Genomic DNA, 56,948 nt, shown 5'->3' with positions numbered 1-56,948 from the left:
AGATCGTCGAGGAAGGCCCGCTGGGAGACGGCGCGCGAGGTGTCGTCGATGGTCCGGTACGTGTACCGCCAGTCGACGGAGAGGCCCACGGAGCGGAAGAGGTCCTCGAAGACCTTCTCGTCCTCGCCCGAGAGCGTGAGGCACAGCTCGATGAAGTTCTGGCGGGAGACCTTCACGAAGTCCCGGTCGTTCTTCGCCGGCTTGGCCGGCGGCGTGAAGTCAGGATCGTAGGGCAGCTGCGGATCGCATGTCACGCCGTAGTAGTTCTGCACGCGGCGCTCGGTGGGCAGGCCGTTGTCGTCCCAGCCCAGCGGGTAGAACACGTTCTTCCCCGTCATCCGCTGGTAGCGGGCGATGACGTCGGTCTGCGTGTAGGAGAACACGTGGCCCACGTGGAGGGAGCCCGAGGCGGTGGGCGGGGGAGTGTCGATCGAGTAGACGGCCTCCCTGCTCGTGTCCGGGTCGAAGTCGTACGTGCCCTGGCTCTGCCACCGGGCGTCCCACCGGTCCCTGAGGCCTTCGAGGGCGGGCTTGGCGGGAAGGTGCACCGTGTCGTGTGTGCGGGATTCGGGAGTGGTCATGCGAGCGATTGTCCCATATGGCTAGGGTGGAGCTCATGGCACTCATCGACCGGGTTGACGAGGTGGGGCCGCCTGCGCGGTCCACACAGTGGATGAACCCCGCTCGCTCCCTCGCGATCATCGCGGTCATCGCGATCCACACGATCGCGGACACGGTGGGCACGCAGTTCGCGGACCCCGGCACGCCGCCCTGGTGGGCGGCCAATGTCATCGACAGCCTGTCCCGGTGGTCGGTCCCGGTCTTCCTCATGGTCTCCGGCGCGCTCGCGCTCGACCCGGACAAGGGCGGCACCCCCCGTGTCTTCCTCTCCAAGCGGTTCTGGCGCATCTTCGTCCCCCTGCTGGTCTGGACCGCGGTCTACGTCCCCTACCGCCTCTTCGTGATGTCCGGGTACGAGAAGGGCTGGGACCCCGTGCTCGCGATCCTCACCGGCTCGCCCTTCGTCCAGCTCTACTTCCTCTACGTCCTCGCCGTGCTCACGCTGCTCACGCCGTTCATCCGGCAGCTCACGGTCCACGGATCGCGCCGGGTGCAGTGGGGCACGGCGATCGTGCTCGTGGGGATCGGGATGCTGGACCACTTCGCCGTCGTCGTCTTCGACGTGGGCGAGCCCAACATCGCCACGCGGTTCCTCCCGCTCATGGGGTACTACCTCCTCGGCTGGATCCTGCGCGACCACCTCCTGCACGGCACCCAGGTGCTGTGGGCCGCGCTCGTCTTCGCCGCCTCGGCCGCCGTGACGATCCTCTGGGCCGGCTTCGGGCCGGGGGAGCGGCCGTGGACGGCGGTCTACGAGTACCTCTCGCCCACGGTCGTGGCGATGAGCCTGTCCGGCTACCTCCTGCTCCATCGGATGTTCGACCGGGACGATCGCGGCTATCTGGGGCTGCGCCGCCTGTTCCCCTACTCCTTCGGCGTCTTCCTGCTGCACCCCCTGCTCGTGTACACCTTCCGGGACTGGATCGGAGTGCCGGACACCGTGTCCGCCGTGCTGCTTCACGGACTGGTGCTGCCGCTGGTCTACGCAGTCGTGTGCACCGGGGCCACGTGGCTCGCGCTCCGCACTCCCGTCGTCAGGGTGGCGTTCGGTGAGATGCCGCGCAATGCTCCGATGCCCGCACCGCCCCCGACCGGTGGCGCGGCGACCGCGGTCCAGGAGGACGAGGAGGAGCCGGACGGTGAGCAGTCGTGGCCTCCGCAGCTCGACGGCGGAGCGCGCTGAGGGCACCTGCGCCCGTTGTACGATTCCCCACATGGTCCGTGCGATGAACAGGCTCTCCGCAGGCTGGCGCGTGGGTGCCGCGGCGGCGGCCCTCGCCGTGCTGTGCGGAGGGCAGGCGCTCGACACCAACGACTGGTTCCCGCTGGGTTCGCTGTCCCAGTACTCCTCGGCGCGCGACCTCGATTCGACCGTGGCCCGCACCGTCCTCGAGATGCGCTTCGCCGGGGATGCGGAGTTCACGCCCGTGGGCATCTCGCACGGCAACGTGGGGATCGTGCCCGGCGATCTCGACTCCCACCTCGCCGCGCTCCGGCGGGACCCCTCACTCCTGGAACCGCTGGCCCGCAACTACGCGGAGCTGCACCCGGATGCCGAGGCGATCGAGGAGATCCGCCTGCGGCGCCGGATCCACCAGCTCGAGAACGGCCGCGCGGTGGGTGAGCCGACCTTCGAGGACGTCGCGCTGCTGCCGGTGGCGGGAGCCGGCGATCCGGAGGGCGAGACCGCCGAGGCCGGCTCATGAGGCGGCTCACGGACTTCCTCCTGCCCGAGGTGCCGCTCGCGCGCGTCGCCTGCCTGCGGGCGATCGTGTACGCCTTCGTGCTCGTGGACGTGTGGGCGCTGTCCAACGACGTGCTGCGGCACGCCATGATCCCGGAGTTCTACGCACCGCTGCTCCTGCCCCGGCTGCTGGGGATCGGCCCGGTCACGCACGCCGGCGCCGTCCTCCTGCTGGCGCTCGTCACGGCGAGCGCGCTCATCGCGATGAGCGGCCGGCTGCCGCGGATCAGCGGATGGGTCGTCGCCGGCTCCTTCTGGTGCTGGATGTTCTACTCGCAGGGGTACGGCTATGTGGCACACGACCACATGGCGCTCATGATCGCCGTCCTCGTGCTGCCCACAGTGGGCGCGGCCGGCTTCCGCGAGGCGGAGACCTCCCGCGCCGCCGGATGGGCCCTGCGCTGCATCCAGATCGCCGTGGTGCTCACCTACTTCTTCTCCGTGTGGTCCAAGTGGGTGCGCTCGGGCACGCTCGCGGAATGGGCCAACGGAGCCGTATTCGTGTGGGCGATCATGCGCCGCGGCACGCCCCTCATCACCTGGACGCTCTCGTTCCCGTGGCTGCTCGTCATCGCGCAGTGGTGCCTGCTCATCGTCGAGATCCTCTCGCCCGTCGCGCTCTTCCTCAAGGGCAGGTGGCTCTACCTCACGGTCGGCTTCTTCATGCTCTTCCACCTCGCGACGTTCCTGTCGCTGGGCATCAGCTTCCTGCCGACCGTCATCTGCTGGGCGGCCTTCCTGCCGCTCGAGCGCGTCCTGTGGCGCCTGCGGCCCGGCCTCGCCCCGCACCAGACCCCCGTACCGCCGCTGGACGCCCGGTCATGAACGGAGGTCCAGCGGCGTATGGGGTGGCTGGGTCTGCTCAGGCGTCCGGGGCCACTGAGGGCGCCTCGCGGATGCCGAACTCGCGGGCGAGCACGCGCTGGGCTGCGAACCAGCCATTCATGCCGTGCACACCCGGTCCCGGCGGGGTCGCGGCCGAGCACAGGTAGGCGCCCTCGCCCAGCCGGTACGGGTCCCAGCTGAGGGTGGGGCGGGCGACCATGCGCAGCAGCGAGACGGTGCCCGTCGCGATGTCCCCGCCCACCCAGTTCTCGTTGTGGGCGGCCATCTCCGCCGCCGGGATCGCAGCGCTCGCCACGACGGTGTCCCGGAAGCCGGGGGCGAACCGCTCGATCTGCGCGGTGATCGCCTCGGTCGGGTCGCGGGGGGAGTCGAAGGGCACGTGCGCGTACGCCCACACCGGCCGGAGGCCGCGCACCTCGCGTGCCGGATCGAACCGCGCGGGATCGGACACGAGAGTCACGGGGCGGGCCGGGAACCGACCGGCGACCACCTGGGCCTCGGCCTCGGCCATCTGCGCGCGGGTGCCGCCCACGTGGACCGTTCCGGCCTCGGCGATGCAGGGATCGCGCCAGGGGATCGGGGCGTCGACGACGAAGTCCACCTTCGCAGCGGCGGCACCGTGGCCCAGACGGCGCAGCGCGGCGCGGCGGTGCGCGGACAGGCGGGGGCCGAGGATGCCGGCGGCGGCCTCGGCGGTCGTGTCGAACAGATGCGCCCGGGCCGGCGGCAGCTCGTCCGCCCGCGTGATCCGCACGCCCGTGCGCACGGTGCCGCCGTGAGCCTCGAGGTCGGCGGCGAGCGCATCGACGATGGCCTGAGAGCCGCCTACCGGCAGCGGCCAGCCCTCGGCGTGGGCGAGGACGGCGAGCAGCATCGCAGCTGCCGAGGTGCCGGTGGCGGGCAGCGGGCCGATCGCGTGCGAGGCCACCCCGGTGAAGAGCGCGCGCGCCGGCTCCGTCGTCAGCGGCATCGTCCAGGCCGGCGTGCCCTGCTGGAGCATGCGCGCGACGAATCCGGCGGCGAAGGCGAGGTCGCCGGGGCGGCGCAGCTCCGGCGGCAGGGAGCGCTTGTCCCCGAGGCCGAGGGCGAGCACCTGGTCCACATGGTCCACGAGCGGGGAGAAGAGCCGGCGCCAGGCGCGCTCGTCGCGGCCGAGGCCGGCGGCGGTGCGGTCGAGGTCGCGCCAGGCCACGGCGGCGGGACCGTCCTCGAGGGGCTGGGCGTAGGAGGCCTCCGGCACCCGTAGCTCGACGCCGCGGGCGCGCAGGTCGAACTCGCGCAGGAAGGGGCTCGCGAGCGCCATGGGGTGCACGGCCGAGCAGATGTCGTGGACGATGCCCTCGGCGAGCCCCAGATCCAGCGTCCGCGCTCCGCCGCCCACCGTGTCCTGGGCCTCCAGGACCTCGACGCGGAGGCCGGCGCGGGCGAGCGTCACGGCGGCGGCGAGGCCGTTGGGACCGGACCCCACGACGACGGCGTCGAGGTTCGTGCCGACGGCGTCGAGGCCCGTTTCCGCAGGGGAGGCGGCGGGCGCGGGATGCGGACGGTGCCTGCTGGTCATGCCCTCAGCCTAGGCGCTGGGACCACGGCCGCAGCGGCCGGTAGGGTTGTGTGCGAATCGTCACATGCCGTTCACAGGAGGAGGAGACATGACCGCACTGCGAGCCGTCGTCACGGGGGCCAGCTCGGGGATGGGGGCGGCCACGGTCCGCAGGCTGTGTGAGGAGGGATGGGACGTCGTCGCCGTCGCCCGCCGCGAGGAGGAGCTGGCGGCACTCGCCGGCGAGACCGGGTGCGAGTACGTCGTGGCGGACATGACCTCGGACGCATCGGTGGCGGCGATGGCCGAGCGGGTGCTCGCGGGCGGGCCGGTCAACTCGCTCGTCGCCAATGCCGGAGCCGCCTACGGGCAGGACGAGGTGGCGAGCTCGGACGTCGAGGACTGGGCGGGCATGTTCGACCTCAACGTCCTGGGAGTCGTCCGGTGCGTCAAGGCGCTGCTGCCGGCGCTCGAGGCCAGCGGCCGCGGTGACATCGTGGTGATGTCCTCGACCGCCGGGCACATCGTCTACGAGGGCGGCGGGGGATACGTCGCCTCCAAGCACGGTGCGCACACCGTGGCCGCCACGCTGCGCCTGGAGCTTGCGGGCAAGCCGGTCCGGGTCATCGAGATCGCCCCCGGCATGGTGGCGACGGAGGAGTTCTCCCGCAAGCGGCTGGGCTCCCAGGAGGCCGCGGACAAGGTCTACGCAGGGGTGGAGAAGCCGCTCACGGCCGAGGACTGCGCGGACGCCGTGGTCTGGACGCTCACCCGCCCGCACCACTTCAACGTCGACCTCATGGTCATCCGCCCCATCGCGCAGGCCGCGCAGCACAAGGTGGCGCGCAACCAGGGCCTGTGAGGAGGCGATGCCGCTCCAGATCGCTCAGTGAGCGGATGAGGCGGATGGGGCGGATGAGGCGGGCACTCAGGCGAACACGCTGAGCCCGTAGAGCGCGAAGACGAACAGGTGCGCGGCACCGTGCAGGGCGGTCACGCGTCCTGTGCTGAAGGTCGTGAGGCTCAGCAGCAGGCTCACCCCCAGCAGGAGGAGGTTGGCGGGGCTCTCGGCGAGGACTACGGTCTGCCCGGTGAGCAGGCCGATCGCCAGCACGACGGGCAGCGTGAGCCCCACGCAGGAGACGAGCGCGCCGTGGGCGAGGTTGCTCATCCTCTGCGTCTCGCCGGCCCATGCCGCGCGCACCGTGGTGAGCGCCTCCGGGAGGAACACGATCATCGCGATGAGGATGCCGGACAGTGCGACCGGGGCGCCCAGCCTGCCGAGGCCGTCGTCGAGGAGAGCGGCCATGTCGTGGGAGAGCAGGACGATGGGGGAGACGGCCGCCACGAGAAGACATGCGCGTGCGATGATCTCGGTCCGGTGCTCGCGCAGGGCCGTCCGCAGCGCCGGGCGCCGGTCCCCGGAGTGTGCGCCTCCCGCGCGCCCGGCCACCTCCTGGAAGTCACCGCGCTGGGCGCCCGTCTGGCGCCACAGGAAGAATCCGTAGAGCAGGACCGTGAGCACGAGCACCGGGATCGCCTGTCCGGGAGCGTACGACCCCTCGGTCCCGATGACCGCCGGCAGGGCGAACGCGACGGCGACGAGCACGACGAGGAGGGCGAGGTAGGCCGAGACCCCACTCCGGTTGACCCGCAGATCGTCGTGGCGCAGACCGCCGGCCAGCAGGGCGGCGCCGATGACGAGCGTGAGGACGATCATCGTCGCCGCGATGACGGAATCGCGGGCGATGGTGGCGTGGTCGCCCGGACCCAGCATGACCGCGGAGATGAGGATGACCTCGATGAGCACGATGGAGAGCGTGAGCACGAGGGTCCCATAGGGATCGCCGAGACGGCGGGCGAGGAACTCGGCCTCGGCGACGACGCCGGAGGCGCACACGATGATGACCGCGACGATCGCGGCGAGCACGGCGAACACCGCGGCCGTGGGCAGGGGGCCGGCGAGCAGCGGCTCCGCGAGGGTGAGGGCGGCGAATGAGACCCAGCCGATGAGGGGGCGGGCGATCGCGACCGGGGTGAACACGGTCCGGGACGACGTCGACGTGGGCACGGGAGCACCTGTTCTGCAGGGTCGTCCCGGCTGAGCGCTGAGCCGCGCAGGTCGTCCCGGCGGCATTCCGCAGTCCATGGTACCCCGTGCGCCTCCGCCCGCCGCACGGCCTCCGGGGACGGCAGGGCACAATGGAGCGGACAGCGGTCCAGGCGCAGGAGGACACCCCATGAACAGTTTGGATGCAGGCACGACGCCGGCAGGCACGACGCCGGCGACGATGCGCGCGGTGCGGCAGGAGCGCCTCGGCGGCCCGGAGGTCCTGGAGCTCGTCGAGGTGCCGCGTCCCTCGCCGGGCATCAGCGAGATCCTGGTGCGCGTGCATGCCGCGAGTGTGAACCCCACGGACTGGAAGCACCGCGCCACCGGACGCTTCCTCGGTCAGCCGCCCTTCGTGCTGGGCTGGGACCTCTCCGGGGTCGTCGAGGAGGTCGGGCTCGGGGTGACGCTGTTCTCCCCGGGCGATGAGGTCTTCGGCATGCTGCCCTATCCCGAGGGAGCGGGAGCGCATGCCGAGTACGCCGTCGGCCCCGCTCGCGCCTTCGCGCACAAGCCCGCCTCCGTCGACCACGTGCAGGCCGGCGCGCTCCCGCTGGCGGCGCTGACGGCCTGGCAGTCGCTCGTGGACACGGCGGGGCTGCGCGCCGGCGACCGCGTGCTCGTCCATGCCGCCGCCGGCGGGGTGGGGCACCTCGCGGTGCAGATCGCGAAGGCCCGCGGGGCGTACGTCATCGGCACCGCGAGCGCGCCCAAGCACGCGTTCGTCCGCGAGCTGGGCGCCGATGAGGTCATCGACTACCGCGAGACGGACTTCGCCGAGGCCGTCCGGGACGCAGACGTCGTCCTCGACACCATCGGCGGGGACTACCAGCTGCGCTCCCTGCGCACGCTCCGGCACGGGGGCGTCCTGGTGTCCACCGTCCCGGTCGCGGCCGAGGGACTGCACGGGGAGGCGGAGAGGCTGGGGGTGCGGGCCGCGCTCATCCTCGTCGAGGACGACCACGCGGGCATGCGGGCGATCGCCGACCTCGTCGAAGCCGGGCAGCTGCGTGCGCGGATCGCCGGCACCTTCCCGCTGGCTGACGCCGCCCGCGCGCACGAGGCCGGCGAGACGGACCGGACGGCGGGCAAGCTCGTCCTCCTCGCCGCCCCGGAGTGAGCCCGAGGCCGTACTCGGCTGAGCCGAGGCCGCACCCTCCGGGAGGGCGGGTGCGGCCGGCCTGGCCCGCCTCGGCGGCGGTGCGCTATCATCGTCACTGCATCGATCCGGCCATCACCGGGGAGCATCCGGAAGAACGGCGCCTCTGCCGCCCGCGCGCAGCGGGGCGGGCGCGCTCAGTAGAACCGGACGGGGCGGCCCGTCACAGCCGAATGAGCGATCCGCGTCCGCAGCGGGCGGGCCACGGCCCGGGCCTGCATGCGGCGCGCGGATAAGCGGGGTGGTACCGCGGCAGCGTCACGGGTGCGTGCCTGAGAGGGGCGGCTTCCGGAGTGCGCAGTCGTCCTCGCACGGGAGACGACCGCCACCAGGGTCGGGCACCGCGTGAGGGGCCCGGTCCGCGCACACAAGGACGCTCATGAGCGAGAACATCTACCCCAAGCAGGGCTCGGCCTTCGGCCTGTCCGCCGCTCCCTCGTTCCCGGAGCTGGAGCGCCGCATCCTGGACTTCTGGTCCGATGACGACACGTTCCGCGCAAGCGTGGAGTCCCGGGACGCCGGCGAGAGCGGTGAGAACGAGTTCGTCTTCTACGACGGTCCGCCCTTCGCCAACGGCCTTCCGCACTACGGCCACCTGCTCACCAGCTACGTCAAGGACGTGGTGCCGCGCTACCAGACCATGCGGGGCAAGCGGGTCGAGCGCCGGTTCGGCTGGGACACGCACGGCCTGCCCGCTGAGCTCGAGGCCATGAAGCAGCTGGGGCTCAAGACCAAGGACGAGATCCTCGAGATGGGGATCGACCGGTTCAACGAGGCCGCCCGCGCCTCCGTCCTCCGCTACACGGACGAATGGCAGGAGTACGTCGACCGGATGGGCCGCTGGGTCGACTTCGAGAACGACTACAAGACCCTCAACCCCTCCTTCATGGAGTCCGTCCTGTGGGTCTTCAAGACCCTGTTCGACAGGGGACTCATCTACGAGGGCTACCGCGTCCTGCCCTACTGCTGGTCGGACGAGACGCCGCTGTCCAACCACGAGCTGCGCATGGACGACGACGTCTACCAGTCCCGCCAGGACCCCGCCGTGACGATCGGCTACCGCCTGCTCGACGCGCCCGCCGGCCTCGAGGGGCGCGAGGTATGGGCCGCCATCTGGACCACGACGCCGTGGACGGTCCCGTCCAATCAGGCCATGGCGGTCAACCCCGAGGTCGAGTACGTCGCCGTCACCCCGGACCCCGCGCACGAGGCCGGGGAGCTGACGGGGAAGACGCTCCTGCTCGCCGCCGCCCGCCTCGGGGCCTATGCCCGCGAGCTGGGAGAGAGCCCGGAGGTGCTCGCGCGGTTCACGGGTGAGGAGCTGCTGGGCCTGCGCTACGAGCCGCCCTTCCCGTACTTCGAGCACCAGCAGGACCGCTGGGGGGAGAGGACCCACACGATCCTCGCCGCCCCCTTCGTCACGACCGAGGACGGCACCGGCATCGTCCACCAGTCGCCGGCCTTCGGTGAGGAGGACAAGGAGCTCACCGATGCCTACGGCATCACCGCCGCGCGCCCCGTGGACGACGCCGGCCGCTTCGACTCCCAGGTGCCGGACTACGCCGGCCAGCAGGTGTTCGATGCGAATCGGAGCATCATCGCCGATCTCAAGCATCACACCGGGCCGCTCGCGGGCCGCTCCGCGGTGCTCGTGCGCCACGAGACCTATGAGCACTCCTATCCGCACTGCTGGCGCTGCCGGAACCCGCTCATCTACCGCGCCGTGTCCTCGTGGTTCGTCTCGGTGACGAAGATCAAGGAGACGATGCTCGCCACGAACGAGGAGATCACGTGGGTGCCGGGCAACGTCAAGCACGGCCAGTTCGGCAGGTGGCTGGAGAACGCCCGCGACTGGTCGATCACCCGCAACCGGTTCTGGGGCTCGCCCGTGCCGGTGTGGGTCTCCGACGACCCCGCACACCCGCGCACGGACGTCTACGGCTCCTTCGCGGAGCTCGAGCGCGACTTCGGCCGGCTGCCCGTGGGCCCCGACGGCGAGCCCAACCTCCACCGCCCCTACATCGACGAGCTCACCCGCCCCAATCCCGACGACCCCACGGGGAAGTCCACGATGCGCCGCGTCCCGGACATCCTCGACGTCTGGTTCGACTCCGGCTCGATGCCCTACGGCCAGGTGCACTACCCCTTCGAGAACGCGGACTGGTTCGAGAACCACTACCCGGCGGACTTCATCGTCGAGTACATCGGCCAGACCCGCGGCTGGTTCTACACGCTGCACATCCTCGCCGCCGCGCTGTTCGAGAAGCCTGCATTCAGGGACGTCATCTGCCACGGCATCGTGCTCGGCTCGGACGGGCAGAAGATGTCCAAGAGCCTGCGGAACTACCCCGATGTCAGCGAGGTCTTCGACCGCGACGGCTCGGACGCCATGCGCTGGTTCCTCATGTCCAGCCCCATCCTGCGCGGCGGCAACCTCGTCGTCACGGAGCAGGGCATCCGCGACGGCGTGCGCCAGGTGCTGCTGCCGCTGTGGAACGCCTGGCAGTTCTTCGCCACCTACGCCAACACCGCGGACGGATCCGCCGGCCCGGGCACCGGCTACGAGGCCAAGCGCTCACTCGAGTCCTCGCAGGTGCTCGACCGCTACCTCGTGGCGAAGACCCGCGAGTTCCTCGACGCCTATCAGGCGGCGATGGACTCCTACGACATCTGGAACGCGTGCGCCCTCACCCAGAGCCACCTCGACATGCTCACGAACTGGTACGTGCGCCGCTCGCGCCGCCGGTTCTGGGCAGGCACGGAGGAGACGCACGAGACCTTCGACGTCTTCGCGACGGCCTTCGAGGCGACGATCACCGCGATCGCCCCGCTGCTGCCGTTCGCGGCCGAGGAGATCTTCAAGTCGCTGACCGGCCGCCGCTCCGTGCACCTCGAGGACTTCCCGGACGCCGCGGAGTTCCCCGCGGACCAGGACCTCGTCGACGCGATGGACTTCACCCGCGCCGTCTGCTCGGCCGGTTCCGCGCTGCGCAAGGCGAAGAACCTGCGCGTGCGCCTGCCGCTGTCGGAGCTCGTCCTCGTCACCGATCTCGCGCTCGGGGAGGAGTTCACCGCGATCATCGCCGAGGAGCTCAACGTCAAGCGCGTGCGGGTGCTCCCGCCGGCCGCGGCGCGCGAGGCGGGCTTCGTCTTCGAGCGCAGGCTCACCGTCAACGCCCGTGCGGCCGGACCGCGCCTGGGCAGGGACGTGCAGCTCGCGATCCGGGGCTCGAAGACCGGAGACTGGTCCGTGGACGGCGAGGTCGTCACCGCGGGCGGGATCGTGCTGGCCGAGGGCGAGTACGCGCTCGAGGAGATCGCGGAGTCGGCCAGCGACTCCCAGGTGCTCGCGACCGTGGATGGGGGCTTCATCGCCCTCGACACCACGGTGACCGACGAGCTCGCCGCCGAGGGCACCGCCCGCGATGCCGTCCGCGCGATCCAGGGCGTCCGCAAGCAGCTCGACCTCGCCGTGACCGACCGCATCAGCGTGACGGTGTGGGCCGGTGAGAGCGCCCTGTCCGCGCTGGAGGCCCACCGGGACCTCGTGGCAGGGGAGACCCTCACGCTCCAGCTCACCCTGGCCCCCGCCGCGGAGGCGCCGGCCGCCGATGCCGCGGCAGGCACCTTCGCGACGGAGGAGCTCGGCGGCGACGCGGTCGTCGCCGTGGCCCGGCACGCAGCGGAGGTGCCCGCATGAGCGCACAGGAACCGGAAGCGGAGCTGAACCCGCAGCACGCGGACGAGCTCGCGCGGGTCTACGCCGCGCTGCTGGCGCGCGCGGGGGAGACGCTCGTGGAGCTGCGCCTCGACGCCACCCGCCGGGCCTGCGAGCTGCTGGGAGACATCCACACCGCGGCCCCGGCGATCACGGTGACGGGCACGAACGGCAAGACCTCGACCGCCCGCATGGTCGACACGCTGCTGACCGCGCACGATCTGCGGGTGGGGCGCTTCACGAGCCCGCACCTCACACGCGTCACGGAGCGGATCAGCGTGGACGGCGCGGAGGTCGCGGTCCCGGACTTCGTGCGCGTCTACGACGAGATCGCGCCGTTCCTCGAGCTCGTGGATGCGCAGCTGGCCGCCGAGGAGCGTGCGCCGCTCACCTTCTTCGAGGCGCTCACCGTCCTCGCGCTCGCGGTCTTCGCGGACGCGCCGGTGGACGTCATGGTGCTCGAGGTGGGCATGGGCGGCGAATGGGACTCGACCAACGTGGTGGACGCGCAGGTATGCGGCTTCACCGCGGTGGGCCTGGACCACCAGGGCTTCCTCGGCGACACCGTCGAGGAGATCGCGCGGACCAAGGCCGGCATCCTCGACCGGAGCGTCGACCCTACGCCGGCGCCGGAGCCGTACGCGGTCATCGCCGCGCAGCCGGACGATGCGGCGGAGCGGGTGCTGGCCGCGGAGGTGGAGCGCAGGGGCGTGACCGCGTGGGCCGAGGGCCAGGGCTTCGGCGTCCTCGAGCGCACGCTCGCCGTCGACGGCCAGCTCGTGAGCATCCGCGGCCTCGGCGGCGACTATCCTGAGCTGTTCCTGCCCCTGCACGGTGAGCACCAGGCCCACAATGCGGCGGTGGCGCTCGCGCTCGTGGAGGCGTTCCTCACCGGCGGCGAGCGGCCGCTGAGCCCGGAGCCGGTCACGGATGCGTTCGCGGCCATGAGCAGCCCGGGCCGCCTCGAGGTGCTCAAGGCGGAGCCGACGATCCTCGTCGACGGCGCGCACAATCCCGCGGCCGCGACGGTGCTCGCGGAGACGATGGCCGAGGCCTTCGACCTCACGGACACGACGCTCGTGCTCGGAATGTTCGCGGACAAGGACCCGCACGGCGTACTCGAGCAGGTGAGCAGGTTCGCGGACCGGGTGGTGATCACCCAGGCCCTCAGCGACCGCGCGATGGACCCTGAGGTGCTGGCCGCCGCCGCACGGGAGTGGTTCGATCCCGAGGACGTCCTGATCGCCCCCACCGTCAAGGACGCGCTCATGCGCGCGATCGACCTCGCTGACACCGCCGAGGCGGCCTCCGGCGAGCAGGCGCGCGCGGGCATCGTCGTGACCGGTTCCCTGCTCACGGTCGCCGAGGCCCGCGTCCTCCTCCACCGGGGGGATGCCGCATGAGCGCGGACTCCGGTGAAGCGGGCGCCGGCGGGGCGCGGGCGCCGCGCTCCCAGCTGCCCGTGCTGTGCGGCACGGTCCTCATCAGCGAGGTGCTGTGCCTCTACTTCGCCGGCCTCACGGGCTTCGGTCTGCGTCCGGAGCTCCTGGGGTTCGGGGCCTTCATCGCGGTGCTCAGCGGGATCGCGGTGCTGCTCATCGCGGCCGTGGTCCTGCTGCCCCGGCGCCGGGGCGAGCACAGGCCCGGCATCCTGCTCGGCTGGATCGGCCAGGTGCTGCTGCTCGCGATGGGCATCGTCATGCCGGCGATGATCGTGATCGCGGTGGTGTTCGGGACGATGTGGGCCGTGGGCGTGTACTGGGGCCGGAGGATCGACCGGGAGAAGACCGCGCGGGGCGAGTGAGGCCCTGCCGCCGTGCGCACGCCGCGCCGCGCCTAGAATCGTGTGCGGAGCGGTCGGTCCGCCGGCCCGTCATCGCAGAGAACGTCAAGGAGAGCCATGACCGAACGCACCCTCATCCTCGTGAAGCCCGACGGCGTCGCCCGCGGGCTGTCCGGCGAGGTGCTCGCCCGGATCGAGCGCAAGGGCTATGTCCTGCAGGCCGTCGAGCTGGTGGAGGCGAAGCCGGAGCAGCTCGCCGCGCACTACGCCGAGCACGAGGGCAAGCCCTTCCACCAGCCGCTCGTCGACTTCATGTCCTCCGGGCCGGTGCTCGCGGTCATCGCTGCGGGCGACGGCGTGATCGCCGGCTTCCGCTCGCTCGCCGGGGCCACCGATCCCACGACCGCGGCCCCCGGCACCATCCGCGGCGATCTGGGCCGGGACTGGGGTGAGAAGGTGCAGAAGAACATCGTGCACGGCTCCGACTCCGTCGAGTCCGCCGAGCGCGAGATCGCCATCTGGTTCCCCGGCCGCTGAGGCTGATCTGCTGAGGGTGCCCGCCGAGCCTCCTGCCCGCGCACCGCTGATGTGTGCGGCAGGAGGCTCGGCTATTTTCTCCGGGGTCCGGTCGCGCATCTCCGGAACAGCACGCTGAAGCGTGCTGTTCCGGAGACGCGGGGCAGCGACGCGGAGACGCAGTGGCGCTGCGGAGGCTGCATGGTGGCGCGACCGCCTGCCTCAGAGCTGCGCGCTGAAGAAGGTCCAGAACTGCACGAGGACGACGGCGGCGACGATGAACAGCCAGAGGCCCGCGATGGCCAGCGGCATGCCGGAGAGCACGCGAGCGACGAGGCTGTCGCGCAGCACCGCGCCGAAGGCGCCTGCGCGCGCGCTCCGGGCTGTGACGACGCAGAACTGCAGGATCGTCACCACCCAGACGACCATGCACCACGGGCAGCCGGCACCGATCTCGAACAGCGATGCGTACTGGAGGTAGGTGACCATGACGACTCCGCCGAGCAGGCCGATGTTCAGCCCGGTCATGAACCAGCGGGGCAGCTCGACGCCGGCGACGAGGAGCGCGCCGAGCATGATCGGCACGGCGAAGGCGCCGATCCCCAGGAACTGGTTGGGGAAGCCGAAGATCTCCGACTGCGGGTAGGTCATGACGCTGCTGCAGGAGAAGAAGGGGTTGAGATCGCAGGAGAGCACCGCGTTCTCATCGCGCAGCAGCCGGATCTTGTCGACGGAGAGCTCGAAGGCGGAGAGCAGCCCGATCGCGCCCGTGACGATGAGGAGGACGCCGAGCGGCACGCTCCTCTGATACCAGGCCTGCGGGGCCTGCTGCTGCCCGGTCTGCAGGCTCTCGGTCTCAGTGCTCACAGCAGAAGGATGCCAGCCGACATTCAGCCTGTGCAAAGCCCGTGAGCGACGGGGGCAGGCCACGCTGTGACATAATGAGAGCGGTGCTGATCCGACCACACCCGGATCGTTCGTCCGCTTCCACCGAGCTGAGCAGCACGCCGCACCGGCGCGCATCATTCCCAGCCGGTAGCCAGAGCAGAAGCGGTACGCCGCCGGCCGCCGCGCGAACACTGCGCGAGCCGGGCGGCGTGAGCGCACCGAAGGTTTCAGGAGCCCGCCACGGTACGCCGGGCACAGCCGAAACACCGCAGGCGCGGCGCAGGTGTGGCGCAGCGTCTGCGGACAGGAGAACCACCGCATGTCCACGACTGACGAAGACCGTCCCGACCCGACGGCCGCCATCCTCGCCGATCTCGAATCGCTCCGCGCCTCCCGGCAGCCCGCCGATGAGCCGGAGGACGCCGAGGCCGATCCCCGCTCCGATGCCAGGGCGCTCCTCGACGACATCGCCGAGGTCGCCGGCCACCTCCGCGATCGCGAGCCTGAGCGCGGCGCGGCGTCTGCCCGGGACGCCCGAGACCATGACGAGGCCGAGGCGGAGGCCGCTGCGGATGCGCGGCCGGCCCGGAAGTCCGCCCGCGCCTCGGTGGCGAACAGGGGGCTCGTGTTCGAGTCCTACATCGCCGACACCCATGAGGCCGATGACGATGCCGAGGTCGCGGAGGACGAGGACCGTGAGCCGGGCGCGGCTGCGTCGGCCTCGGGGAACCCGTTCTCGCCGTTCTCCCACTCCTCGGGCGCGCCGGCGGGGGAGTTCACCCCCTTCACCGCCCCGGCCGGCGGGGGCCTGCTGTTCCAGGCGCCCCAGGAGGAGCTCGCCCAGCCGGTCGAATCGGACTGGTTCGACGACGAGGACGACGAAGACGAGCAGGGCGGGTACTCCGGTGACGAGGAGCCGTCCGGGGACGACGTCGATTCCGAGGATCGTGCCGGAGACGACACCGACGACACGGACGACGATTCCGACGACGACGGCCGAGGCCGCTCGCGCCGGCGCCGCGGCGGTCGGGGCCGGCGTTCGCGCAGCCGCGGCCGCGACGGGGAGGGCTCCGGCGACGAGGGCGACGACCGCGACGGCTCGGCCGACAGCGCGCAGGCGGACGCAGACGAGGACTCGGACGACGATCGCCGGAACCGGCGCGGCCGCAGGCGCCGCGGCGGCGAGGCCCGGTCGGGCGAGTCGAAGAAGACCAGCGACTCGAAGTCCGGTGACGGTTCGGCCGAGGGCCGCTCCGGAGATTCCGCGGGCGACGCGGAGGGCTCCGGCGGAGCGGGCACGGATGCCGAGGGCTCGCAGGGTTCCGGCAAGGACCAGAGTGGCCGGCGCAAGGGGGAGGACTCCCCCCGGGGCGGCGCCTCCGGCCGCGAGGACGGTGCCGAGGACTCCGAGGACGAAGGCGAGGACGAGGGGTCGCGGCGGCGCCGTCGCCGGCGGGCGCGCGGCTCCCGGCGCGAGGGCCAGTCCTCCGACGACGAGGTGACCGGCGTCAAGGGCTCCACGAGGCTCGAGGCCAAGCGCCAGCGCCGCCGCGAGGGCCGCGAGGCCGGCCGCAGGCGTCCCCTCCTCACGGAGGCCGAGTTCCTCGCTCGCCGCGAGTCCGTCACCCGCACCATGCTCGTCCGCGAGCAGTCCGGGCGCACGCAGCTCGCGGTGCTGGAGGACGGCATCGCGGTGGAGCACTACCTGAGCGAGCACAGGGCGCAGGCCTCCCTCATCGGCAACGTCTACCTGGGGAAGGTCCAGAACGTGCTGCCCTCGATGGAGGCGGCCTTCATCGACATCGGCAAGGGCCGGAACGCCGTGCTCTACGCCGGCGAGGTGAACTGGGACGCGCTCGGCATGAACGGCAAGCCCCACCGGATCGAACAGGCGCTGAGCTCCGGCGACCATGTCCTCGTGCAGGTGACGAAGGACCCCGTGGGTCACAAGGGCGCGCGCCTGACCAGCCAGATCTCGCTGCCCGGCCGGTTCCTCGTCTACATCCCGGGGAACTCCATGACCGGCATCAGCCGCAAGCTGCCGGACAACGAGCGCGCGCGCCTCAAGAAGCTCCTCAAGGAGATCCTGCCGGCGGATGCGGGCGTCATCGTCCGCACGGCCTCGGAGGGCGCCTCGGACGAGGAGCTGCGCCGCGATGTCGAGCGCCTGTCCCGGCGCTGGGAGACGATCACCAAGAAGTCGCAGGCGCCGAAGACGTCTGCGCCCAAGCTCCTCTACAGCGAGCCGGACATGATCGTCCGCATCATCCGCGATGTCTTCAACGAGGACTTCGACTCGCTCGTCATCGACGGGGACTCCGCGTGGGACACCATCCACGAGTACGTCGAGGCCGTGGCGCCGGACCTGCTCGAGCGCGTGAGCCGCTACGGGGCCAAGGGGACGGCGACGGCTCAGGCCGCCTCCGAGGGCACCGACATCTTCGACCACTTCCGCGTGAGCGAGCAGATCGAGAAGGCGCTCAGCCGCAAGGTGAATCTCCCCTCGGGCGGCTCGCTCGTCATCGACCGCACCGAGGCGATGACGGTGATCGACGTCAACACGGGCAAGTTCACCGGCTCCGGCGGCAACCTCGAGGAGACCGTCACCAAGAACAACCTCGAGGCGGCCGAGGAGGTCATCCGGCAGCTGCGCCTGCGCGACATCGGCGGCATCATCGTCGTGGACTTCATCGACATGGTGCTGGAGGCCAATCGGGACCTCGTCACGCGCCGGCTGGTCGAGTGCCTCGCCCGCGATCGCACGCGCCACCAGGTCGCTGAGGTGACCTCGCTCGGACTCGTCCAGATGACCCGCAAGCGGATCGGCACCGGTCTCGCCGAGTCCTTCACCGCAGCGGGCGAGGACCTCTCCGGCCGCGGTCTCCTCCTGCCGGGCACCGAACCGGGGGAGCAGAGCGGGGGATCCTCCAAGAGCGAGAAGGGCGATCGCCGCAGCGGCCGCCGGAAGGGCCGGGGTCAGGACTCCGAATCGCAGGCTTCGGATCAGCACGAGGCAGATGAGAAGACCGAGCAGTCGCGCAGCGCCGTCGCCGCGATCGCGAAGGCGACGCTCAAGCACGACTCCGAGTCGGCGGGCTCGGACGACAAGGGCTCGGACGGCAGCGGCTCCAAGCGCAGGGGGGCGGGTGCGAAGGACTCCTCCGCCAGGGGCTCTGCGGAGAAGGACGCCGGTGCGCAGGACGGTTCCGGCGACGCGGGCTCGCAGCAGCGCTCCGAGGGCGGCGCCGAGGAGTCCGAGGCGCCCCGCAAGCGCTCGCGCAGCCGGCGTTCGCGCAGCCGCGGCGGTTCCGGCGAGGCGAGGACGGAGAGCTCCTCTGCGGGTGACTCCCGCGAGGAGGCGGCCTCGGCGCAGGAAGGCGCGGCCTCCGCATCGGTTCCCGCCGCGACTCAGGCACCGGCCGAGATCCGGACGCCGGAGCCGGCCCCGGAGCCGAGCGGACCTGCACCGCTCATGATCGGCGCCGACACGGTGACGAGCATTCAGCGCAAGGCACCGGTCAAGGCAGCTCCTGCCGAGCGCGCGGCGGCGGCCGAGGCGCCGAACGCAGCAGGGGAGGGGGCTCCTGCGAAGCAGGCCGCTTCCGCGAAGGAGGAGGCCCCCAAGGCGGCGGCTCCCATCCTCCTCATCGGCATGGACGACTGATACGCACAGGAGCATCCGCAGGCACCCGGTGCAGGAGTGATCTCCTCGCACCGGGTGCCGGTCTGTGTGCCTCGCGCCGAGGGCGGATCCCCCAGCAGATGCCCTGCAGCGTGCGGAGCGCACAAGGAGCCGGGGATCAGGCGGCGTCGTTCGGCACAGCAACCCGCCTGTTCGTTCTGGGGGACCCCGGGGGCGGCCGCGGTTACGATAACGTAACGAGCGTCACGGAGGGGGTGCAGGGACTCCCGGGTGACGTGAATCACAGGTACGGTCTGGCTCCATGAGCACACAACTGAGCGCATACACCCTTGCGCAACCCGCGGGACAGGAACAGGTCCGCCGGATCGAGGATGCAGTCAACGGCGCCCTTGACCCTGTGGTCGCATGGTTCTCCGGAATCGTCTTCTACTCGGTCGGCCCCCTGCCGATCGTCGTCTTCTGGCTCATCGTCGCCGCGGCCATCTTCACGGTCTACTTCGGCTTCATCCAGTTCCGCGGCTTCAAGGTCGCTCTCGAAGTCGTGCGGGGCAAATTCTCGCGCTCCGACGACCCGGGCGAGATCACTCACTTCCAGGCGCTCACCTCGGCGGTCTCGGGCACCGTGGGCCTCGGCAACATCGCCGGCGTCGGCGCGGCGCTGGCCCTCGGCGGGCCCGGTGCCGCCTTCTGGATGGTCATTGCCGGTCTGCTCGGCATGTGCACCAAATTCGTCGAATGCACGCTCGGTGTGAAGTACCGGGAGATCAGGGAGGACGGGACCGTCGACGGCGGCCCCTTCAAGTATCTCCCGGTCGCATTCAAGCGCTTCCCCGGACCCGTCTCGAATGCGCTCACCGGCTTCTTCGCCATCGCGATCCTGCTGTTCGGCGTTGCCGGTGCGGGCATGTTCCAGTCCAACCAGACAGCGGTTCAGATCCGTGAGGTGACCGGCGGGCAGGAGGGCTTCTTCGCGGCGCCCATCGGCGGGCTCATCATGGGCTTCCTCATCGCGGGGCTCGTGGGTGCCGTGATCATCGGCGGGATCAAGTCGATCGGCCGGGTGACCAGCAAGCTGGTGCCGGCGATGGGCATCTTCTACATCCTCTCCTGCCTCATCGTCATCCTCGGCAACGCCGGCCAGATCCTGCCCGCGCTCGGCGAGATCGTGGCCGGGGCATTCACGCCGGAGGCAGGATTCGGCGGGCTGATCGGCACCATGATCGTCGGCTTCCAGCGCTCGGCGTTCTCGAACGAGGCCGGAATCGGCTCTGCTCCCATCGCGCACTCGGCCGTGAAGACCCGCAGGCCGGTGTCCGAGGGCTTCGTCGCCCTTCTCGAGCCCTTCCTCGACACTGTCGTCGTCTGCCTCATGACGGCCCTCACCGTCGTGATCGGCGGCGGGATCGTCTACGAGCAGGCCATGCAGCAGGTGATCGACGGCGGTGAGACCCCGGACGGTGTCTCCCTCGTCTCCGCGGCCTTCGCCACCATCACCCCCTGGTGGCCGATTCTGCTCGCGATCGCGGTCATGCTCTTCGCCCTCTCCACGCTCATCACCTGGGCGTACTACGGGGAGAAGGCCTGGCACTACCTGTTCGGCAAGCGCTCCTCCACTGATCTTGTCTTCAAGCTCATTCTCATGACCTTCATCGTCATCGGCTGCCTCGCCTCCTTCGGCACGGTCGTCGACTTCTCGGATGCCGCGCTGTTCTGCTGCGCCTTCGTCAACATCCTCGGTCTGTACTTCCTCATGCCGGTGGTGAAGAAGGAGATGAAGCAGTACCTGGCCGACCGGAAGTCCGGCCGGCTCCATGAGCTGGGCGCGGAGGATGAGGAGCACCTCGCTCAGATCCGGGAGCAGCAGGGCAATGCCTGAGAGCTGAGCTCGGCTCCATCGGGGCTCAAACATCTGAGTGAGCGGCGCTCACCTGCATCGGCAGGTGAGCGCCGCGCGCTGTGCGTCCGGGGCCTGTGTATCCTTGTGCCCGCAATCACGATCCGGCCCAGGAGGATGCGGTATGACAGGGAACAGCTCTGACGCGGGTGTTCCGGAGGAGCTCGCGAGCCTGCGGTCGAGCATCGACAACCTGGACGCGGTGCTGGTCCACGTGCTGGCCGAGCGGTTCAAGCTCACGGAGCGGGTGGGCAGGCTCAAGGCGGAGCACTCCCTGCCGCCGGCGGATCCGGAGCGCGAAGCGCGGCAGGTGGAGCGCCTGCGGGGGCTCGCAGAGGAATCGCATCTCGATCCCGAGTTCGCCGAGACCTTCCTCGCATTCATCGTGGCGGAGGTCATCCGGCACCACGAGCGGATCGCGGGGGAGGCGGGAACGAAGCCCGGCGCGGTGCGACCGCAGCTTTGACCGGCCTCCCGGGTTCGGGTAGAGTTACGCGTCGGTGCTCTGAGGGCACCCGGGCAGATTCCCCCTCGTAATGGGTGCCGCCGCGCAGCCATGTGCGATCCGCAGCAGTGCGGATGCCGCCGGTCGTGCGAGGCGGAGCCAAGGTGGGAATCGCCCACTCGTGAATGTACAAGACGCGCGGCGCAGTGCTGTGCGCAGGAGCAGAAGGGGACGCATATGGTCTATGCCATCGTTCGCGCCGGCGGCCACCAGGAGAAGGTCAGCGTCGGCGACGTCATCACCGTCAACCGCATCAAGGCTGAGGCCGGCGAGTCCGTCGAGCTCCCCGCAGTCCTGCACGTGGACGGCGACTCCGTCACCACGGACACCGAGGCGCTTGCGAAGGTCAAGGTCTCCGCTGAGGTGCTCAACGAGCTCCGCGGGCCCAAGATCGTCATCCAGAAGTATAAGAACAAGACGGGCTACAAGAAGCGCCAGGGCCACCGCCAGGAGCTCACCCGCCTGAAGATCACCGGCATCGCCTGAGCGACCAGAGTTAAGGAGACAAGCGTATGGCAAGCAAGAAGGGCGTCAGCTCCAGCAAGAACGGCCGCGACTCCAATGCTCAGCGCCTGGGCGTGAAGCGCTTCGGCGGTCAGCTCGTGAATGCGGGTGAGATCCTCGTGCGTCAGCGCGGCACCCGCTTCCACCCCGGCTCCAACGTGGGCCGCGGGGGCGACGACACGCTGTTCGCACTGTCCGCGGGCACCGTCGAGTTCGGCGCCAAGGGCGGTCGCAAGGTCGTCAACATCGTCGCAGGCTGACACCGGCCGGCATCACGATGCTCTCGAGCGGGGCGAGTCGATTCCGACTCGCCCCGTTCGCGTATCCTGCACACATCACCACCACCGTCCTCGCCGCGTGCGGGGCCACCCGCCTCGGCCACGACTGTGCCGGGGGCCCGTGAGGAGATCATGGCCACTGAGTTCATCGACCGCGTCACGCTGCACGTGGCAGCAGGCGACGGCGGAGACGGCTGCGTGTCCGTCCGCCGTGAGAAGTTCAAGCCCCTGGGCGGTCCTGACGGTGCCAACGGCGGCAACGGCGGCAATGTGGTGCTCGTCGTCGACGATCAGACCACGACGCTGCTGCCCTATCACCGCAGCCCCCACCGCAGGGCTGACAGCGGCGGGATCGGGCGGGGCGATCTGCGCCACGGCTCCGACGGGGGCGATCTCGTGCTGCCCGTGCCGGAGGGCACCGTCGTCAAGACCCCCGAGGGAGAGGTGCTCGCGGACCTCGTGGGAGCGGGCACGCGGTTCATCGCCGCGGAGGGCGGGCGCGGAGGCCTCGGCAATGCCGCGCTGGCCTCGACCAAGCGCAAGGCCCCCGGCTTCGCGCTGCTCGGTCTGCCCGGTGAGCGCCGCGACATCGTCCTCGAGGTCAAGACGGTCGCCGACATCGCCCTCGTGGGCTTCCCCTCGGCGGGCAAGTCGAGTCTCATCGCCGCGCTCTCGGCCGCACGCCCCAAGATCGCCGAGTACCCCTTCACCACCCTCGTGCCCAATCTGGGCGTCGTCGAGGCCGGCGGCACCCGCTACACCGTGGCGGACGTGCCCGGGCTCATCCCCGGGGCCGCACATGGGAAGGGGCTGGGGCTCGAGTTCCTGCGCCACGTCGAGCGGTGCGCGGCCCTCGTCCACGTCGTCGACCTCTCGACCTGGGACACCTCGCGGGATCCGGTGGGAGACCTCCGCGCGATCGAAGCCGAGCTGTCCCAGTACGCCGTGGACATCGCCCACGGCGGCGATCTGCTGCCGCTCGACGAGCGGCCGGCCCTCGTCGCGCTCAACAAGGTCGACGATCCCGATGGGCGCGCGCTCGCGGAGATCGTGCGCCCCGAACTCGAGGAGGCGGGGTATCGGGTCTTCGAGGTCTCGGCCGTCGCGCACACCGGTCTGCGCGAGCTGTCGTTCGCGATGGCCGAGCTGGTGGAGGCCGAACGGGCGCGGCACGAGGCCGAGCCCGCCGACCGCGAGCGGATCGTGCTGCGGCCGGCCGCCGTCGACGACAAGGGCTTCTCCGTCGTCGCGGAGGCCGCCGGCGAGGACGTGCTCTACCGGATCCTCGGCTCCAAGCCCGAGCGCTGGGTCATGCAGACGGACTTCGCCAACGACGAGGCGGTGGGCTATCTGGGTGACCGCCTCGAGCGGCTCGGCGTCGAGGAGGAGCTGTTCCGGGCCGGTGCGAGGCCCGGGGACACCGTGGTGATCGGCCCCGATGACGGAGTCGTCTTCGACTGGGACCCCACGATGGTCGGCGGTGCGGAGCTGCTGGGCTCGCGCGGGACGGACCTGCGGCTCGAGGAGAGCGGCCGGGCCACGCGCAAGGAGCGCAAGGCGGCGTTCCACGAGCGGATGGACGCGAAGGCGGCCACCCGTGCCGAGTTCGAGGCGGAGCGTCTGGCGGAGAGGCGGAACGGCGGCGCGGAGGACGACAGGTGAGCGCTGAGGCCCAGGCCAGGGCGCTCGTCCGCGATGCCCGCCGTGTCGTGGTCAAGGTCGGCTCATCGTCCCTCACCACGCTCGAGGGCGGGCTCGACCACAATCGGCTGCGGAGGATCGCGGATGCGCTCGGGGCGCATCGCCGGGGCGGCCGCGAGGTGATCCTGGTGTCCTCCGGCGCGATCGCCGCGGGACTCGAGCCGATGGGCCTTGCGCGGCGCCCCCGCGATCTCGCGACTCAGCAGGCGGCTGCGGGGGTGGGGCAGAGCCTGCTCATGGCCGCCTACAACGCGGGCCTGCGCGACTACGGCCTCGTTCCGGCGCAGGTGCTGCTCACCGCCGAGGACCTCATCCGCAGGACGCAGTACCGGAACGCGCAGCGGGCGCTGAACCGGATGATCTCGCTCGGCATGCTCCCGGTCGTGAACGAGAACGACGCGGTCGCCACGCAGGAGATCCGGTTCGGGGACAACGATCGCCTCGCCGCCCTCGTGGCGCACCTCGCCCATGCGGATGCGCTCGTGCTCCTGTCCGACGTCGAGGCCCTGCTCACCGCCCCGCCGGACCATCCCGGCAGCCAGCGGGTCAGCTATGTGGGCGGGCCGAGCGAGCTCGCGGAGATGAGCATCGGCGGGATCGGCGCGGCGGGGATCGGCTCCGGCGGCATGGTCACGAAGGTCCAGGCCGCGACGATGGCCGCCGACTCCGGCATCCCGACCATCCTCACCTCCGCCGATCACATCGGGGAAGCGCTGGCGGGGCACACGAGCGGCACGGCGTTCGGCATCACGCACAGGAGGCGCGCGACCCGGCTGCTGTGGCTCGCGCACCTCGCGCGGACGATGGGCGCCGTCACGATCGACGCGGGAGCCGAGCGCGCCGTGCGGCGGCAGGGCACCTCGCTGCTCGCGGTAGGCGTGACCGGCGTCAGCGGGGAGTTCGAGGCGGGTGACCCGGTGGACGTGAGAGCGCCGGACGGGTCTCTCGTGGCCCGGGGGATCGTGAACTTCTCCGCCGCGGAGCTGCCCGCGATGTTCGGGCTGAGCTCCGAGGAGTTGGGCGAGCGGCACGGGGCGGACTACCGTAGAGAGGTCATCCACCGGAACGACCTGGTCCTCACGGAGGCGGTCTTCGAGAAAGCGGAGATATGACGACGACTGATCCCAGCCCCCGCACCGTGCGCGGGGTCACCCGCATCGTCGCGGCGGCCAAGGCGGCCTCGGGCGCACTCGCGCAGGCCTCGGCAGCGCAGAAGGACGCGGCGCTCGAGGCGATCGCCCGCGCCCTCGAGGCGAATGCGGCGGACATCCTCGCGGCCAACGCCGAGGACATCGAGACCGCCCACAAGAAGGGCATGGAGGAGCCCCTCGTCGACCGGCTGACGCTCACCGAGGCGCGCGTGCTCGACATCGCGGAGGCCGTCCGCGAGGTGATCGGTCTCCCGGATCCCGTGGGGACCGTGATCTCCGGCCGCACGATGCCCAATGCCATGAGCGTGACCCAGGAGCGGGTGCCGATGGGCGTGGTGGGCGCGATCTACGAGGCCCGCCCGAACGTCACGGTGGACATCGCCGCGCTCGCGCTCAAGGCCGGCAACGCGGTGGTGCTGCGCGGCGGATCCGCCGCGCGCTCCTCGAACACCCTGCTGGTGGACCTGCTGCGGGGGGCGGTGGCCTCCGCGGGGCTGCCGGAGGACTCTGTCGCCGGCATCGACGAGTTCGGCCGGGAGGGCGCGACCGTCCTCATGCAGGCCCGCGACTACGTGGACCTCCTCGTCCCGCGCGGCGGGGCGGAGCTCATCTCCGCAGTCGTGCACGAGTCGATCGTGCCGGTCATCGAGACCGGAGTGGGCAATGTGCACATGTTCCTCGACTCCACCGCCCCGGTGCGGATGGCGGTCGACCTCGTGCTCAACTCGAAGACGCACCGGCCCAGCGTCTGCAATGCGCTGGAGAACCTGCTCGTGCACGAGAAGGCCGCGAAGCGCGTGCTGCCCAAGGTGCTCGGGAAGCTCGCCGAGGCGGGCGTGACGATCCGCGCGGACCGGGCGGTGGAGGAGTTCGCCCCGGAGGGCGTGCGGATCCGCCGGGTGACGCGCCGGGACTGGGCGAAGGAGTACCTGGGCCTCGAGATCGCGGTGAAGCTCGTGTCGAGCATCGACGAGGCCATCGAGCACATCCACGCGTACAGCTCCGGCCACACGGAGGTCATCGTCACCAACGACCTCGCGAACGCGGAGACGTTCGTGCAGGCCATCGACGCGGCTGCTGTGGGAGTGAACGTCTCGACGCGGTTCACCGACGGCGGCCAGCTGGGGCTGGGCGCAGAGGTGGGCATCTCCACCCAGAAGCTGCACGCGCGGGGCCCCATGGGCCTCGAAGCGCTCACCACCACGAAGTGGATCATGCGCGGTTCCGGCCAGATCCGCTCCTGAGAGCCGCTGGGCTCCGGAGCGCGCAGCGCGCACGCTCGCCAGGAGCGCGGCGGAGGACGCCGGGACGGCCGACAGTCCCGGCTCATGAGAGAATGGTGGCGGTTCAACGCCGTCACCCCGACACAGAAGGATGGACACAATGCAGACCGAGGTCCTCGCAGCCGTCGAAGAGGCGACCCATGTCGTCTATGAACTCCCGATCCCGCCGCTGGCCTACGGCCTCATCACCATCGCCATCCTCATGACGCTGGGCGTCATCACGCTGTCCTGGAAGGGCGTCGCGCACCGTCACTGACGGACGCCGCCGCGGCGGGCTCAGCGCAGTCCGCCGCGGCGACACGGAACTCGCAGAGCAGTGAAAGCAGAGCAGAGAGCGCCCCGCCCCCGCCGAGTGGGCGTCATGGGCGGCACCTTCGACCCCGTCCACCACGGCCACCTCGTCGCCGCGAGCGAGGCCGCCGCGACATTCGACCTCGACGAGGTGGTGTTCGTCCCTACCGGCCGCCCCTGGCAGAAGTCGGACAGGCAGGTGACCGCTCCGGAGCACCGCTACCTCATGACGGTGATCGCGACGGCATCCAATCCGCGCTTCACGGTCTCGCGCGTGGACATCGACCGGCCGGGGCAGACATACACCATCGACACCCTCATGGACCTGCGCGGGGTGTACGGTGAGGACACGGACCTGTACTTCATCACGGGAGCGGACGCGCTCGAGCAGATCCTGTCCTGGAAGGACGCGGATGTGCTCTTCTCGCTCGCGCACTTCGTGGGCGTCTCGCGGCCGGGCCACGACCTCTCCGGGGACGGCCTGCCGGAGGGGAACCTGAGCCTGCTTCAGATCCCCGCGCTCGCGATCTCGTCGACGGACTGCCGGCGTCGGGCACATTCGGGCCTGCCCGTCTGGTACCTGGTCCCGGACGGAGTCGTGCAGTACATCGCGAAGCACAACTTGTACAGGAGTGACATTGGCTGAGAAGTTCATGACGCGGCGCGAGCGTCGCGAAGCGGAGAAGCTCGCCAAGGAGGCAGCCGACGCTCCACAGGATGCGAACGGCGCGGGGGAGGCCGAGTCGCTGCCCGCGGCACAGGAGCAGGAGACCCAGGCAGCGCCCGCCGAGCCGCAGGCTCCCGCCTGGGCGCCGCCGCAGCCCGTCCAGCCGCCGGTCGCCCCTCGTCAGGCTCCCGTCGCTCCCCAGCAGGTCCTCCCGCCTCCGCCGGCGCATCCGCCGCAGGCGGAACCCGCCTCGGCGGCAGAGCACTCCGCGCCGCCCGCAGCAGCGCCCGACGAGGAGGCTTCGACAGCAGAGTCCTCGGCAGAGGCCGTGGACCCAGCGGACTTCGAGGTTCCGAGCTTCGCGACCAGGGGTGAGCGCAAGCGCTTCCTGCGGGAGCACGATCTGCCCTCCGACATTCCCACCGCCTCGATCCCCCTGGTGCTGGCAGAGCGCGCCGGGCAGAAGGACTCCGCCGGGGCAGCTGCCGATGCGGCTGAGCCGGCCTCCGGCCATGACACGGCCGGGCAGGACTCGGCCGGGCAGGACTCGGCAGGTCCGGACACGGCTGGTCCGGACACGGGCGCCAGCCTGCCGGAGGTCGCTGCACCCGAGGCGCCGATCACCGTCCCGGACGGCGGGCCTTCGGCATCCGGGGAAGCTCCCGCTCAGTCGTCTGCGACCGGTGAGGACGCTGTCGACACCGCCCAGGCGGAGCCCGCCGAGGACACGACCGAACCCGCTGAGGCAGCGACGGCGTGGGGCCCCGGACCGGCAGCGCCGGCCGACGGCGGCAACGCGGACGGTCCGGCGGGTGACGCCTCTGTGAATGCAGAGACCGAGCGCGTCTCCGCCCAGCCGGAGGCGGACGGGCGCATGGAGGCGGAGCAGCCCGCGCAGGCAGAGCCCGGCGCTGGGGCCGCCTCCGGACGTTCCTCCCTCTTCGGCGTCCAGAGCGCCTTCTCCCAGCACGAGCGGCCCCTGGCCGATCTCGCGCAGCGCCGCATCGACTCCTCGCAGTCCGGACCGGACTTCGCGACGAGCTCGACCGCGGTGATCTCACCGGCCGATATGCAGGACTCGGAGCTGCCGATGCGGCGGCGCTCGCCCGTCGTGCAGCCGCCCACCGGCGGGAACATCCGCGTGGTGACGGGTGCCCTGCCCATCACGCCTGATCCCGCGGACGGGCTCGCGGATCCGCCCACCACGCCCATCGACGCGATCGAGATCGCGGACGAGCCGACCGGCTCCGGGACGGTGCAGCAGGGCCCGGCGCGGGCCGAGGGACGGCAGCGCCTCTCCGCCGGTGCCGAGCAGTGGCGCGGGATGGGCATCGACGGACTGCCCGACGACGCGGACGATGCCGAGGATGCGGAGCTCTCGTCACCGCCCGTGGGCCCCATGAGCGCGCGCTCCGTCACGCACGAGGACGGTGAGATCCTCGTGGGCGAACGCGGCTCGATGGTGCCCTACATCGCCCTGGGCGCAGCGGGAGTGCTCGCACTCGCCCTCGTCGTCATCGCTCTGTTCCTGCTCCTCTGACCTCCGCATCCCGCACCCACCCCATTCGGAAGGACCCCGTGGCCGCCACACCTGAATCGATCGAGCTCGCCCGCACCGCCGCATTCGCCGCGGCTGAGAGGCTGGGCACCGACATCGTCGCCCTCGACGTCAGCGATCAACTCGTCATCACCGACGCCTTCGTCATCGCCTCGGCGCCGTCCGAAAGGCAGGTCCGTGCGATCGTCGACCGGGTGGAGGAAGAGCTCTTCAAGAGGCACGGAGTCAAGCGCCAGCGCCGCGAGGGGCAGGAGAGCGGCCGCTGGGTGCTCCTCGACTACGCGGACATCATCGTCCACGTGTTCGCCGCCGAGGACCGGGAGTTCTACGCGCTCGAGCGCCTGTGGAAGGACTGCCCGACCATCGACGTCGCCGATGCGCTCGCCGAGGCGGAGGCGCGCTCCGACGACGGCGGGACTGCTGCGCAGGTTCCCTCCGAGGAGGGCTGAGCCGTGGTCCGTTCGCTCATCCTGCTGCGGCACGGCCGGACCGCCTACAACGCGTCCGGGAGGTTCCAGGGACAGATCGACGTGCCGCTGGATTCCCTGGGGCTCGCACAGGCTAAGGCGGCCGGTGCTCACCTCGCGCAGACGCAGGAGATCACGCGCATCGTCTCATCCGACCTCACGCGGGCCCGGCAGACCGCCGAGGCGCTGGGTGGGGCCACCGGCCTCGGCGTGGAGCTCGATCCTCAGCTGCGTGAGATCACGGTGGGGGAGTGGGAGGGGCTGACCCGTGAGGAGGTCGGGCGGACCTGGCCCACGGAGCTGCAGGACTGGTTCGACGGTGTGGACATGCGACCTCCCGGCGGCGAGAGCCGCATCGAGTCCGCGCAGCGTGTGCATCGGGCGGTGGAGCGCCTCGTGGAGGAGACCCCGGAGGAGGCGACGCTCGCACTCGTCGCACACGGCGCTGTGATCCGCGGGGCGACGGAGCTGCTGCTGGGCTTCGATCCGCGGGCGACGGGTGCGCTCGGCGTGCTCACGAATGCCACCTATGCGCTGCTCACCCCGGGCCGGCACGGCTGGGTGCTCCGCCAGTGGGGCGGCGGCACTGAGGCCGTGGCCGCCGCGGTGCCCCTCGAACAGGAGAGCGCGCCAGTCGCCTGACCTCTTCTCAACCCGCCGAGTGAGCGGTTTCTGTCGGATTGCGATGCTGAAAGCGACAGGAACCGCTCACTCGGCGGATCAGCGCTGGTGTCCGTGGAGCTCCTCGGCGAGGGCGAGGAGGCGGGCGGCGGAATCGTCCCAGGAATAGGCGGCGGCGCGGCCGGGTGCGGCGGCAGAGGCGGCCGCCCATGTCTCGGGGTCCTCGAGTTCGCGGATCCGTGCGGCGATGTCGGCCGGATCGAGCGGGTCGAAGAAGCGCGCGGGTGCTCTCCCTCCGGCCTCCGTGCCCGCGATCTCGCGGAAGATGGGCATGTCCGTGAGCGCGACGGGCAGGCCGCGGGCCATCGCCTCGACGACGGGCAGGCCGAAGCCTTCGGCGAGGGAGGCACTCACGAGCGCGGTGGAGGAATCGAGCAGCCGAGCGTAGTCCTCGTCGCCGATCCCGCGGTGGAAGACGACTCGCGCCCGGTCCGGGACGAGCGCGCGGAGGCGGGCCTCGACCGCGGGCGCGATGCCGGAGGCGAGATGCAGGGTGTAGCCCGGCAGGTGCCGGAGCGCGCGGATGAGGGACTCGACGTTCTTGTACGGCAGGAACGAGCCCATGTAGACGAGGCTCTTCGCGTTGTGCCCGCTGCTCCGGACGGGCAGGGGCCGCACGGGATCTGCGGCATTGGGGATGACGGCGACGGGTCGGCCAGTGAGCCGGTGCTCGGCGATGAGGGCGGCCGTGGTCTCGGAGACGGTTGCGACGGCGTCGGCGCGGTTGAGCAGCAGCCGCTGCGGCCAGTACGCGAGGTGATAGAGGCGCCAGAGACCGCGGACGGGCAGCGGCATGTCGCGCGGGGGAGTCGGGTGGGAATAGTAGATGAGGTCGTGGAGCGTGAGGATGAGGCGGTAGTCGCGGCCTCCTGTGCCCATCGTCTGCATGGGCGAGAAGACCACGTCCGGGCGGAGCGCGTTGAGCCGGCGTGCGAGCAGGGGCTCGGCGGCGGAGGTGGGGGCGTTCACGCGGTGCCAGGCGACCGGGGGGAACATGTGCAGCTGGGCCTCGTCGCTGATGAGCGCTTCGACCTCGATGTCCGGACGGTGTTCCGTGAGCCGCAGGAGTGCGGCGAGGATGCCTGCCCCGTAGCGGGAGATGCCGTCGTGTCGGGGGACACGGGTGTAGCGCGCGTCGAAGAGGAGCCTCATGGCAGACCAGCGTAGCGGCGGGGACTGGGCCGGTGATGGGCCGGTCGTCAGGGTGTGCTCGGAACTGGGTGTGCTCGGAGCAGAGTGTGCTCAGATGCGGAGGCGGGCGGCGAAGGAGGCGAGGGCGGCAGCGGTCTCGGCGGGACGCTCGTAGTGGATGAGGTGGCCTGCGCCCGGAAGCTCCGTGAGCGAGACGTCGAGACCGGAGTCGGACAGCTCTGTGCGGAGATCCCGCGCCGCGGTGACGGGGGCGATGAGGTCGGCGTCCCCGGCGACGAGCAGCACGGGCCGGTGCGCCTGTGCGAGACCGGGGGCGGCCTCGGCGACGGTGTGCCGGATGGAGACCTCGTAGGCCTGTGCCAGTGCGGCGCGATCGGCGTAGTCGGAGAAGTGGAGGGCGTGCTGGTGGTGGATGTAGGCGCGCAGGCGGCGGTCGCGGGTGGTGGCCATGACCTCGCTCATGGCGCGGACGATGAGCGGGTGCGCGAGGAGGGCGCTGCCCGCGCGCTCCGGAAGCGCGCGGCCGACGGCGTAGTAGAGCCGGGTGAGCTGGGTGAGGAAGCCCGCGGAGCCCTGCAGTGCGGGGACGACGATGGGGCTGAGGAGGCCGAGGCCGGGGGAGATGTCCGGCTGCCGGGCGAGGGCGTGTGCGGCGAGGATCGAGCCGAAGCTGTGGCCGACGAGGAGGGGCGCGCTGCCGGTCGTCTCCGTGAGCGAGCGGGCGAGCGCGGCGATGTGGGCGGCGTAGAAGTCGAGGCTCAGGCCCTCGGGCGGGGGCGGGGTGCGCCCGAAGCCGGGCAGGTCCGGGACGAAGGCGTCGTGCCCGCGCAGCTCATGGGCGATGAGCGAGAGTCCGTGGTGGTCGCCGCGGAATCCGTGGATGAGGAGGACCGGCCGGGCGGCGCCCGAGGCGGGCTCACGGCCGGGCGCCGAGGTGCGGGCCGGGTACGCGAACACGGCCGGGGCGGGGCCGGGGCTGTGCCAGGGCAGATCGGTGCCGGCGGTCAGGGCGCGGGCGGCGGGGAAGTGCATGGGGCAAGTCTAGGGACCGGCGGTGCGGGGCGGCTGGAGGTCGGTGTGATGGACCACACCCGCATCGGAATTGTCTGTCCGCGCGATGATGGTCTAATCTGGTTCTCGTTGCCGGGACATCCTGAGCAGCGCGGGGGTATGGCGCAGTTGGTAGCGCGTCTCCATGGCATGGAGAAGGTCAGGGGTTCGAATCCCCTTACCTCCACAGAGAGTGAAGAGCAGGAACCCTGTCCCACGTGTTCGTGGGACAGGGTTCCTTCGTTGTGCGATGGGAAAGGCCGCCCCGGAGACCGGGGTGTCAGCGCAGACTTCGAATTGCCGTCACCGCCGCTCCCCGCGGACTACAGTGGGAGACATGGGGAGAGCGCAGGCCCGGCTGACCGAAGACGGTCGGTACATCGTGGTCGAGGGGCGGAGGTGGAGAGCCGCCGATCCGGCCATCCCCGCACCGCTGAAGCAGGAGCTCGTCGGTGAGCTGATGCGGGCACGGCGGCTCATCGGGAGCGGCGAGACCTCAGCGCGGACCCGTGTGCACGATGCGAAGATCGCCCTGGGGGAGCGCGGCCGGGCCTGGTGGAAGGCGGACGAGGAGAGCAGGGGCATCCGCGCCGCCGCCGCACTCAATGCACTGCTCCGCGCCCGTCGGGGAGGACCCGTGGGGCTGAGCGAGGTTGCGCAGATCGTCGCCGGTGCCTCCTGGCGGGAACATCTGCGAGGATTGGCCGAACTGATCGAGACTGGTGTTCGCGCAGGCCGCTGGACGCTCTCCCGCGAAGGGCCGATGTCGGCCGATCCGGAGGAGATGCAGATCGCCGCCGGTCCGGAGTTCGGGGCGGAGGCCCCGAACGTCGCCGGGTCGGCGCACGAGGCCTGACTCCCCGGCGCACGAGGCCGACCGTGGGAGGGCTCCTCTGCACCTCCTCCCGGTATGGAGCAGATGTGCGCGCATCGCGCGCGGCCAGTGGGCCGTTCGCCCTCAGCCCGGTTCCGATACCCCCAGCAGGCCGCGCAGATGAGCCCGCAGGATCGTCCGGAGCTGCTCGACGCTCAGAGCCCCGTGCGGGGTGAGCGCATCGAAGGTGAGTCCGCCGACCACGGCCGAGACCTGCGCTGCGGCGAGCTCCGCCTCGGGCACTTCCAGCGCGGTGAGCGCCTCGCGCAGCACCGCGGTGAGATCGGCGCCCATGCGCGCTGCGATCGGGCGGAACACGGGCATCGTGCGGGAGGCCGCGATGAGCTCGACCACGACGGCTGCCTCCTCCCGCCGTGCCTCGTCGAGGGGCAGGACCGTCTCGACAAGCGCCTGCAGGGCATCGAGTGCGACCTCGCCCCGGAGCCCGCGCAACCGCTCGACGGGGTGCCCGGCGAGGCGTCGGCCCATGCGGTTCCCGGCCTCCTCCGCCGCGGCGGTGAGGAGCGCGTGGTGGCTGTCGAAGCAGTGCCGCACCGAGCCGATGTTCAGCCCCGATTCCTCCGCCACCTTCCGCAGCGACATGCCGGTGATCCCCTCGGCGATGACGAGCCGGAACGCGGCCTCGACGATCTGGCCACGGCGCTGAGCGGGGTCGATGCGCGCAGGCACGGCCTCAGCCCCGCTTCCTGTCGGCGCCGGACTCGTCCCATACCGGCTCACCGCTCTCGCGCACGCGGCCGTCTGCGCCGAACACGAGGAAGCGGTCGAAATCGCGGGCGAACCAGCGGTCGTGCGTGACGGAGAGGACCGTGCCCGCGAAGCCGCGCAGCGCCTGCTGGAGGGCCTCCGCGGAGACAAGGTCGAGATTGTCGGTCGGTTCGTCCAGCAGCAGCATCGTCGCGCCGCCGAGTTCGAGCAGGAGCACCTGGAAGCGCGCCTGCTGACCGCCGGAGAGCTCTTCGAGCCGCCGTTCGGCGGCCTGCGCCAGCTCGTACCGTGCCAGCGCGCGGGACGCCTCCTCGCGCGGGAGCCCCGAGCGGTGCTCGTCGCCCCGGTGCAGGATCTCCAGCAGGGTCCGGCTCAGCAGCTCGGGGCGCTCCCGGTTCTGCGCGAACCAGCCCGGCCTCGCCCGCGCCCCCAGCCGGGCTGTGCCGGTGTGCGGCACGGGCTCGATCGCGGCATCGGCCACGGGCCGATGGTCAGGTGCGGGATCGGTGCCCCCGGCGGCGAGCAGGCGCAGGAAATGCGATTTCCCCGATCCGTTCGCTCCGAGCACGGCGATCCGATCGTCGTACCAGGCCTCGGCGTCGAACGGGGCGGTCAGGCCTGTAAGCGCGAGGCCCCGGCACTCGAGCACCCGCTTGCCCGTACGTCCCCCGCCCAGGCGCATGTCGAGACGCTGCTCGCGCGGCTGCTCCTCGGGAGGTCCGGCCTCCTGGAACCGGGTGAGCCGGGTCTGTGCGGCCCGGTAACGCGAGGCCATGTCAGAGTTGTACGCGGCCTTCTGCTTGTACGTGAGCATGAGGGAGCGCAGCTTGGCGTGCTCCTCGTCCCAGCGGCGGCGCAGCTCGTCCAGCCGCTCGAAGCGCCGCTCCCGCGCCCGGTGGTAGTCCGCGAAGCCGCCCGCATGCGTCCAGGCGGTGCTGCCCGCGGCCCCGAGCTCGAGGGTCACAAGCGAGGTCGCGGCGCGTGCGAGGAGCTCGCGGTCGTGGCTGACCAGGAGCATGCCCTTCCCGGTCGTGCGCAGCTGCTCCTCCAGCCAGCGCTTGCCGGGGACGTCGAGGGAGTTGTCCGGTTCGTCGAGCAGGAGGAGGTCATCGGGGCCGCGGAGCAGCGCTTCGAGTGCGAGGCGCTTCCGCTCGCCGCCCGACAGCGTCGTCAGTGCGCGGTCGCGGCAGCGCTCGAACGGGATTCCGAGGGCCGCGACGGTGCACGCGTCCCACAGCACCTCGGCCTCGTATCCGCCGGAGTCGCCCCATGCCGCCACGGCGGAGGCGAACGCCATCTGGGATTCGGTGGTGCCGGACTCCTCCATCGCGGCCTCCGCCCGGGAGAGCTTCGCCGAGGCCGTGCGGAGCGCAGGGGGTGCGAGCGAGAGCAGCAGCTCCTGCACGGTGCCGCCAGCGAGGAACTGCCGCATGACGCCGAGGCTGCCGTCGCAGGTGACGGCGCCCGACTCCGGTGCGAGGTCGCCCGTGACGATCCGCAGCAGTGTGCTCTTGCCCGCACCGTTCGCGCCGATGAGCGCAACGCGCTCGCCCGCGCCCACGCGCAGGGAGACCTCGCGCAGCAGGGGGGCGGCCGTCCGCGAGGGAATAGGACACGGAGGACACGTCCAGATGAGTCATGGACTCAAATTATCACAGGTGTGATAAACGGGATGGAGGGGTGCCTGGGTGCGCGTGGGCCCGGGGCGATTTGTGCCTCGGTGTGCGGTCGTCTATGATTGTGCGAGTCGCCGGGCGGGCCCGGTAGGCACCTTCGGGGGTATGGCGCAGTTGGTAGCGCGTCTCCATGGCATGGAGAAGGTCAGGGGTTCGAATCCCCTTACCTCCACATAATTCGAGAATGATGAGATCTGCCCCGCCGTCAGGTGGGGCAGATCTGTTTCCGCTGCCTCACGCGAAAGCCTTCTCCGCGTCGATGGCCCAGCCCCCATCACCTCGTCGGCTGCGGCCGGCCTGCCCGCTCCCATGAGCGTCGCGTGAACGCGACCGCGACCCCTCCTTCCTCGGTCGGCGTCACCTCTGCATCGACTTCGTACACGTCGCGGATCAGCTCGCGGGTGAGCACCTCCCGCGGCGTCCCTGCGGCCACCGCGCGCCCCTGCCTGAGCACGACGATGCTGTCGCAGAACATTCCGGCCAGGTTCAGGTCGTGGAGCGCGATGATGCTCGTCGTGTCGAGCATCGAGACCAGGTGCAGCAGGTCGAGCTGGTGGCGGATGTCCAGGTGGTTGGTGGGCTCGTCGAGGAGCAGCTCGCGGGGCTCCTGCGCGAGCGCGCGAGCGATGTGTGCGCGCTGGCGCTCGCCGCCGGAGAGGGAGCGCCAGGTCCGCTCGGCCGCATCGGCGAGCCCCACGCGCTCGAGCGCATCGCGAACGGCAGCCTCGTCATGCGCCGTTGCCGAGCCCCAGAGGCTGCGGTGCGGCGTGCGCCCGAGGCGGACGACATCGTGGACGGTGATATCGGTGTCCGTGTCGGCGTGCTGTGTGACCGCGGCGATCCTGCGCGCCACGGCACGGCGGGGGAGCGCGCCGATCGGCTGCCCGTCGAGGGTCACTGTCCCGGCATCGGGACGCGACGCCGCCTGGAGCAGCCGCAGCAGCGACGACTTCCCCGAGCCGTTGGGCCCGAGCAGCCCGATCGTCTCGCCCGGGCGGGGGTGCAGCGTGACGTCATCGACGACGAGGGCCCCACCCCGCCGCCATGACACTCCGTCCACGCTCAGCGTCATGATCGGGCCTTCTTCCGGATGAGGAGGAGGACGAACACGGGCACGCCGACCAGCGCCGTCCCCACGCCGACGGGCAGCGGCGAGGGGGAGAAGGCGACGCGCGAGAACGCATCGACCCAGACCATGAAGATCGCCCCCAGGACCGCCGTCGCCGGTATGACCCGGCCGTGGCGGTGGCCGACGACGAGGCGCGCGGCGTGCGGCAGCACGAGGCCCACGAATCCGATCGCCCCGGCCACGCTCACCAGCGTCGCGGTGACGAGCGCGGTGAGCACGAGCAGCGTGATCCGGGTGCGGGTGACGTGAATGCCGAGGGAGGAGGCGACCTCGTCGCCGAAGGCGAAGGCGTCCAGCGGCAGCACGTGCGCGAGTGCGACCAGGACGCCGACGGCGGCGACGGCGCCGGTGAGCGCGGCATCGTCCCAGCGCACCCCCTCCAGTGAGCCCAGCAGCCAGAACATCACCCCGCGCGCCTCATCGGAATCCGCGAACCCGAAGGTGATCAGCGACGTCAGGGCGCTGAACAGCTGAGTGCAGGCGACGCCTGCCAGCACGATGCTCCCGGTGCCCGCGCCGGCATGGCGGGCCAGCAGGAGCACGAGTGCGAACGAGAGCAGGGCTCCGAGGAACGCGCCTCCGGACAGGCCGATGACGGTGCCGCCGAGGCCGAGGACGCCGATGAGGACCGCTCCGGTCGACGCTCCCGATGAGATGCCGAGCACGAAGGGATCGGCCAGCGGATTGCGCAGCAGGGACTGCAGGATCGCCCCGCTGACCCCCAGTCCCGTTCCGCACGCGGCGGCCACGAGGGCCCGCGGCAGGCGCTCCTGCCATACGATCGCGTCCTCGGAGACCCGCACCGGGATGTCGGTGAGGCCGAGGTGGTTCGTGATGACATCGCGCACATTCACCAGTGACACATCGGCCGGTCCCAATGTGACGGCGACGCCGACGGAGAGCAGGAGCCCGGCGGCACCGGCGGCGAGGAGGAGGGCGGCCGCGAGCGCTCGCGGCAGCGTACGGGTCCTGGGGGTCGCCGCCGGCTGTGCCGGTGCGGGGAGGGGCGGGGCGGCCGTGTCAGTGGCCACTCGCGGCGCACCTCTCGGCATCGGGGCCCGAGGCCCAGGCCTGGATCTTCTCGAGTCCGTCCACATAGCGGATGGAGGGGTTCATCTCCGCGCCGTGCAGAGCGATATAGCACTCATCGCGCACCGCGGGCAGCGTGCGGGTGAGCGGATCGGATTCGAGGAAGTCGATCTTGTCCTGGAGCCGATCACCGGGGAACCGGTCCCGGTGAAGGTCGCCGAGCACGATGATCTGCGGCTCCCTCTCCACGAATGCCTCCCAGCCGGACGCCGGCCAGTCGTCGGGCGTGTCGGCATAGGCATTGCCCATGCCGCTCAGCGTCGCCAGCAGCGAGGCGGAGCCGAGACCGCCGGCGACATAGGGGGTGCGGGTGTCGGCGAACCAGAACGCCGCCGAGGCCCCCTCGAGGTCCAGTCCCTCCTGTGCGGCCTCGGTGCGGTCCTCCAGTTCGGCGATGAGCTGCTCGCCGCGCTCGGGGACGTCGAAGATCGCCGCGAGATCGCGGATCTCCTGGTGCAGTGCATCGAGGGCCAGCTGACGGGTGCGCGTGCCCCCGCCGTTGATGCTCGTGCCGTCCTCGCAGTCCGTCGGCGACAGATAGGACTCGATGCCGGTCTCGGCCAGCCTGTCGCGCGGGGCGACGCCGCCCTCCGCGTTGAAGTGCCGTCCGAACGATGCGGTGACGAAATCGGGATCGCTGTCCAGCAGCACCTCGTACGTCGGTGCGTCGTCCGCGAGTCTCGGCACCTCGTCATTGGCGGCGGCGAGGGGCTCGAGCACCGGATCGGTCCACGACGCCGTGCCGGCCATGCGGTCCTCGAGCCCCAGCGAGAGCAGGATCTCCGTCGAGTTCTGGTCCAGGGAGACCGCCCGCTGCGGGGCCTCCTCGATCGTGATCTCCCGTCCGCAGTTCTCCAGCGTCAGCGGGTACTCCGTGGAGCCCTCGCCCTGAGCGGCGGCGCTCTCGACGGGCATCGGCTCCGAGGCCCCGCATCCCGAAGCGGCCACAGACAGGACCGCGGCGGCCATGAGCCCCGCCCAGCGTTTGTTCGACATCCACCCTCGTTTCGCGACCGAGCTATGAGCAAGGGAAGCCTAAGCTAAATGAGTGGTGATGTCATCCCGGCCGCGGGTCGAGATGAGCGGCACGTGAGAGGAATGCGGTTGCTGCGGAATGCGCCGAGTCCTCGCCTGTCCTGCTCAGTGTCTTCTCCTGCATCGGTGTGATGCGTGTTCTGAACTGCTTGCAGGCTTCTCCTTCACGGTCTACGCTGTAGAAGCATGTGGGTGAATCCGAAATCCGCTCGGATGGGCGCAATGGTGCTCCCGGCCGTCGTGATCCTGGGGTTGATGGGGTGCGCGGGTGCCGAACCGACGAACGATGAGGCGTCTCCAGCCATGACGCGCGATCCCGAGCGGAGCGCCCCGTCCACTTCGCCGCCGGGGGCTTCGGCCAGCGCGGTCGAAGGCGAGCCGCAGGAGGTGGCGTGGGGCAACGTGCGCTACGAGGTGCCTGCTGCGTGGGAGATCACTCACGACCCGAACGATGACGATCCCGAGCCGAAGCCGTTTCCGGTGTACCGGCAGGGCTATTGCGAGGCCGACCCCGACCGTGCGCTCGCCCTGGCGGTCCTCACTCTCGACGAGAGCACGAACGACCCCGCGCAGGCCGTCGCCGATGAGCTGAGGCGCTCGGTCGAAGGGCTGTTCGAGGGGCGCGATCCGGAGCTCGCGACGGGAGAGCTGAAGGCCTCCGGCGAGTGGGCCTCCATCACCGGAACGGCTGCGCTCGCGCCCTCGGACGACCCCTGCGACAATTCCAGCGCCATGCTCGCTGTCAAGGGAGGCGCTGCGAACGGCGGCACAGCGGTCAGCATGCTGGTGGTCGTCGCCGAGCTCGGCCACCCGGACTCGCCTGCGATCGAAGACCTCGTATCGATCGCCAACAGCATCGACACTGCCGATCGGTGAATCATGGCACGCGTATCCGCACATGGGACTTTGCTCGGAGGGTTCCGCCGCCATCCGCGAGAGGGGCGGGCGATGCTGCTCCGTGCTGCTCCCTTCGTCGTCGCGGCTCTGCTCGCCGCATGCGCTGCGGCACCTCCCGCGGAGGAGTCACTGGGCGCCGCCTCGACCGAGACGGCGCCCAGTGACAGTTCCTCGGACCGCTTTCGGATCGATCCCGAGCCCGTCTGGCGGTGGATCGACGACGGCAGTCAATTGCCCGTGCGGCTTGACGAGCAGAGTGTGGCTGGGCGATTGGTGATGGCGACCGGCAGATCCAGCAGTGACAGGGGCCCAGGCGTCGCGGTGGCCGATGCGGAGTCCGGTGCGTTCCTGTGGGAGCTGGAGTCGCTCGGCCCCGTCAAAGGCTTCGACATCGAGGTCGAGTTCGAAGGCTACCTCGGTGCTGCGCTGGCAGGTTCTGATGACGCACCCGTTGTGGTGATCCCGTACTACGCCCGGGGTTGTCTCAACGATGCGTGTGCGCCGGGTTCCGACCAGGAAGGGGTGCTCGGCCTCGAAGCGCGCACCGGCGAAGTGCGGTGGGTCTCGCCGATCGACGAGTCGAACCGGCAGGTCGCAGGCGGGCGCACCAGTGTTCCGGTCGTGGCGACCGGCCCGGACGCGGCGATGTACGGTGACCCGATCCCGGTTCTCGACGAGACCCGCATCACCGTGCTCGACACCGCCGACGGAGCAGAGCGATGGGCGTTCGAAGGCGCCTGGCCCGAACATGTCGCCGATGAACTGGTCGCGGCCTGGACCGGCTCTGACGAGCTGACCCTGTTGGACCTCGACACGGGGAAGGAGATCATGACGACGTCGGCACCTTTCGGAGACACGGTCGTGCACTCCTCAAAGGATCTGCTGGCACTCGAGACCAGGAGGTCTCTGCGGCTCATCGATCCTGCCGGGGGCTCCGAACTGACTGAGATCGAGGGAGTCCGCGGCGTGCTCGTCGATGCTGAGACCGGCCTGGTGGTGTTCCGCGAGCCCGAGGAGCCGACGCTGTTCACCAGCCTCGCGCCCGGCGAAGCGGAGCCGACCGCCTCCGGCGAACCCCTCCCGGCGGACTTCCGTCCCCGGCTGGCGGCCGGCGGCCACATCTTCGCCCATCACTCCGACGATGATGTGACCATCGTCGTCGACCGCACGGGTGCCGCGCTCAGCGATCGGCTGCCGGGTCACCCGGTCGCACTCATCGGCGACCTGCTCATCCTGCGCGAAGGCAGGGTCGTGACCGCCTATCAGCGTACTGAGGCGCAGTGAGGCGCGCGAGCTCGGCACTCGCAAGCTTCAGCACCGCTGCGGTGGCAGTGCTCACCGGGTGCGGTGGCACCTCGGACAGCGCCCCTGCCGATGTCCCCTCACCGGGAGGCACCCTCGAGCTGAGCGAGTTCGAACCGATAGCCATCGGCACTGAACCACTGTGGACCTGGGACAACGGCACGGCGCAGACGATGATCACCGGGATGTCGTTCCACGGCGACCTCGCACTGGTGGACGGCAGCGAGCAGATCGAGGACGGCTGGGGATTCAGCGTGGTCGATGCCGCCACAGGTGAGATTCAGTGGTCGATGCATGCCCTCGATCTGCTGGAGGACGATGTCAGCGCCATGCCTGACAGCGGCCTCGCGGTATCCGAACGCCATGAGGTCATCGCGATGCCGTACTACTCTCCGCACTGCGTCACCGAGCCGTGCCCACCACAGCGGCGGCAGTCTCCCGAACGCGGCGTCGCGGGGCTCGACCTCCGCACCGGCGCGGTGCAGTGGAGGTCTCCCGTCGTCGCCTCCGCCGATGAGGCCGCAGGGCCGGGGCAGTCGGATCCGGACCGGGCGCTGCGGATCATCGGCGGCACGGATGAGGTGCTCACTGTGGTCACTGGCCCCAGCGCTCCGCTGCTGCAGGAGTCCGCCGGCGATCCTGCAGATTTCCGCACCCTCGCGCTCCGTCCCGCGGACGGCACAGAAGCGTGGTCTGCCGAAGGCGCCCGAGCCGTGACGACGACCGGGACCATCGCCGTCGCCTTCACCGGCACCTCAGCGGCGAGGCGCTCTCTGACCGCCCTCGAGCTGGACGGCGGGGAGGAGCGCTGGAGCGGCGAAGGGCCCTCCGGGACCGTCGTCGGCATCAGCGATGACCGGCTGCTCCTGCAGGACGACACGGAGCACCAGCTCATCGACCTCACGGACGGAACGTCGGCCCACCGGCTCTCGGACGCACTCGGCACACCCGTCCTCGACACCGAGACCGGCATGCTGGTCTATCGCACCGAGGGGGATCGTGACCGGCTGAGGACGCTCATGCCAGGCGAGCTGGACGGACCGCTGCTGTCGGGGGCCGAGGTGCCGCTTCGAGCCGAACCGCAGCTGTCCGCGGGCGGGCGCATCCTCACATATGACCGCAGCGAGGGCACCACCGCGATCGTCGACCGTTCCGGTGCCGAACTCGGCGAGCGGCTGCTCGGCTTCCCGGTCGCGCTCACCGGCGATCACCTGGTGCTTCGACGGGGTGCCGGGGAGGACGCCGTCTTCTCCGTGCACGCCCGCACCTCATGAGATTCCGGTGCCCGGAGCCGAGGCCCGGAGCTGCGATCACACGCTTCGCCTCACCGACATCAGGTGTCGGCGAAGCTGCTGACGATGTCGATGATCTCACTCTGCGGTGAGCGGGATGCTGTACCAGCGACTATCCGTCGAACACCTCTCCTCTGCCGGAACCCGGCTGCTGTCGGAAGTCATGGTGCGCCAGCCAGTCCAGGACGCCGCGCTCCCGCGCCCCCTCGTCCTCCGGCGCCCACAGGCCCTGTTCGCGCTCGGCGGCGATCACCCCGTCCCGCAGCCGGATGAGCCGCTCGGCGCGCGCGGCGCACACGGGATCGTGCGTCACCAGCAGGATCGTGGTGCCGTCCGCGTGCACGTCGGTGAGCGCGTCGAGGACCTCCCGCGTCATCGCGCTGTCGAGTGCGCCGGTCGGCTCGTCGGCGAAGACGATCGCAGGGTCCGTGGCGAGCGCTCTGGCGAGGGAAGCCCGCTGGAGCTGCCCGCCCGATGCCTCCGTCACCCCATGGTGCGCGATGTGTGCGATCCCGAACCGCTCGAGCAGGCCGTCGACGGTCGCCTCAGCCTGCCGGGCGCCGAGCTTCCCGGCTCTGAGCGCCGGGAGCAGGACGTTGTCCCGCACGCTGAGATTCTCGAGGAACCGCGCCTGCTGGAACACGAAGCCCATCCGGGTGAGCCGGATGGCGCTCAGGGTGCGATCGCCGAGCGTCGTCAGCTCATCGCCGTCGAGTTCGACCGTGCCGGCGGTCGGCCGGTCCATGCCGCTCACGCTGTAGAGCAGCGTCGACTTGCCGGACCCGGAAGCCCCCATGATCGCGAGGAACTCGCCGCGGCGTACATCGAGGTCGATGCCCTCGAGCACGCGGGTCGGAGGATCGGTGGTCGCGAACTTCTTCTCGAGTCCTCGCACACGCAGGAGGGGTAGTGCCGTGGGTGCGGTGCCGGTCATCGTCGTTCCTCTCGTCATCGGAGCCAGCTGCTGCGGTCTGCGGCGCGGAGCCGGCGGTCGTATGCGAGGGGGCCGAGCGCGCTCGCGGCGAGCAGCAGCAGCGGCAGCGCCAGGCAGGAGATCCAGGGGTTCGGCAGCAGCGTGAGGCGGCTGATCCCTGTTCCGGACAGTGCCAGGGCAGCAGACACGAGGGTGCTGCCGACGGTGGAGGCGAGCGCCCCGCCGGCGAGGATGCCGAGCGCCGAGACGATCAGCGTCTTCATCCAGATGAGGCTCGCGAGCTCGCCCGCCGAGAACCCGAGGGCCGTGAGCACCCCGAGGTCGGTTCTGTCGCGACCGAACGCGAGCCGGAGGAACAGCACCGAGATGAGTCCGATCGCCAGGAGTGCGAAGACGGTCGAGATGAGTGCGGACGTGCGCAGGGCGTGCGTCGCGTACCCGAGGGTCTGCGCCGTGTACTCCTGCATTGCGAGCGTCTTCGCACTGGGGAACTCCGTGTTCAGCTCCGAGGCGACGACGGTGGGGTCCGCTCCGGGCGAGAGCTGTGCGTAGAGGGTCCAGCGGTGCGATTCTGCGGGAACCGCGCCCTGTGCCTTCGCCGTATAGCCGCCAGAGGTGATGTCCTGATAGATGCCGCTCACGCGGTGGGTCACCACGGCGTCCCCGCCCGCCGCGCCGATCCCCCGGAGGTCGAGGTCGTCGCCCACCGCGACCCCGAGGCGGTCGGCGTTCAGCACGGACAGTGCGACCTCGTCCTCTGCGGGCGCGCCTCCTGACCGGAACTTCAGATCCGTCTGCGTGTGATCGCCGACCTCGATCCCCACGGTGTCCCAGCCCTCGGGTCCGGCGGCCTCCTCGCGGAGCGTCGCATAGGGGCGCACCGCGTCGATCCGCGGGTCCGCGGCCAGGCTCGCGAGCAGCGAAGCAGCGGCCTCCGTGGCTGCCGCGGAGTCCTCCGCGGCGAACTGCACATCGCTGCGGAGGTCGCTCTGCGGCGCACCCAGATAGCTCGTGAAGCGGGGATTATCGAAGGTTGCGAGGAGCGCTGCCGGGAGCGTGACGAGGAGCGTGCCGAGGCACATCACTGTGGGGAGGAGGAGCCACCGCCGTCGCTGCGCGAGGAGGTCGGCGAGCGCGAGGCGCAGCGTGAGGAGCCGGCCCGTGGCGCCGGCCAGGCGCGAGGAGGCGTGCGCCCTGCCCCGTGCCGCGCGTCTTCGCCGCCGGGGCACGTCCGCGCGGCCGTGCACGAGGGCGTCGACGACGCTGAGCCTCCTGATCCGGCGCAGCGATGCACCGGAGACGATCAGCACCGTCGCCAGCACGAGGAGGACCGCCGCACCGGGCGCGGCGAACGTGAGCCAGGTGGACGGCGGGCTCGCGAAGTTCGTCCGGATGCCCTGCGTGAGGGGCTGAGCGGCGAAGGCGGAGAGGACCCCGCCGATGGCGCATCCGAGCGCCGCCATCGCCCCATACCGGGCGAGGAGCAGGGACTCGATGGTGCGATGCGGTATCCCGATCGCCCTCAGCGCTCCGATCTCGCGCACATCGTCGTCGATCGTGCTGCGGATCACGAAGCGGATGCTGAGCATCGCGATGCCGATCAGCAGGATGCTCGCGAACATGAGCGCGATGGCGATGAGGCCGTCGCTGAACACCGTGATGAGCCGGATCATGGCCCCGGTCACGGCCTGCCCGTCATGCGGCAGCCGTGTGTCCGCTTCGTAGTCCCGCTGGAAGGAGCCGGTGTCCGCACCCTCCTCGAGGCGGTACTCGATGAGGGACTCCGAGGCGCCGCCGCCGGCGGCGCGCAGGCGGTCCAGGTCCTCCTGCGCGAGGAGGAGCCGCGTCGACGACGACATGGACGACGCCATCTGGGCGTCCCGCACGGTGCCCGCGATCTCGAGGCTCCGGGTCCCCGATGCCGTCTCGACCGCGAGTTCGTCCCCCGGCCCGAGGCCGTTCTCCCGTGCGAGGGCGACCGGGACGAAGACCGTGCCCGGTGCCGGGTCGACGGCTGTGTCGTGCTCGTCCAGCAGCAGGTCGAAGCCGTCGTTCTGCGCGACGAAGAGATGGTCGATCATGCTCGCCGAGAGGTCGCCGCGCTCGGAGCCGTCCGCGTGCTCCCAGGAGATCACGGCGGACGGGAAGCCGAGCATCTCCTGGACGAGCCAGTCCTCGATCTGGTCGTGTCGCTGAGCGAAGTCGCCGAGTGCGGCCCTGTCGATCTCACCGCGATGCATCTGCAGGAAGTGCGGCGGCTTCGAGAGCTCGAACATGCGGTCGACAGCTCCGCTCAGGCGCTCGAGCACCACAGCTCCGCTTGCCATGAGGAGCGCGCTCAACACGAACAGGAGCACGAGGGCGAGCATCGTGCCGCGATTCCGCTGCAGATCGTTCCACGCATATCTGCGGACGAGTCCGGCGGTGCTCACGGGCCGCCTCCGGACTTCGCGGATGCGACACTGCCCTCCCGGACCGCCCGGTCGAGCGTCGTCGCGAGGTCGCGCAGGCTCGCGGCCCGGCCGAGAAGCGCCGCGATGATGAGGAGCAGCAGGCCGACGATCCCGATGAGCAGGCCGACACCGCGCGACGGCCCCACTCCGACGAACGGTCCGAGGCTCTCTGCGAGCGGACCGTCGGGCAGGAGGAGCGGAGCGAACACCTGATCGGCCAGAACACCCGAGACGCCGTAGGCCAGGACGTAGCCGAACTGCGACACGAAGCCCATGAGACCCCAGATCCGGCCCTGGGCCCGGACCGGAACGGTCGCCCGCGCCAGCACTTCGACGACGGTGTTGAGCGGGGCGAGGGTGACGAAGAAGGCGAAGGCGCAGACACCGATCGCCGTGACGCTCGGCAGGAGGCCGATCCCGATCACTGCGACCCCGGCGAGCGCGAACGACCAGCGCATCAGGGCGAGAGGCCTTCTGCCCGCACCGAGCACACCGATGGCGAGGCTCGCTGCGACCATCCCGACCGCCGCGATCGAACGCACCGCGCCGAGCACTCCGTCGCCTGCGAGGTCCAGCACGAGAGGAGTGAGAAGCGTCTGCAGGATGCCCAGGCAGAACGTCCCGCACGTCGCCGTCCACAGGAGCGCGCGGAGGCCGCGCTCCGTGCGCAGCAGCGTGATGCCCTCCGTGAGCTCGCGCCAGAGGCCGGGCGGCCGTGCGGCGACCGAGGTGGCAGCGCGAGAAGGAAGCCGATCGGCGGCATCCGTGCGGCGGGCTGCCCGCACTGCACCCATCATGATGAGCGTCGCGGTGAGCGACAGCAGGAGGTCCACGCAGACGACCGCGATGATGTCCGCGCGAGCGAGCAGGGCAGCGGCGAGCGCCGGGGAGACGAGGAACTGCGAGGCCGATGCGAACTGCACGAACCCCGCTGCCCGGCCGTAGTGCGCGGGCGGCAGGAGATCCGTCACGATCGCCCGATAGGCGGGATCGAGCAGCGCGCTCGAGGCCGAGCCCGTCACGAGGCAGGTGCCGATCAGCCAGAGGCTGTCGGGGCGGTGCATGAGCACCGCGGTGAGGAGGCCGAGGCCGAGGGCGGTTCCGAGGTTCGCGAGTGCCATCAGCACGAGGCGGTTCATGCGATCCGCGAGGAGCCCGGCGTACGGCGTGAGCAGAACCGCGGGCAGGAACCCCGCGAGCGTGATGAGGGCGACCGCGGAGCTCAGTCCGGTCTCACGGTAGAAGTGGATTGTGAGGGCGAACGGGGTCAGCCCGTTGCCGATCCTGGCCAGCAGCTGCGCGCTCCACGCCGCGGCGAACACCGCGCCGCCGCGAACGGCGGTGCGGATCGGCACCGTGGTTCCGCTCGCCCCGCGCACTGCTGCTGTGCCCTCGGTCATTGTCGTTCCGGCTCCGCAGACTCAGGGCCGGCGCGCCAGCCCCGGATCATGCCCCGCAGCGCTCGATCGAACTGCCGCTCCGGGCTGTACCTCCAACCGCTGCCGAAGACCTTCGCGAGGGTCGGGAGTGCGGACAGATCGCTCAGCTCGAACCCGTCCCTGCCGGTCTCTCCGCCCACGGGGTCACCGCCCTCGGCGAGAACGTGGCCCACGGTGTAGTTGACCACGGCATTCAGCAGTTCGGCCGAGCCGCCGTCGACGGGCATGCCCAGACCGGCGAGGCGCGCAAGGATCTGCTCCAGGAGCGCGAAGAGCTCGGGGCCGGCTGCGGGGCGGGTGCCCAGAATCGACACGGCACGCGGGTGGCGGAGCAGAGCGCGGCGGAGACCGTGCATCGTCGCGGCGAGAGCCTCCTGCCAGCTCTCGTCGCCGAGCTCACCGAGCTCCACGGACGCCCAGATCCTCGACATCACCCCGTCGAGCACCGAGACCTTGCTCGGGAAATGGCGGTACACCATCATCGGATCGACCCGGAGCTCCTTGCCGAGCCTCCGCATCGTGAGTGCCTCGACGCCGTCCGCGTCGATGATCGCGAGGGCGGCCTCGACGACCCGCTCGCGGGAGAGGGGCTGTCGTCGCCGCGCATCTGTGCTTCTGCTGGTCACTTGCTCTCCTCTGGTTCTCAACATCGTAGTCTACACCGTAGAGTCAACCATCGGCCCGGCATCTTCCGAGACGTGCTGAACAGGGTCTATCGTGGAAGAGTCCACAGGGGCCGGGCGTGCCGGCGGCCAGCGGGAGATCGCAGCGATCGCAGGAGGGGCGGAGATGACCGAGCGTTTCAGCGTGGGTGACCATGTCGCCTGGAACTCGGAGGCCGGTCATGTCTCCGGAACCGTGACGAAGGTGTACACGGAGGACTTCGACTACAAGGGCCACACTCGAAGGGCGTCGTCTGACGATCCGCAGTACGAGATCAAGAGCGACAGGACGGATCACATCGCCGCTCACAGGGGGAGCGCCCTGCGGCTGCTCGATGACTGAGACCCTCTTCACCGTGGGGCACTCGAGCCGGTCGCTCGAGGAGTTCCTCGGCCTGCTGCGCGAGTCCCGCATCGAACTGATCGTCGACGTCCGGAAGCTCCCCGGCTCCGCACGGCATCCGCAGTTCGACCGGGACGGGCTCGCCGCCTCCCTCGATGCCGAAGGGATCGGATATCGGCGTGCGGCGGGTCTCGCAGGGCGGCGGCCGGTGAGCCGTGACGTGCCCTTCGACGTGAATGCCTGGTGGGAGAACCGCAGCTTCCACAACTACGCCGATCACGCCCTCTCGGAGGACTTCGCCCAGGCGCTCGCCGAACTGCGCGGCCGGGGCGGCGCCTCGCGCGCGGCGGTGATGTGCTCCGAGGCCGTGTGGTGGCGCTGCCACCGCCGGATCATCGCCGATCACCTGCTGGCCGCCGGCGACGAGGTGCGGCACATCCTGGGGTCGGGGCGCGTGGACGCCGCCGAGCTCAGCCGCGGCGCGCGGGTGGGTCCGGACGGCATCGTCACCTACCCCGCGGATCAGCAGCGGGGGTGAGCCGCTTCTCCGCCCGCGACCGAGGCGCGGGCGGGGCGCTGATCCCGGCGCCAGTCGCGGATACGCGGGGCTGTCACCTGGACCTTCAGAGAATATGAAGTGGATACGGATGGAACTATGTGGAATCATCGCATAGTCGCGACGCTCATCCGAACGGACGGTCGATCATACGGGCAGCGCCCGCCCGGACCTTCGGGAGCGCGGACACGTCCTGTCCCCTGCAGATCGGAGAATCCGTGCTGACAGCCTCTGAGGAATCGACTCTCACACAGTTGGGCACGCCCGGCGTGCTGCTCCTCCTGCTCCTCTTCTACGGCGGCACCATGTGGATGTCCGTCGCGATCTCCAGACGCCGGGAGAACGCCGACGGCTACATGACGGCAGGCAATCGGATCGGCTTCGGGATCTCCGCGGCCTCGATGACCGCCACCTGGATCTGGGCGTCCTCGATGTACGCCTCCGTGACCGCGGGATACACCTACGGCGTGTCCGGTCCCATCCACTACGGTCTGTGGGGCGCGCTGATGATCCTGTTCATCTACCCCTTCGGCAAGCGGATCCGTGCCGTGGCGCCCAAGGCGCACACGCTGGCCGAGGTGATGTACGCCCGTCACGGCCGCTCCTCGCAGCTCATGCTCGCCGGCTCCAACGTCCTCGGCTCCGTCATCTCGCTGACCTCCAACTTCATCGCCGGCGGGGCGATCATCTCGATGCTCTCGCCCCTGAGCTTCGGTGCGGGCATCGTGATCGTGGCGGCCGGTGTGCTCCTCTACACGCTCTGGTCCGGCTTCCGCGCCTCCGTGCTCACGGACTTCGTGCAGGTCATGGCCATGCTCGGAGCAGCGGCGATCGTCATCCCGGTCATCTTCTTCGCCGCCGGCGGCCCCGATATGTTCGCCGCAGGGCGCGCGGCCGGCAACGTCACACCGCAGCAGGAGAGCTTCTTCTCCTCCGACGCCTTCATGAACCAGGGCGCGCCGTACATCGCCGCGGTGCTGGCCTATGCGATCGGCAATCAGACCATCGCCCAGCGCCTCTTCGCCGTGCGCGAGGACCTCATCAAGCCCACGTTCGTCACCGCGACGGTGGGCTACGGCGCCACCGTGATCGGTGCGGGCATGGTGGGCGTCATGGCGCTGTACCTGGGCGTGCAGCCTCTCGACGGCGATGTGAACAACCTGCTGCCCCAGATGGCAGCCGAATACCTCCCGCTCCTGCTGCTTGCGCTCGCCTTCATCATGATCATCGGGTCCCTGTCCTCGACGGCGGACTCCGACCTCGCAGCACTCAGCTCGATCGTCATGGCCGATGTCTACGGGCAGTCGGTGGGCCGCGGGAGGGCGAACCCCCGCACCATGCTCCTCATCGGCCGCATCACGATGATCGCCGCGACGGCCGCAGCCCTGTACTTCGCGACCGCGCGCTTCAACATCCTCGACCTGCTCGTGTTCGTGGGTGCGCTGTGGGGCTGCCTCGTGTTCCCCGTCATCGCCTCGTTCTACTGGAAGAAGGTCACGAACCTCGCCTTCACCGCCTCCGTGCTCGCCGCACTCGCGGTCTTCCTGCCGGTCCGCTTCGAGCTCATCCCGCTCACCGGCGCCTGGGCGGTCGTGGTGGAGGCGCTCTCGATCGCCGGTGTGGGCGTCGTGCTCGGCATCATGGCCTTCGGCTTCTTCGGCCGTACCGTGGCGGTGTGGGTCGGCGTCATCGCCACGGCCGGGATGCTGCCGTTCGGCTTCGGACTCTTCCGGGACTACGCCGTGCTCTCCGGCTCGCTGGTCGCCTATGCGGTCTCCTTCCTCGTCTGCTGGGCGCTGTCGGCGTGGTCGAGGATGGACTTCGACTTCGACCGGATCCGGGCCGTCACGGGGGACTTCGACACCGAGGGGAACGCGGAGGAGCCCGCAGGCGATGCGACGACCGCGTCCCGCAGCACCGCGCGCCCCGCGACGGACACCGCCCCTGCCGCACACGACGAGAGGAACTGACCATGTCCGCAGCCGTTCTCACCGCCTACGTCCTCGTCTGGCCCATCCTCGTGGCCGGCATCCTCGTGACCATCGCACGGGGCTTCGCCAAGGATGTGAAGGAGGCCCGGGTCGAGGGCCGGCCGATCATCTGATCCCGGCGCTCACCCGAGCACCACTCGCATCGTCTCGGCGCCGCCGTGCGCGCAGCGCTCGGGGACGCCGGCGACCTCGGAGCGGGGGACAGTGCGCGATTCGAAGGCGATCTGCTCGCCCACGCGCACGGTTCCCAGCTCGTCGGCGGTGACCCCGGGACGTTCGCCCCGCAGCGTGAACTCGGCGGCCTCGGGGAAGATCACCAGCTCGGGACGCTGCTCCCGGCTCTCTCCCGAGGCGGCAGCCTCCGTGACCGCGAGGCAGCCGCCGGGGCCGGTGATGAGCTTTCCGGTGTACTCCGCAGCCTTGCCGGCCTCCTCGGCGGTGCCCGGCGCAGTGAGGCCGATGGGCCCCTCGCCGTGGGCGGTGATCTGCAGCGGTTCGCCGGGCGTCCCGCCCCCGGCCTGTTCCGCCCCGTCCGCCTCTGCGGCCGCAGAGGTCTCCGCGCGCGCGGCCTCGGACGGGCCTTCGCCCTCGCCGCTGCCGGAGCATGCGGCGAGGACGAGCGCTGCCGCTCCGGCAGCGCATGCCGCGGGCAGTCGACTGATCCCCATGGTCTCTCCTGTGTCGGTGGTGCGGACAGGCCAGTCCAGCACATCGGGCGGCAGGAGGCCAGCGCGGAGGCCTCCGTGGTATCTTGGCCGTCGGCACGTCTCAGTGCCCTCGCGCAGTCGATGACGAAGTGCTCGTCTGACACATTCGCGGAGAGGACTGACCCCGGTCAGGACACGTCCGCAGTGGAGATTGCGCAGCCGCTCCCGCCGGGACGGCTGTGTTCGCCATGCCGCGGATGCGGCGCGAGAGAAGGACGGTTCATTATGCCCGCCACCAGGAACGACAAGGCCGCGAAGGATCTGCAGGCGGTCCTCGACAAGATCGCGGCGATGCCGGAGCCCTATGCGACGATCGCCGGCCGCCTGCACGAGGCGATCCTCGGCGCCGGCCCCAAGCTCAAGCCCCGGATCTGGTACGGCATGCCCGGCTATGCGACGGGCCGCAGTGCGCCGGTGCTGGTGTTCTTCCGCCTCGACGACGGAGTGATGTCGTTCGGACTGTCGGAGAAGGCCACGGTCGAGCGCGAGTCCGGCAGCACCCTGCGCCCCTCGGCGTGGTTTCTCGACGAGATCGACGAGGCGACTCTTGCCAGGATCGCGTGTCTCGTGCGCATCGCCTTCAGCTGAGCCGCGCCTCAGCGGTAGTCGTCGACCGCGAGCTCTGCGGCAGGTGTCGTCTCCAGCGCTTCGATGAAGCTCCACGCGTCCGGCAGCGATCCGTCGGCGTCGGTGAGGCGGTAGTGGGTGCCCAGTTCGAACGAGCTCACCGAACGGGTGTTCCACCGGTGGCGGGCCGGGTCCTCCGCCAGGGCCCGGATGCCCCTGGCCAGCAGTGCGGGGGTCTCGGAGATCACGAACTCATACGGGGGAAGGGCGCCGTCGCGGCCGAGGTTCGCCTCGGCGGCGGTCCGCCAGGTGTCCTCCGTGACGCCGAAGGCGTCGAGCATCGTCTCCGAGCGCAGCCAGCCCGGGGTCACGGACACCGCGGTGCCCTCGCGGCCGGCGAGCTCGTGCCCCTGCGCGTAGGCGAGCCGATCCACGGCGGTCTTCGTGAGGTCGAGGAAGACGGTGGAGCGGAAGTGCTCCGCGTTGTAGGCGCGGGTGCCGTCCGTCACCTCGACGACGAGCCCTCCCGGGTTCCGTGTCAGCAGTCCGAGTGCGGCATGGCTCGTGATGAGGTGGGTGAGGAGTCCGGCCTCGAACAGCCGCATGCCGCGCTCCCAGTCGTACTCCCACAGGGGCGTGTCGAACTCGACATAGGCCTCCCCGCCGATGTCGTTGACGAGGATGTCGAGTCGGCCGTGCGCTGCGTCGATGCGTTCGATCAGTCCTCGCACCTCAGCGCGGTCACGGTGATCGACGGTGACCGCGTGCGCCGTCCCACCGGCCGCGCGGATGAGCTCCGCGGTCTCCGCGACCGTCTCGGTGCGTCCGTAGTCGGAGGGCGCACCCGTCGTCGACCTGCCCGTGCAGTAGACCTCTGCTCCTGCGGCGGCCAGTTCGCGTGCGATCGCCCGTCCCGCCCCGCGCGTAGCGCCGGTGACGAGGGCGATCCTGCCACGCAGGCTCTCCGCGTCCTCGGCTGCTGCGGCCCGCGATTCCGCGGTTCCGGGCGCTCCGGGCGTTCCGGTTCCCTTCGATGTGCTCTCCGGCATCAGGGTGTTCCTTTCTCCTCAGGTCTCGTGTGCGCCTCTCACACTCACACCTGTTCCCGACACCCTATGGCGGGAATGGGGAATAGTGTGAGGACCATGACCGCATCGAGGCTCCTGGGGATGATGCTGGAGCTCACCCGTCTGCCGGCGACGAGCGTGGATGCGCTCGCGCGGCGCTTCGAGGTCTCCGCACGGACGGTGCAGCGCGATCTGGAGGCGCTGCGCGAACTGGGCGTGCCTATATGGACGCGGACCGGCCCGGGCGGGGGAGTGGGGGTGGTCGGGGGGTGGCGCTCGCCCGTCTTCGGGATGACGGGACCGGAGGTGCAGGCCCTCATGCTGGGCGAGGCCGGGGCGCGCGGCCTCGGGCTCCGCTCCGAGTTCGCGACCGCGCGCCTGAAGATGCTGGCGGCGAGTGTGCCGGGAAGCGGCGCGGCTTCCGGCGGCCTCGGCGATGCCGCGGCGGTGCATGAGCGGTTCCTGCTCGACAGCGAGGAGTGGTTCTCCGATCAGGAGCGGCCGGAGGCACTCGCGGAGACCGCGGAGGCGGTCCGCGCCGGCCGTCGCGTCTCAGTCCGCTACGCGCGGCCGGGCGAGGAGCCCGCCGAGGAGGTGAGCCGCCTGCTGGATCCGCTGGGCCTTGTGCTCAAGACCGGCACCTGGTATCTCGTGGCTGCCGCCGGAGGCAGTGTGCGCACCTACCGGGTCTCGCGGATCTCCGCTGTCACCGTGCGCGCAGAGCGTGTCGTCCGGCCGCCCGGCTTCTCCCTCGCCGAGCACTGGAGGAGAAGCGCCGCCGAGTTCGAGGCATCGGTGCTCGTCACGGACGTGGAGATGCGGATCCCGGAGGGCTCGGCGGCGGCTCTGCTCGCCTGCGTGCCGGGGGAGGAGGCACGGCGAGCACTTGCGGCGGCGGAGCGTACAGACGCACATCTGCAGCTGCGCATGCGCATGGAGAGGCCCGACATCGCGCTCGCCCAGCTGCTCGGGGTGCCCGGAGTCGAGGTGCTCAGCCCCCTCGAACTCCGCCGCGGGCTCTGCGCACGCGGCCGGGCGCTCGCGGAGCGGAACGCTCACACTCCGTAGCGCAGGTCCACGATCGCCGGGACGTCCGAGTCCGGCAGCAGCTCGAGCGCGTCCCCGCCGGTGAGGAAGTCCACCCGGGCGCGTTCCGCCTCGGCCAGCGCATAGGGCTGCGAGCGGATCGTGAGTCCCGTCTGCCGGCGCAGGCGCCGGACCTCGCCCCGCACCGTCGTCGCGGCATCGCCGTCGCCGTAGAGGGCCTCGGCCAGTGCCCTGGCAGTCCACCCCGCGCGGGAGGCGAGCAGCGCCAGCAGTTCCGCGCGCCGCGCCGTGAGCGGTGTGCGCGAGCCGTCGGCACGGACCACCTCGGGCCGCCAGCCCAGCAGCCGGATCTCGGTGACGGGGCCGGTCCCTGCGCTTGGGCCTCGCGCGGGACTCCCGTCGCGGTCTGCGGGCGGCAGCCTCGCCGCGAGAAGCGCCTCGGCCAGACGGACGCCGCACCGCACCAGGGACGCGCACTCCGCGGTCGCGAACCTCACCGGCAGCGAGATGTCGAGGACTCCGGCGATGCCTCCACGCGGGTCGCGGATGGGTGCGGCGCTGCAGGTCCAGGTGTGGTGCGCGCGGACGAAGTGCTCACCCGCAGTGACATGGGAGAGGGCGCCGGTCTCCAGCGCTCTGCTGATCCCATTGGTCCCGATGCCGGTCTCGGACCAGTCCGCCCCCTCGGCGAAGGCGATGGAGTCGGCACCCCGCATGGCCCAGCCGCTGCCGGAGCGCCACAGCAGGACGCCCCGGGCATCGGTGAGGACCACGAGGTGACGACCCGCCGCCGAGGTGTCGGCCAGCGACGAGAGCACGTCACCGGCCACATCCTGCAGGGGAGTGGTCTCCCGTGCCTGTGCGAGCTCGCCGCGCGTGAGCACCTGGGCGGGCTGTTCCTGGTCGGGTGAGACGCCGGCGGCATCGCTGCGCCGCCAGGCCGCGAGCACACGGGAGTCGACATCTGCGGGACTGCCGCCGGCCAGAGCCGCGGCGTGGGCTTCGACTGTGCGCCTGGCATAGGTCGCAGGATCGGCGAAGCGCAGCGAAGGATGCAACGGCATTGCCACCCCCGGGGCACGAGACTGTTCGCAACGGTGCTGTGATCTACCTCATGGGTGGAGAGTACAGGACAGGGACACGAAGGAGTGGACAGGGACACGAAGGAGTGGACATGGCCGAGAGCGATGCTGGTGTGACGACCGAGGCCGCGGCGGGCGCGAACCAACCCGACGCGGCGGTGGAGGCCTGGCTGAGCGCCTTCGACACGGCGCTGCGGGCGGGCGATGCGGAGGCGGCGGCCGCGCTCTTCGAGGAGGAGGGCTTCTGGCGTGACTTCGTCTCCTTCACCTGGAACATCCGCACGCTCGAGGGACGCGAGCAGATCCGGGACATGCTGGCCTCCCAGCTCCCGCTGATCGAGCCCTCCGGCTGGTCCCTGGACGAGCCTGCGAGCGAGTCCGAGGGAGTGACGGAGGCGTGGATCACCTTCGAGACCGCCGTCTCCCGCGGATGGGGCCATCTGCGGCTGCGCGGCGGCCGTGCCTGGACGCTGCTCACCACGATGCAGGAGCTCAAGGGCTTCGAGGAGAAGCGGGGGAGCGCGCGGGAGAAGGGCGTGGACCACGTCATCACCCGCGGGCGGAGAACCTGGCTGGAGCGGAAGCAGGAGCATCGGGAGCGGTTCGGCCGCGAGAAGCAGCCCTATGCCGTGATCGTGGGCGGCGGCCAGGGCGGGATCGGCCTCGCCGCCAGGCTGAAGCGGCTGGGCGTGCCCACACTCGTCGTCGAGCGCAACGAACGTCCCGGCGACTCCTGGCGCAACCGCTACAAGTCCCTCCATCTGCACGACCCGGTCTGGTATGACCACCTGCCCTACCTTCCCTTCCCGGACGACTGGCCGGTGTTCGCGGCCAAGGACAAGATCGGCGACTGGCTGGAGCACTACACCGCTCTCATGGAGCTCGACTACTGGTCGGGCACGGAGTGCCTGGGCGCGGAGTTCGACGAGGCCGCGGGCACCTGGAGGGTGCGGGTGGACCGTCGCGGTGAGGAGGTCGAGCTGCGCCCCGCCCAGCTGATCTTCGCCCTGGGCGTCTCCGGCTATCCGCACATCCCCGAGTTCGAGGGTGCGGAGACCTTCGCCGGTGAGCAGGCGCATTCCTCGGAGTTCTCGGGCGAGGGCGAGTTCGAGGGCAGGCGGGCGGTGGTGATCGGCTCGAACAACTCGGCCCACGACATCTGCGCGGCCCTGTGGGAACAGGGCGCTGAGGTGACGATGGTCCAGCGCTCCTCCACCCACATCTCCCGCAGCGAATCGCTCATGTCGCTGGCACTGGGACCTCTGTACTCCGAGGAGGCGCTGGCGAACGGCGTGACGACGGAGAAGGCGGACATGCTCTTCGCCTCGTGGCCCTACCGGCTGCTGCCGGAAATGCAGATCCCGGTCTATCAGGAGATGGCGGAGCAGGACCGCGAGTTCTACCAGGCCCTCGCGGACGCCGGCTTCGAGCTCGACATGGGCGAGGACGGCTCCGGTCTCTTCCTCAAGTACCTGCGCCGCGGCTCGGGCTACTACATCGACGTGGGCGCGAGCCAGCTCGTCATCGACGGGCGCATCGGGCTGGCCCGCGGTCAGGTCACGCGGATCGAACCGGAGGCTGTCGTGGTCGAGGGCCCGGACGGCGAGGAGACGCGCCTGCCCGCCGACCTCATCGTCTACGCCACCGGCTACGGATCCATGAACCAGTGGCTCACCGACCTCGTCTCCCCGGAGGTCGCGGATCGGCTCGGAAAGGTCTGGGGCTTCGGTTCGGACACCGCGAAGGATCCCGGTCCCTGGGAGGGCGAGCTGCGGAACATGTGGAAGCCCACCCAGGTGGAGAGGCTGTGGATCCACGGCGGGAACCTGCACCAGTCCCGCCACTACTCCCGCTATCTGGCGCTGCAGCTCAAGGCCCGGATGGAGGGCATCGACACGCCCGTCCACGGCCTGCAGGAGGTGCACCACACGAGCTAGCCTCGGGCCATGACACCGCAGCGCAGGGCAGGCACGTACCGCACCTTCTACTCGGAGCCGCTCGAGATCGACCGGGCCGAGGGCTGCACGATCATCGGCGCGGACGGGCGCCGGTACCTCGACGCGTACAACAACGTGCCCGTCCTCGGCCATTCGAACCCCGAGGTCGCGGAGGCCGTGCACGCGCAGCTGCTGCGCGCCAACACCCATACGCGCTACCTCGACCCGCTCATCGCCGAGTACACCGAGGAGCTGCTGGCCCTGCTGCCGCAGCACATCGAAGCGCTCGTCTTCGCCTGCTCCGGCTCCGAGGCGGTCGATCTCGCCCTACAGCTCGCCCGCTTCACCTCCATGAGCGAGGGCGTCGTCGTCACCCGGAACGCCTACCAC

At 70.8% G+C, this 56,948-nt stretch carries 51 protein-coding genes, 2 tRNA genes and 1 pseudogene (2 of these 54 only partly in view); 36 read left to right on the top strand and 18 right to left on the bottom strand.

The features are described from left to right. A protein-coding gene (gene valS, locus K318_RS19770) for a valine--tRNA ligase (RefSeq protein WP_035280739.1) crosses the window boundary here: on the bottom strand, positions 1-581 show its start. 2,083 nt of this gene lie to the left of the window's left edge; only the first 581 of its 2,664 coding nucleotides appear in the window; it begins with the start codon at positions 579-581; the stop codon falls past the left edge of the window. Between the two features lie 35 nt (positions 582-616). Here valS and K318_RS19765 point away from each other — a divergent pair, with 35 nt between their 5' ends. Genes K318_RS19765 through K318_RS19755 form a run of 3 tightly spaced genes read left to right on the top strand, consistent with a single transcriptional unit; the run spans position 617 to position 3,190 of the window. Then, positions 617-1,804 (top strand): acyltransferase, encoded by a 1,188-nt coding sequence (locus K318_RS19765; protein ID WP_084499765.1) that lies wholly within the window; start codon positions 617-619, stop codon positions 1,802-1,804. 31 nt (positions 1,805-1,835) lie between these two features. Continuing rightward, positions 1,836-2,327 carry a hypothetical protein gene (locus K318_RS19760; RefSeq protein ID WP_051297609.1) on the top strand — a complete coding sequence of 164 codons (492 nt, stop codon included), beginning with the start codon at positions 1,836-1,838 and terminating at the stop codon, positions 2,325-2,327. Further along, positions 2,324-3,190, top strand: a complete 867-nt coding sequence (locus K318_RS19755) for a hypothetical protein (RefSeq protein WP_051297608.1) — start codon at positions 2,324-2,326, stop codon at positions 3,188-3,190. Before K318_RS19760 ends, K318_RS19755 begins: the two co-directional genes overlap by 4 nt. A gap of 37 nt (positions 3,191-3,227) precedes the next feature. Here K318_RS19755 and K318_RS0105930 read toward each other — a convergent pair whose 3' ends face one another. After that, complete coding sequence (locus tag K318_RS0105930) at positions 3,228-4,772, bottom strand: phytoene desaturase family protein (RefSeq protein WP_029088808.1); 1,545 nt, start codon at positions 4,770-4,772, stop codon at positions 3,228-3,230. 88 nt (positions 4,773-4,860) lie between these two features. On the opposite strand from K318_RS0105930, the gene K318_RS0105925 reads away from it, so the two are divergent. Further along, positions 4,861-5,613: an SDR family oxidoreductase gene (locus tag K318_RS0105925; protein ID WP_029088807.1), complete on the top strand. Its 753-nt coding sequence runs from the start codon at positions 4,861-4,863 to the stop codon at positions 5,611-5,613. 66 nt (positions 5,614-5,679) lie between these two features. Here the strand turns inward: K318_RS0105925 and K318_RS0105920 are convergent, their stop codons facing one another. Further along, positions 5,680-6,822 carry a calcium:cation antiporter gene (locus tag K318_RS0105920; RefSeq protein WP_029088806.1) on the bottom strand — a complete coding sequence of 381 codons (1,143 nt, stop codon included), beginning with the start codon at positions 6,820-6,822 and terminating at the stop codon, positions 5,680-5,682. Positions 6,823-6,991: 169 nt separating this feature from the next. Here K318_RS0105920 and K318_RS0105915 point away from each other — a divergent pair, with 169 nt between their 5' ends. From K318_RS0105915 to ndk, 5 genes are all read left to right on the top strand, one after another. Continuing rightward, complete coding sequence (locus tag K318_RS0105915; RefSeq protein ID WP_051297607.1) at positions 6,992-7,981, top strand: NADP-dependent oxidoreductase; 990 nt, start codon at positions 6,992-6,994, stop codon at positions 7,979-7,981. A gap of 418 nt (positions 7,982-8,399) precedes the next feature. Further along, positions 8,400-11,720 carry an isoleucine--tRNA ligase gene (gene ileS, locus K318_RS0105910; RefSeq protein ID WP_029088804.1) on the top strand — a complete coding sequence of 1,107 codons (3,321 nt, stop codon included), beginning with the start codon at positions 8,400-8,402 and terminating at the stop codon, positions 11,718-11,720. Next, a complete protein-coding gene (locus K318_RS19750) occupies positions 11,717-13,141 on the top strand; it encodes a bifunctional folylpolyglutamate synthase/dihydrofolate synthase (protein WP_035280738.1) in 1,425 nt (474 codons plus the stop codon). The genes ileS and K318_RS19750 overlap by 4 nt, the downstream gene beginning before the upstream one ends. Beyond that, positions 13,138-13,542 (top strand): DUF4233 domain-containing protein, encoded by a 405-nt coding sequence (locus tag K318_RS0105900; protein WP_051297606.1) that lies wholly within the window; start codon positions 13,138-13,140, stop codon positions 13,540-13,542. The genes K318_RS19750 and K318_RS0105900 overlap by 4 nt, the downstream gene beginning before the upstream one ends. A 96-nt stretch (positions 13,543-13,638) precedes the next feature. Then, positions 13,639-14,058, top strand: a complete 420-nt coding sequence (gene ndk / locus K318_RS0105895) for a nucleoside-diphosphate kinase (protein WP_029088802.1) — start codon at positions 13,639-13,641, stop codon at positions 14,056-14,058. Between the two features lie 201 nt (positions 14,059-14,259). Here ndk and K318_RS0105890 read toward each other — a convergent pair whose 3' ends face one another. Continuing rightward, complete coding sequence (locus tag K318_RS0105890; protein ID WP_245579778.1) at positions 14,260-14,904, bottom strand: vitamin K epoxide reductase family protein; 645 nt, start codon at positions 14,902-14,904, stop codon at positions 14,260-14,262. 340 nt (positions 14,905-15,244) lie between these two features. On the opposite strand from K318_RS0105890, the gene K318_RS25490 reads away from it, so the two are divergent. From K318_RS25490 to K318_RS0105825, 13 genes are all read left to right on the top strand, one after another. Next, complete coding sequence (locus K318_RS25490; RefSeq protein ID WP_051297605.1) at positions 15,245-18,589, top strand: Rne/Rng family ribonuclease; 3,345 nt, start codon at positions 15,245-15,247, stop codon at positions 18,587-18,589. 280 nt (positions 18,590-18,869) lie between these two features. Continuing rightward, positions 18,870-20,444: an alanine/glycine:cation symporter family protein gene (locus tag K318_RS0105880; RefSeq protein ID WP_084499761.1), complete on the top strand. Its 1,575-nt coding sequence runs from the start codon at positions 18,870-18,872 to the stop codon at positions 20,442-20,444. A gap of 142 nt (positions 20,445-20,586) precedes the next feature. Next, positions 20,587-20,928, top strand: a complete 342-nt coding sequence (locus K318_RS0105875; RefSeq protein ID WP_029088799.1) for a chorismate mutase — start codon at positions 20,587-20,589, stop codon at positions 20,926-20,928. 216 nt (positions 20,929-21,144) lie between these two features. Then, positions 21,145-21,453 (top strand): 50S ribosomal protein L21, encoded by a 309-nt coding sequence (rplU, locus tag K318_RS0105870; RefSeq protein ID WP_029088798.1) that lies wholly within the window; start codon positions 21,145-21,147, stop codon positions 21,451-21,453. A 26-nt stretch (positions 21,454-21,479) separates the two neighbouring features. Then, positions 21,480-21,731: a 50S ribosomal protein L27 gene (gene rpmA, locus K318_RS0105865; RefSeq protein WP_029088797.1), complete on the top strand. Its 252-nt coding sequence runs from the start codon at positions 21,480-21,482 to the stop codon at positions 21,729-21,731. 150 nt (positions 21,732-21,881) lie between these two features. Beyond that, on the top strand, positions 21,882-23,411 hold the full coding sequence (gene obgE / locus K318_RS0105860) for a GTPase ObgE (RefSeq protein ID WP_029088796.1): 1,530 nt from the start codon (positions 21,882-21,884) through the stop codon (positions 23,409-23,411). Further along, entirely contained in the window at positions 23,408-24,562 is a 1,155-nt protein-coding gene (gene proB / locus K318_RS0105855; RefSeq protein WP_029088795.1) for a glutamate 5-kinase, read from the top strand. The genes obgE and proB overlap by 4 nt, the downstream gene beginning before the upstream one ends. After that, entirely contained in the window at positions 24,559-25,845 is a 1,287-nt protein-coding gene (locus K318_RS0105850) for a glutamate-5-semialdehyde dehydrogenase (RefSeq protein ID WP_029088794.1), read from the top strand. Before proB ends, K318_RS0105850 begins: the two co-directional genes overlap by 4 nt. A gap of 139 nt (positions 25,846-25,984) precedes the next feature. After that, positions 25,985-26,140: a hypothetical protein gene (locus tag K318_RS24955; protein WP_169721449.1), complete on the top strand. Its 156-nt coding sequence runs from the start codon at positions 25,985-25,987 to the stop codon at positions 26,138-26,140. A 60-nt stretch (positions 26,141-26,200) separates the two neighbouring features. Next, positions 26,201-26,821 carry a nicotinate-nucleotide adenylyltransferase gene (nadD, locus tag K318_RS0105840; protein WP_029088793.1) on the top strand — a complete coding sequence of 207 codons (621 nt, stop codon included), beginning with the start codon at positions 26,201-26,203 and terminating at the stop codon, positions 26,819-26,821. After that, positions 26,814-28,382, top strand: coding sequence for a hypothetical protein (locus tag K318_RS0105835; RefSeq protein ID WP_029088792.1), 1,569 nt, complete (start codon positions 26,814-26,816; stop codon positions 28,380-28,382). Before nadD ends, K318_RS0105835 begins: the two co-directional genes overlap by 8 nt. Positions 28,383-28,420: 38 nt before the next feature. Then, positions 28,421-28,849 (top strand): ribosome silencing factor, encoded by a 429-nt coding sequence (rsfS, locus tag K318_RS0105830; RefSeq protein WP_029088791.1) that lies wholly within the window; start codon positions 28,421-28,423, stop codon positions 28,847-28,849. Positions 28,850-28,852: 3 nt separating this feature from the next. Continuing rightward, on the top strand, positions 28,853-29,509 hold the full coding sequence (locus K318_RS0105825; protein WP_029088790.1) for a histidine phosphatase family protein: 657 nt from the start codon (positions 28,853-28,855) through the stop codon (positions 29,507-29,509). Between the two features lie 78 nt (positions 29,510-29,587). Here K318_RS0105825 and K318_RS0105820 read toward each other — a convergent pair whose 3' ends face one another. Both K318_RS0105820 and K318_RS19740 read right to left on the bottom strand, forming a co-directional pair. Next, positions 29,588-30,700 carry a glycosyltransferase family 4 protein gene (locus tag K318_RS0105820; RefSeq protein ID WP_029088789.1) on the bottom strand — a complete coding sequence of 371 codons (1,113 nt, stop codon included), beginning with the start codon at positions 30,698-30,700 and terminating at the stop codon, positions 29,588-29,590. Between the two features lie 90 nt (positions 30,701-30,790). After that, the gene (locus K318_RS19740; RefSeq protein WP_051297604.1) at positions 30,791-31,732 is read right to left on the bottom strand and encodes an alpha/beta fold hydrolase; all 942 of its coding nucleotides are present in this window, start codon (positions 31,730-31,732) and stop codon (positions 30,791-30,793) included. Positions 31,733-31,864: 132 nt separating this feature from the next. On the opposite strand from K318_RS19740, the gene K318_RS0105810 reads away from it, so the two are divergent. Next, positions 31,865-31,937: transfer RNA gene (locus tag K318_RS0105810), tRNA-Ala, on the top strand. Positions 31,938-32,087: 150 nt separating this feature from the next. After that, positions 32,088-32,606 (top strand): hypothetical protein, encoded by a 519-nt coding sequence (locus K318_RS0105805; RefSeq protein WP_029088788.1) that lies wholly within the window; start codon positions 32,088-32,090, stop codon positions 32,604-32,606. Between the two features lie 102 nt (positions 32,607-32,708). Here K318_RS0105805 and K318_RS0105800 read toward each other — a convergent pair whose 3' ends face one another. Both K318_RS0105800 and K318_RS19735 read right to left on the bottom strand, forming a co-directional pair. Continuing rightward, a complete protein-coding gene (locus K318_RS0105800; protein ID WP_029088787.1) occupies positions 32,709-33,314 on the bottom strand; it encodes a TetR/AcrR family transcriptional regulator in 606 nt (201 codons plus the stop codon). A gap of 4 nt (positions 33,315-33,318) precedes the next feature. Further along, positions 33,319-34,993: pseudogene (locus tag K318_RS19735) on the bottom strand (ATP-binding cassette domain-containing protein). Between the two features lie 135 nt (positions 34,994-35,128). Here K318_RS19735 and K318_RS0105790 point away from each other — a divergent pair. Further along, positions 35,129-35,201 (top strand) — tRNA-Ala (locus tag K318_RS0105790). A gap of 102 nt (positions 35,202-35,303) precedes the next feature. Here K318_RS0105790 and K318_RS0105785 read toward each other — a convergent pair. From K318_RS0105785 to K318_RS19730, 3 genes are read right to left on the bottom strand one after another with little or no spacing between them, the layout of a single operon-like run. After that, on the bottom strand, positions 35,304-36,101 hold the full coding sequence (locus tag K318_RS0105785; protein ID WP_029088786.1) for an ABC transporter ATP-binding protein: 798 nt from the start codon (positions 36,099-36,101) through the stop codon (positions 35,304-35,306). Further along, positions 36,098-37,189, bottom strand: coding sequence for a FecCD family ABC transporter permease (locus tag K318_RS0105780; protein ID WP_245579777.1), 1,092 nt, complete (start codon positions 37,187-37,189; stop codon positions 36,098-36,100). Before K318_RS0105780 ends, K318_RS0105785 begins: the two co-directional genes overlap by 4 nt. Then, positions 37,179-38,243 (bottom strand): ABC transporter substrate-binding protein, encoded by a 1,065-nt coding sequence (locus K318_RS19730; protein ID WP_035280737.1) that lies wholly within the window; start codon positions 38,241-38,243, stop codon positions 37,179-37,181. The genes K318_RS0105780 and K318_RS19730 overlap by 11 nt, the downstream gene beginning before the upstream one ends. Positions 38,244-38,474: 231 nt before the next feature. Between K318_RS19730 and K318_RS0105770 the strand changes: the two genes are divergently transcribed. From K318_RS0105770 to K318_RS23520, 3 genes are all read left to right on the top strand, one after another. Next, the gene (locus K318_RS0105770; protein ID WP_156913819.1) at positions 38,475-39,158 is read left to right on the top strand and encodes a DUF8017 domain-containing protein; all 684 of its coding nucleotides are present in this window, start codon (positions 38,475-38,477) and stop codon (positions 39,156-39,158) included. Positions 39,159-39,230: 72 nt separating this feature from the next. Further along, entirely contained in the window at positions 39,231-40,463 is a 1,233-nt protein-coding gene (locus K318_RS0105765; RefSeq protein ID WP_169721448.1) for an outer membrane protein assembly factor BamB family protein, read from the top strand. A 41-nt stretch (positions 40,464-40,504) separates the two neighbouring features. Beyond that, entirely contained in the window at positions 40,505-41,755 is a 1,251-nt protein-coding gene (locus tag K318_RS23520; RefSeq protein ID WP_156913817.1) for a PQQ-binding-like beta-propeller repeat protein, read from the top strand. Positions 41,756-41,885: 130 nt separating this feature from the next. On the opposite strand, the gene K318_RS19715 is transcribed toward K318_RS23520, so the two are convergent. Genes K318_RS19715 through K318_RS19710 form a run of 4 tightly spaced genes read right to left on the bottom strand, consistent with a single transcriptional unit; the run spans position 41,886 to position 47,225 of the window. Beyond that, positions 41,886-42,707, bottom strand: coding sequence for an ABC transporter ATP-binding protein (locus tag K318_RS19715; protein WP_051297603.1), 822 nt, complete (start codon positions 42,705-42,707; stop codon positions 41,886-41,888). A 14-nt stretch (positions 42,708-42,721) separates the two neighbouring features. Further along, on the bottom strand, positions 42,722-45,139 hold the full coding sequence (locus K318_RS0105750) for an ABC transporter permease (protein ID WP_029088781.1): 2,418 nt from the start codon (positions 45,137-45,139) through the stop codon (positions 42,722-42,724). Next, positions 45,136-46,560, bottom strand: a complete 1,425-nt coding sequence (locus tag K318_RS0105745; protein WP_029088780.1) for an MFS transporter — start codon at positions 46,558-46,560, stop codon at positions 45,136-45,138. Before K318_RS0105745 ends, K318_RS0105750 begins: the two co-directional genes overlap by 4 nt. Beyond that, a complete protein-coding gene (locus tag K318_RS19710) occupies positions 46,557-47,225 on the bottom strand; it encodes a TetR/AcrR family transcriptional regulator (RefSeq protein WP_051297602.1) in 669 nt (222 codons plus the stop codon). The genes K318_RS0105745 and K318_RS19710 overlap by 4 nt, the downstream gene beginning before the upstream one ends. A 163-nt stretch (positions 47,226-47,388) precedes the next feature. On the opposite strand from K318_RS19710, the gene K318_RS0105735 reads away from it, so the two are divergent. From K318_RS0105735 to K318_RS25205, 4 genes are all read left to right on the top strand, one after another. After that, positions 47,389-47,604 (top strand): hypervirulence associated TUDOR domain-containing protein, encoded by a 216-nt coding sequence (locus tag K318_RS0105735; protein ID WP_029088779.1) that lies wholly within the window; start codon positions 47,389-47,391, stop codon positions 47,602-47,604. Continuing rightward, entirely contained in the window at positions 47,597-48,142 is a 546-nt protein-coding gene (locus tag K318_RS0105730) for a DUF488 domain-containing protein (protein WP_029088778.1), read from the top strand. The genes K318_RS0105735 and K318_RS0105730 overlap by 8 nt, the downstream gene beginning before the upstream one ends. A gap of 323 nt (positions 48,143-48,465) precedes the next feature. Further along, entirely contained in the window at positions 48,466-50,130 is a 1,665-nt protein-coding gene (locus tag K318_RS19705) for a sodium:solute symporter family protein (protein WP_211233298.1), read from the top strand. A gap of 2 nt (positions 50,131-50,132) precedes the next feature. Beyond that, on the top strand, positions 50,133-50,264 hold the full coding sequence (locus K318_RS25205) for a putative transporter small subunit (RefSeq protein WP_029088777.1): 132 nt from the start codon (positions 50,133-50,135) through the stop codon (positions 50,262-50,264). Between the two features lie 9 nt (positions 50,265-50,273). On the opposite strand, the gene K318_RS23515 is transcribed toward K318_RS25205, so the two are convergent. Further along, positions 50,274-50,819: a hypothetical protein gene (locus K318_RS23515; protein ID WP_051297600.1), complete on the bottom strand. Its 546-nt coding sequence runs from the start codon at positions 50,817-50,819 to the stop codon at positions 50,274-50,276. 264 nt (positions 50,820-51,083) lie between these two features. Here K318_RS23515 and K318_RS0105705 point away from each other — a divergent pair, with 264 nt between their 5' ends. Next, entirely contained in the window at positions 51,084-51,446 is a 363-nt protein-coding gene (locus K318_RS0105705; protein WP_029089008.1) for a hypothetical protein, read from the top strand. An 8-nt stretch (positions 51,447-51,454) separates the two neighbouring features. Here the strand turns inward: K318_RS0105705 and K318_RS0105700 are convergent, their stop codons facing one another. Continuing rightward, on the bottom strand, positions 51,455-52,474 hold the full coding sequence (locus K318_RS0105700; protein ID WP_084499756.1) for an SDR family oxidoreductase: 1,020 nt from the start codon (positions 52,472-52,474) through the stop codon (positions 51,455-51,457). Between the two features lie 96 nt (positions 52,475-52,570). On the opposite strand from K318_RS0105700, the gene K318_RS0105695 reads away from it, so the two are divergent. Beyond that, a complete protein-coding gene (locus K318_RS0105695; protein ID WP_029088774.1) occupies positions 52,571-53,560 on the top strand; it encodes a helix-turn-helix transcriptional regulator in 990 nt (329 codons plus the stop codon). Here K318_RS0105695 and K318_RS19700 read toward each other — a convergent pair. Then, the gene (locus K318_RS19700; protein ID WP_051297599.1) at positions 53,548-54,603 is read right to left on the bottom strand and encodes a helix-turn-helix domain-containing protein; all 1,056 of its coding nucleotides are present in this window, start codon (positions 54,601-54,603) and stop codon (positions 53,548-53,550) included. The genes K318_RS0105695 and K318_RS19700 overlap by 13 nt on opposite strands. A gap of 110 nt (positions 54,604-54,713) precedes the next feature. Here K318_RS19700 and K318_RS0105685 point away from each other — a divergent pair, with 110 nt between their 5' ends. Both K318_RS0105685 and K318_RS0105680 read left to right on the top strand, forming a co-directional pair. Then, positions 54,714-56,558: a flavin-containing monooxygenase gene (locus K318_RS0105685; RefSeq protein WP_051297598.1), complete on the top strand. Its 1,845-nt coding sequence runs from the start codon at positions 54,714-54,716 to the stop codon at positions 56,556-56,558. Between the two features lie 9 nt (positions 56,559-56,567). Further along, positions 56,568-56,948: the start of an aspartate aminotransferase family protein gene (locus K318_RS0105680; RefSeq protein ID WP_029088772.1), read on the top strand. The gene runs 855 nt beyond the window's last position; only the first 381 of its 1,236 coding nucleotides appear in the window; its start codon is at positions 56,568-56,570; the stop codon falls past the right edge of the window.

Origin of the sequence: Brevibacterium album DSM 18261 (genome assembly GCF_000426445.1) — a bacterium.
Classification (GTDB): domain Bacteria; phylum Actinomycetota; class Actinomycetes; order Actinomycetales; family Brevibacteriaceae; genus Brevibacterium; species Brevibacterium album.
The sequence above is the reverse complement of the archived record's forward strand: the minus strand, read 5'-3'. Positions and strand labels throughout refer to the sequence as shown.

Bases quoted from the DNA above. Each gene is read 5' to 3' on its own strand.
- K318_RS0105875 (WP_029088799.1), top strand. From the start codon at position 20,587: ATGACAGGGAACAGCTCTGACGCGGGTGTTCCGGAGGAGCTCGCGAGC.
- K318_RS19760 (WP_051297609.1), top strand. From the start codon at position 1,836: ATGGTCCGTGCGATGAACAGGCTCTCCGCAGGCTGGCGCGTGGGTGCC.
- obgE (WP_029088796.1), top strand. From the start codon at position 21,882: ATGGCCACTGAGTTCATCGACCGCGTCACGCTGCACGTGGCAGCAGGC.
- K318_RS0105685 (WP_051297598.1), top strand. From the start codon at position 54,714: ATGGCCGAGAGCGATGCTGGTGTGACGACCGAGGCCGCGGCGGGCGCG.
- K318_RS0105705 (WP_029089008.1), top strand. From the start codon at position 51,084: ATGCCCGCCACCAGGAACGACAAGGCCGCGAAGGATCTGCAGGCGGTC.
- K318_RS0105730 (WP_029088778.1), top strand. From the start codon at position 47,597: ATGACTGAGACCCTCTTCACCGTGGGGCACTCGAGCCGGTCGCTCGAG.
- K318_RS25490 (WP_051297605.1), top strand. From the start codon at position 15,245: ATGTCCACGACTGACGAAGACCGTCCCGACCCGACGGCCGCCATCCTC.
- K318_RS19740 (WP_051297604.1), bottom strand. From the start codon at position 31,732: ATGCACTTCCCCGCCGCCCGCGCCCTGACCGCCGGCACCGATCTGCCC.
- K318_RS0105785 (WP_029088786.1), bottom strand. From the start codon at position 36,101: ATGACGCTGAGCGTGGACGGAGTGTCATGGCGGCGGGGTGGGGCCCTC.
- K318_RS0105805 (WP_029088788.1), top strand. From the start codon at position 32,088: ATGGGGAGAGCGCAGGCCCGGCTGACCGAAGACGGTCGGTACATCGTG.
- K318_RS19765 (WP_084499765.1), top strand. From the start codon at position 617: ATGGCACTCATCGACCGGGTTGACGAGGTGGGGCCGCCTGCGCGGTCC.
- K318_RS19700 (WP_051297599.1), bottom strand. From the start codon at position 54,603: ATGCCGTTGCATCCTTCGCTGCGCTTCGCCGATCCTGCGACCTATGCC.
- K318_RS19730 (WP_035280737.1), bottom strand. From the start codon at position 38,243: ATGTCGAACAAACGCTGGGCGGGGCTCATGGCCGCCGCGGTCCTGTCT.
- K318_RS0105735 (WP_029088779.1), top strand. From the start codon at position 47,389: ATGACCGAGCGTTTCAGCGTGGGTGACCATGTCGCCTGGAACTCGGAG.
- K318_RS0105745 (WP_029088780.1), bottom strand. From the start codon at position 46,560: ATGACCGAGGGCACAGCAGCAGTGCGCGGGGCGAGCGGAACCACGGTG.
- K318_RS0105820 (WP_029088789.1), bottom strand. From the start codon at position 30,700: ATGAGGCTCCTCTTCGACGCGCGCTACACCCGTGTCCCCCGACACGAC.
- ndk (WP_029088802.1), top strand. From the start codon at position 13,639: ATGACCGAACGCACCCTCATCCTCGTGAAGCCCGACGGCGTCGCCCGC.
- K318_RS0105930 (WP_029088808.1), bottom strand. From the start codon at position 4,772: ATGACCAGCAGGCACCGTCCGCATCCCGCGCCCGCCGCCTCCCCTGCG.
- K318_RS0105900 (WP_051297606.1), top strand. From the start codon at position 13,138: ATGAGCGCGGACTCCGGTGAAGCGGGCGCCGGCGGGGCGCGGGCGCCG.
- rpmA (WP_029088797.1), top strand. From the start codon at position 21,480: ATGGCAAGCAAGAAGGGCGTCAGCTCCAGCAAGAACGGCCGCGACTCC.
- K318_RS0105695 (WP_029088774.1), top strand. From the start codon at position 52,571: ATGACCGCATCGAGGCTCCTGGGGATGATGCTGGAGCTCACCCGTCTG.
- K318_RS0105765 (WP_169721448.1), top strand. From the start codon at position 39,231: ATGCTGCTCCGTGCTGCTCCCTTCGTCGTCGCGGCTCTGCTCGCCGCA.
- K318_RS0105850 (WP_029088794.1), top strand. From the start codon at position 24,559: ATGACGACGACTGATCCCAGCCCCCGCACCGTGCGCGGGGTCACCCGC.
- ileS (WP_029088804.1), top strand. From the start codon at position 8,400: ATGAGCGAGAACATCTACCCCAAGCAGGGCTCGGCCTTCGGCCTGTCC.
- K318_RS23515 (WP_051297600.1), bottom strand. From the start codon at position 50,819: ATGGGGATCAGTCGACTGCCCGCGGCATGCGCTGCCGGAGCGGCAGCG.
- K318_RS19755 (WP_051297608.1), top strand. From the start codon at position 2,324: ATGAGGCGGCTCACGGACTTCCTCCTGCCCGAGGTGCCGCTCGCGCGC.
- K318_RS19715 (WP_051297603.1), bottom strand. From the start codon at position 42,707: ATGACCGGCACCGCACCCACGGCACTACCCCTCCTGCGTGTGCGAGGA.
- rplU (WP_029088798.1), top strand. From the start codon at position 21,145: ATGGTCTATGCCATCGTTCGCGCCGGCGGCCACCAGGAGAAGGTCAGC.
- K318_RS25205 (WP_029088777.1), top strand. From the start codon at position 50,133: ATGTCCGCAGCCGTTCTCACCGCCTACGTCCTCGTCTGGCCCATCCTC.
- K318_RS19705 (WP_211233298.1), top strand. From the start codon at position 48,466: ATGTGGATGTCCGTCGCGATCTCCAGACGCCGGGAGAACGCCGACGGC.
- K318_RS19750 (WP_035280738.1), top strand. From the start codon at position 11,717: ATGAGCGCACAGGAACCGGAAGCGGAGCTGAACCCGCAGCACGCGGAC.
- K318_RS24955 (WP_169721449.1), top strand. From the start codon at position 25,985: ATGCAGACCGAGGTCCTCGCAGCCGTCGAAGAGGCGACCCATGTCGTC.
- K318_RS0105925 (WP_029088807.1), top strand. From the start codon at position 4,861: ATGACCGCACTGCGAGCCGTCGTCACGGGGGCCAGCTCGGGGATGGGG.
- K318_RS0105880 (WP_084499761.1), top strand. From the start codon at position 18,870: ATGAGCACACAACTGAGCGCATACACCCTTGCGCAACCCGCGGGACAG.
- K318_RS0105915 (WP_051297607.1), top strand. From the start codon at position 6,992: ATGAACAGTTTGGATGCAGGCACGACGCCGGCAGGCACGACGCCGGCG.
- K318_RS0105700 (WP_084499756.1), bottom strand. From the start codon at position 52,474: ATGCCGGAGAGCACATCGAAGGGAACCGGAACGCCCGGAGCGCCCGGA.